The following is a 50,233-nucleotide window of genomic DNA, read 5'->3' as shown; positions in this document are numbered from 1 at the left end:
CTGTGGCGTTTTGCAAACGCCTACTATAAAATAAAACTAGGAGGTATGTAGTTATGGTTGATTTATCAAAAATGGATAAAAAAGCCCTGGGAAAGTGTTTCGATCACTCGGTGTTGCCTAAAAACACCACTGAAGCTGATATCCGGTCCGGTTGTCGTGAGGCAGTAGCCTATAATTGTGCCGCATTTTATTCTGCGACACCTTATTGGACGCCTGTGGTGGTGGATGAATTAAAAGAAACAGACATTCATATCGGGACCGGTCTTGATTTTCCCTTTGGTGCATCGGCATCGATTGTTAAAGCCTTTGAAACCGAACAGGCAGTAAAAGCTGGTTGCACCGTTTTAGATCTGGTCATGAACGTTGGGGCGTTAAAAGACAAACGATACGATGTGATAAAAGGCGAATTGATGGATTTCAAAACCGCAGCGCAGGGTCATATCACCAAATGCATTATTGAAACCTGTTTTTTAAGTGACGAGGAAATAGCAGCAGCCTGCAAACTGATTGCAGAAGTTGGCATTGATTATGCCAAAACCTCAACCGGTCAATTTGAAGGACCCAGTATGGAACAGTTTCTGATTATGAAAAAGACGTTGGCGGAAACGGATGTTAAACTCAAGGTTGCCGGGGTTAAATTCCCACGGCCTCAAAATGCCTATGTATTTATCTTGGCAGGAGCTGATCTGATCGGTACACGAGCTGCGGTTGCGATAATCGACGCCTTTGATCAAATGCGTGAGATTGGACTAGTACCCCAGTATAATGGCTAAGCCAAAGCGATCATTTTCATCACATTGCTGAGCAAAATTCCCTTTTACTAAGCATAATATTAAATTAATTCATGGTTTAGAAGTTAATTTTTATTATTAAAGGAGAATTTGAATATGGGTAAGTATTTAATCGGTATTGATGTGGGAACAACTGGTACAAAGGCGATGATTCTTGACAAAAAAGGCCAAATCTATGGCAAAGGATATGGTGAGTATCCCTGCAACTATCCAAGTCCCAACTGGGTTGAACAGGATGTGGATTTACTGGTGGAGGAAACCTTTAAAGCCTGTAAACAAGCAGTCACATCATCAGGCCTTGATCCAAAGGAAATTGAGGCAGTTGGATTTTCTTGCCAACGGGCAACGTTTACACTGGTCGATAATAATAATCAGGCCATCGATAACATTTTTTATGGCTGGCAGGATAATCGTGGTGCTGAGATTTTAGAAGAAGCCATGGCACTGGTGGATCCCGATACTTTTTTTAGAAGCACTGGTATGCCAATGGCACCTACCTTTACGTTTATCAAATTGTTATGGTTAATAAAGAAACGACCCGAATTATATGAAAAAGCCAAGTATGTGGCGATGATGCCGGAGTATATCCAATATTGTTTTGGAGCAGATGATTTTTATTGCGAAGTGACCAATGCCTGTACATCTGGCTATCTTAATCCGAATACAATGGATTGGGCGGACAACATTATTGATGCTTTTGGTTTTGATAAAACAAAATTCCCCAAACTAGTGAAACCCGGTGATATTGTCGGAAAAGTGACACCTACCACGGCGGAAAAAACGGGTCTGGCAGTCGGTACACTACTTGTTGCCGGAAGTGGAGATCAACAATGCGCAGCAATCGGCGCAGGCGTAATTGAGGATGGCTATGCATCGTTAACACTGGGTACCGCCGGACTTTTGGTGGTTGGGACAAAAAATCTGGTCTTGGAAGATGTTCCGGGGGTCATGGCAACTTCATCGGCATCATTGGGATTATACAATCTTGAGGGAATCCAACTGGGTGCTGCCAGCAGTTATCGATGGGCAAGGGATGAGTTGGCTGAAATTGAAGTTGCATTCGGCAAAAAAACGGGGCTTGATCCATATGAAGTAATGGATTATCATATTCAAAAAAGTCCAGTCGGATCAAAGGGAATTGTCTTCATGCCATTCCTGACCGGATCGGGTTATCCGTATTGGAATCCTGAAGCGAAAGGGATTTTTGCGGGACTGACGTTCGCACATTCTAAGAGTGATATGATTCGTTCGGTTATGGAAGGGATTACCTTGGAAAGTAAGGACATGTATGAAACCATGAAGAAATCCGGATTGCTTTTAAAACAACTTGCGATCACGGGCGGGGCGACAAAATCTGCAGCATGGCGCCAGATTATTGCAGATATGTTTGGAGTTCCAATTCGTAAGCTGGAGATACCCGATGCCACCATTGTAGGAGCGGCAGTGATAGCAGGGGTTGGTGCCGGGTGGTTTAACGATGTTACCGAAGGTGTCAATTCAATGGTTCGTTATCTGGAGACCATTGAGCCCGTACCTGAAAATGTCAAGAAGTATAACGACATTTATGACATTTACAAAAATTTGTATAGCGCATTAAATGATAATTGCATCTATTCACAGTTTGCAAAATTAAAATAAACAGAAAAAAAACGATTTTAGTGGATCACTCTTTCAATTCGATTGCGTCTATGATAAAATGAAAGATATTTTGCTAAATAAGCTGTACAAAGGAGTTTTATGGAAGGAAGTATTGATATGTACAAAATAAAGCGAGAAAACCCAAAACCACTGTACATACAATTGGAAGAGTTAATCCGCAATAACATCGAAGAAGGCATTTGGAAGCCAAACACAGCGATACCATCGGAGAGTGAGATGAACCGTATTTACGGTGTCAGTCGAATGACAATACGTTCAGCATGCTCACAGTTGGTACAGGATGGTGTTCTCTATCGAGTCCCTGGTAAAGGTACCTTTGTTGCAGAACCCAAGATCATGACAGAGTCGCTGGCTTATATGGGATTTAGAGAACAATTGGAACGAATGGGGTACGAAATCACCACCGAGTTGTTAAATGTTACCGAAAAGGAAGCTTCTTTTTCGGTTGCAAAGCGTTTGCAATGTCCTCAAGGCGCACCAATACTCGAAATTGAGCGGTTGCGTTTTCTAAAAGGCGAGCCGATCAGCCTTCATTATTCCCGGATTCCTTTTGATTTGGGTAAGAATCTCAGTGATCAGGCGCTTGAAGAAGAACAACTTTGTATTCTTCTGGAAAAAGAATATAATTTAAAACCCAGCCGTGTCATCGAAACGTTCGAATCGGTGACGGCATCTGAAAAAGAAAGCAAACTGCTAAAAGTGCCGCAAGGCTATCCTTTGCTTGTTTTGGAAGATATTCTTTTTGATAAGGAAGATAAACCTTTTGAATATTCAAAAGTGGTCTTTCGAGGTGACAAAATCAAATTAAAATATGAATACCGCAACTAACGTTAAAAGGGTTTCCGCCAGACTGGTGGGAACCCTTTTAACGTTAGTCATCATTCAGTACCGGTTCCAAGGTGGTGTCCCGGAAAAAAGTGTTGGCATTAAAGAGGTATAGAATATCGGTAATCTGAGCGTCAGCAATCAACGCTTCGATGCTATCATAGTAATAACGGGGATCAATAACGGTGATCTCGCTATAAAATGGTGTTAGGAAGGGGATAAAGGCATTGGCATAAGAATCCTTGATGATCAACAGATTTTTGCCGTTGGCTACCGGATTTTTGATTTTTATCAGGGGATGGTTACCGGATAGAAAAACGGCATATTTGTCTTTTCCTTTGAGTTGTTCACTGTCAAAAAGAGATGCCGATTTTTTTTGTTCTTCGATAAAATTCACGACTGAATAATCATCTTCATTTTTGGGGATGTAGACATCAATGGTATCCGTAACAAAGGTCAAGTAGCCGCTTTTGGATGCAAGCGCTCCAGAAAATGAATGGCTGACTGGATAGATGGTGTATGCATCGGTGTCCGGTTTTATTCCCAATGCGTTGGCAACACCTTGAAACGACAGCCAGGCCCCCAGAGTAGTCCAATGATGATCCGTCTTATAATATAACGCTTGATCCTTATTCTGCTTAAGAATTGGTCGGGGATCAAGGATGGTTAGCTGGTCACTTAAACTGGCAGTAAAGCTGTCTATATAGGTGTTTTGGTTCAAAACCGGAGCGTAAGCCGGTAATTTTTCATCAGTGACACTAATCGCATTGGGAACCAGCATGAAAAAGTGATTCAGATCGGAATGTTTTTCGACGAAGGTGTTAAGTGCAGTTTTTGTTTCTTCCGTTTGATCAGCCGGTAAGGGATCGAAGTTTTCAATCAGCGTAGAATTTTTGCCATAAAATACCCCATTCGAGCTATTCTTTCCAATGATGCGGTCGGTGCTGGTTTTGGTGTAAATCCAAAAATTCCGGCCGATTAGCTGATCAGCCGTATATTTCTGCATTTTTTTCATATAGCGTCCATCGACTACGCTATCTGCCGAAAAACGGGGAAATTGGGTTAATATCCGGTTTTCATTTGCAGATAGTTTAGTATCCGGTAAAATCAGCGAAGCCAGGGGAAAAAAGACAAGACTGCCGATAAAAAGCAGACCCAACAAGTTGATGTATTTTTTATAGTAGAGTGAATGGGAGTATTGATCGTGCTCCCGGTGGTTATCTTGTTTTCGCATAAGGCCTCACCTAAAATCTGAAATACAAAAAGGGATTGTATGTTTCGGTAACTAAATAAGCAATGGATAAAAACATGATCAGGCTGTTCAGTCCCAGACCAAATGGTATGACCCAGTTTTTCTCACTACGAATCAGTTTAGTATAACGCCGATGGACGATGGGGGTTGAACAGATCCCGCAAATTAAAAATAGAATAAGACTGGTATACAGGTAATAAAGGCCGGTTGTATCAATTGGGGATGCACCAGCGGTAAAAAACATCACCTGGAGATAAGACAGGGCAAATCCCATATCCGGACTGGCAAATAAGACCCAGCCAATCACGACCAATAGGAGGGTGTAAGTGTGTTGGATGAATGTGGGCAGTTTTTCGAGTAAACGGTTTAAAAATACTTTTTCAGTAAAAAGAATCAGCCCGTAATAGCCGCCCCAGATAACAAAATTCCAGCTGGCACCATGCCAGAGCCCAGTTAATAACCAGACAATACAAAGGTTTAAAAATAACCGGGGGATGGCAACACGATTTCCACCGAGTGGAATATAAAGGTATTCGCGAAACCAGGTGCCCAGTGAAATATGCCAACGTCGCCAGAATTCAGACACGTTTCTGGAAATATAGGGGTAATTGAAATTTTCCAGAAATTCAAAACCGAACATTTTCCCCAGACCAATGGCCATATCCGAATAGCCGCTGAAGTCGAAATAGATTTGAAAGGTAAATGCAATAATTCCAATCCAGGCCGTGAGTACCGACATTTCCCCCACATCCATGGCCGAAATAAGTGTCCAGACATAACCAATGTTATTGGCCAACAGGACTTTTTTTCCAAGTCCCTGGATAAAACGTTCTACCCCAATTCCAAATTTTTCCTGATTCATCACCCGATCGGAGAGCTGGTCATCAATGTCCTTATAGCGGACGATGGGTCCGGCGATCAGCTGGGGAAACATGGTGACATATAAACCAAAGGAAACAATGTTTTTTTGAACCGGAACCTTACCCAGATAAATATCGACCACATAAGATAGTATCTGAAAGGTATAAAATGAAATTCCAATCGGCAAGGGCAACGGTGTATAGGGGATACTCAAACTAAAGAGTTGGTTAATGGTATCAAGTAGAAAACCCCAGTATTTAAAAAAGAACAGAAAACTCAGATTTACAATGACGGTAAAAATAAAAATTCGCTTGCGAACGAGATGGGGCTTTTTTTCCATGAAGATCCCCATCCCAAAGTCGAAGACGATGGTGAATAGCATTAAGAATACATAAACCGGTTCGCCCCAGGCGTAAAAAAACAAACTGACCAGAAGCAAGATCAGGTTTTTTCCCTGTTTGGGGACAAGGGTATAGAGACCCAAGGCAATGGGTAAAAAGGCAAATATAAATAAGATACTGCTAAAAACCATGGTTGCTCCTTACTGACTATTCTTTATGCTTTTGACAAAGGTGTCTTTTAGTGCGGCTGCATCCGGTGACACGCAATAAAAAAGTGTGTTTCCAACAATTTTAAGCTCATAATTATCAAGCAGAGCAACCTGATCAGGTCCGTAGCCGCCAAAGCTTTCCTGTTGGATGGCATTTCGGGTATCCACAGCAGTCTCAACCAGATCCAACTGGGCCGAGTCCGCAACTTTTACCACCAAAATTTCGGAAACGTCCATATAATTTGCCGGAACGTAAATCAACACTTCTTGAAAGTCGTTGATATTGAGACCATAATACCGTTTTAAGGCTTTTCCATCGCCTTTTGTCATTCCGTTGAGGTTTTGGGATGTAGCCAGCAGATCAGCTTCAACTTGCGATAAGGCCGCCTGGTCAGCAGTCTGACAGCCAAAACAGGGAAGAATCAGTATTAAAATAACAAGCAGTACAGCAAATTTTTTCATAAGCTTCCAATTCTACAGCAAATTTTTCAGATCACTGTTATTGACCAGGGTATCCATCCAGATGGGATAAAATTCCCGAATGACATGGATGCCATCCTGCTCGTGATATTGCGGATTATTTTTTAAAAAGGTGTAGGTATCAATATAATGGATGTTTTTGCGTTTGGCCATTTCCGCTAGGGCAGTATTGTAGGTCTCGATTTGACTGAATTCCGGCTTCTCTTTCAGGGTTTCATCGGTAACCGGAAAGATGCTGCAAAGATAGATTTGGGTGTTGGGTAATTGCAGGCGCACTGCGTCGATGATTTTTTCATAATGACTGAGATAGGAATCAAGCGTACTGTCGGGATGGCTGATATCATTAAGCCCCAACTCAAAAAAAACACTACGGGGAGCCAGATTAACCAGACTTGGTACATCTTCAAGACTGTTTTCGGTGGATTTTCCCATCACCGCCACCAGCGAGGTTGGGCTTAAAAATCCGTATAAACCAAGACCTTCAGCAATCGAATCACCAAAAACAACCGCATTACCAAACAAAGCGGAATAATCTCCGGAATCGATGGCTTTGCGCTTCATATAATCAATTTTTTCTTCCATGGTATAAAGATCACGGGTTTCTAAGGTGGTTAGGGCCTGAATTCCTTCAGTAACCTTAGCGTTTTCTCGGGCGACGCTTTGATAATGAATAAGCAGGACGATGATAATAATGATACAGGGAATGAGAATGAAAACTGCCAGGCTTTTATTAAAAGGGGGGGTGTTTTTTTTGTACATGTAAGGGCACCTTTGATAAGAGAATTTGTATAGTTAAACTTATCATAAAAGATGGTTGTAATTCAATGTCTGTTTTGTAACAAATTAATATTTTGTTGTTACGAATATGAAGAGTGAAAAATATGAGTAAAAAATAAAAAAGAGCTGAAAATAATGGGTGAGATTATCTTCAGACTCTTTTTTAACTGTCTAGATCAATGGGACTAACATTTGTCCATGGTTCTGGTGGCGACCACATCAATGCCAAGACCTAAAAGATCCTTGATGACAACATCGCCGGTTTTAACAGGTGCTTCGACAACCACCTGGTTAATTGCAGCCATGGCATCAAAAATCTGGCCTTTAGGGATTGGTTCTGCCGTCTTAACTGGCAGACGGGGCAGCATGGCGTTTTTGATGACCACGGTGGTCGGAATTACCCGGGTGGGGTTGGTCATTTCATTAATGGCATATTTAGGGCCACGTTTACAGGTGTTACCGGTGACCTCGTAGGTACCATCAGCTTTTTCTTCAATCGTCATTTGGCACCCGATGGGGCAAACAATACAGGTCATTTCTTTTTTCATTATTTGGCCTCCTCTACGACAAATCGGATTTCTCCGGCAGGATATTGAGCTAAAACATCTTTGGCAATTTTAAAGTTTACCATTTCAGCGGGTAGTAATTTCTTTTCTTTTTTTGTGGCGATTAACTGATCACCGATATAGGCGTTAACGACCTTATCTTTAAAGACCTGACGAACCCGCATATAGAAGGTAACCTTGTCTTCAACATTTTTCATGGCAACTTGTTGGGGAACAACATAGCCGATGCCGTCGCCGTTGGTGGTGGTGAAGGTAATTTCATTATCAAGCTCGCCTTTGATGAATTTTGCGGCACCCTTACCGGCAAGAACCGCTTCTTCGCTGACAAAATCCACCAGGTCATGAACATGAACAACATTGCCGCAGGCAAACACACCCGGCATAGAGGTTTGACGCAGTTCGCCAACAATGGCACCATTCGTGCGATTATCCATGACAACCCCGGCATTACGGGTAATTTCATTCTCGGGGATTAATCCAACAGAAAGCAACAGGGTATCACAGGGAATATACTCTTCGGTGCCGGGAATGACTTTGAGCTTTTCATCAACCTTGGCAACGGTAACCCCTTCTAAGCGATCTTTACCGTGGATAAAGGTAATGGTATGGCTTAATTTTAATGGAATATCATAGTCATCCAGACACTGAACAATATTACGAACCAAACCATTGGAGTAGGGCATCAGCTCACAGACTGCCTGAACATGGGCACCTTCCAGGGTCATTCGGCGGGCCATAATCAGTCCGATATCACCAGATCCGAGGATAACCACTTCTTTACCGGGCATAAAGCCTTCCATGTTTATAAACCGCTGGGCCGTACCGGCAGTGAAGACGCCAGAAGGACGGTATCCAGGAATTCCAATGGCTCCAGATGTTCGTTCCCGACAGCCCATGGTTAAGATGACAGCCTTGGCTTCAATAATCATGTACCCGTTTTCTTCATTGATGACGTGGATGGACTTAAGATCACCATTGTCGTGCATATCAAGTACCATGGTATCCAGCATATAGGGGATATTCAGATCTTTGACTTTCTGAATATAACGTTCAGCGTATTCTGGCCCTGTTAATTCTTCATTAAAGGTATGTAAACCGAAACCGTTATGGATACATTGGTTAAGGATACCGCCCAGTTCCCGGTCTCTCTCGAGGATCAGAACATTTTCTGCTCCACCATTTTTAGCTTCAACAGCTGCGGCTAGCCCAGCAGGGCCGCCACCTAAAATTACAACATCATAAATCATGATTATGCTTCCTCCTTAACAGATTTTGTGTGACCGGAAAGGATATAGGCAGAATCCTGTTGATCATACATTACATCATCCAATGGAACATTAAGCTCTCTGGCCAGAATTTCAACAACCCGGGGTGAACAGAAACCGCCCTGACAGCGGCCCATTCCGGCGCGGGTCCGTTTTTTTACCGCTTTAACACTTCTAGCACCAGCGCTACGGTGAATAACATCAATGATTTCACCTTCGGTAATGGTTTCGCAGCGACAGATGACCTTACCATATTTCGGATCTTCTTTGATAATTTCGACTTTTTCATCTTCGGTCATTTCATCAAAACGCAGATGTTTGCGGACTTTAGGGTTATAGTCAGGATTCTCTTCAAGATGGGGAATCATTGGTTTGACAATATTTTCAACAACATGGTGAGCTACAGCCGGAATGGAAGTGAGCCCTGGTGATTCATAGCCAGCCACATTGATAAAGCCACGTACTGGTGATTCTTCAATGATGAAGTCACCATCTGTTGTGGTATAGGTGTCTCTTACCGGGGTGTTTCGCAGACCGGCATAGGAGCGGATAATCTTATTAAAAGGCAGATCTGGACAATTTTTCAGAGCATTTTCTTTGATATAATCAAGGCGTTCACCGGTGGTGGCAATGTCACCCTTATAAGAAACTGGTTCGGCATCCGGGCCAATCAAAAGATTTCCATGAACAGTTGGAGCAACCAGAATCCCTTTGCCTTTTTTAGATGGACATGGGAAGATCACACTGTTAACCAGAGAACCGGCTTCTTTATCAAAAATAAAGTAATGTCCTTTTCGGGCCAGCAGTTTAAAATAGGGTTCACCAACCATTGCGTAAATATTGTCAGCAAATAATCCGGCTGCATTGATGACGTATTTAGCTTCCACATTACCGGCATTGGTAATGATTTCGAAATAGCCGTGGTGGTTTTTAATATCACTGACCATATGGTTCATTTTCAGGGTCACACCATTGTCGACAGCGTTTTCAGCAGCGTGAATACACAGTTCAAACGGTGAGACAATGCCTGCGGTGGGTGCATATAAGGCACCGCAAATATCTTCATTCAGATTGGGTTCCATGGCATGGACTTCATCTTTGAATAAAATCTGGAGTCCGGGAACACCATTCTTCAGACCATTCTGATACAGTTCCTGAATGGTTGCCATCTCATATTCATTGTGGGCAACAACCAGGGAGCCGCAACGTTTAAAGGGAACATCCAGATCTTCGCAGACTTTTTCATACATGATGTTTCCGGGAGCATTGAATTTTCCCTTTAATTTTGAAGCAGGTGCATCAAAGCCTGCATGGACAATGGCAGAATTGGCCATGGTAATCTGATTTCCAACATCATTTTCTCCGTCCAGTAAAACGATGTCCAGTTTGTATCGGGTTAATTCCCGAGCAATGTAGGAACCGGCAATACCAGCTCCAATAATGGCGATATCATACATAATATATTCCTCCTAAGAACTATAAAAAATTAAAAGCCATACAATTTTCTTAAATAAGGATTCATTTAAGAAAACAGTATGGCTCTCCGTTGCCTTGTATTTTATTTTTACTTATTCCTTGTGTAGCAATCGTTGCTCTTCCCGAATAAGCTCTATTTTATCCCACAATGGCTTGTGAGATGTGCTGGCAGATAATGCACCAGCAGCTAGACAAGAACGAACTTCTTCCTCTGTCTCGATGAATCCCCCGGTAACTATTGGAATATCGACCTCTTTCTTAACGGCTGTGATCAGCTTTGGAACCAGGCCAGGCAGAATTTCGATGGCATCGGGCTTAATTTTCTTGGCCGAATTGATTGAAATATCCATGGCTGAAGAATCCAATAGAAATAGACGCTGAACCGTCATCAGACCTTCCTGTTTGGCCCGAGTGATAATATTGTTTTTAGTGGTAATAATCCCTGTTGGCTTGATCTCATCTTTTAGATATTTAATAAAATAATTATCCTGTGAATAACCTTTAATCAGATCCAGATGGGTAAACACATATTTATCGGCTTTGATACAAAGTTCAACCATCTTTTTCAAATTATATACGTTGCCAGTCAGCAGAAAGATGATTTGTGATTTTGAATGGATGGCATCGTAAATATCTTTAGGATTACGAACGGCGACAATGATGGGGTTGTTCTGAAACATGAGAAGACATTTTCTCGTCGACATAAAACTCCTCCCGGTCGGATTGTATTTGTAAATTCATTATAACACAATCACAAAAATAGGAAAGAGAAAAATCTGAATTGTTGGGGTGTCAAAAACACCCCAACAATTGATGTTACAAATGTTTCTTTAGGGACAACAGATTATTCTGCGTCTTCCCAGCCTTTAGAGCATTCTACAGCTTTTAACCAGCCAGCATATAATTTTGCACGAACATCGGCATCCATCGCAGGTTTGAATGAACGGTCAAGTTTCCAGGCGTTGGTTACATCAGCTTTACCATCCCAGAATTTAACAGCCAGACCAGCCAGGTAAGCAGCACCCATAGCGGTTGTTTCTACGATCGAAGGACGATCAACAGGAACGCCTAAGATATCAGCCTGGAATTGCATTAAGAAATCGTTAGCGCAAGCGCCGCCATCTACTTTTAATGCTGCCAATTTAATGTTAGAGTCTTTTTCCATTGCATCCAGAACATCTTTTGTCTGGTAAGCTAAAGATTCAACAGTTGCTCGGATTAAATGAGATTTGTTGGCACCACGGGTTAATCCTAAGATCGCGCCACGAGCATACATATCCCAATGTGGAGCGCCCAGACCAACAAAAGCTGGAACCATGTAAACGCCATTGGTATCAGCAACTTTATTACAATAGAATTCGCTGTCTGGAGAAGAGTCTACCAGTCGAACTTCATCTCTTAACCATTGGATTGCTGCACCGGCAACGAAGATTGAACCTTCTAAGGCGTAGTCAACTTCGCCATCCAGGCCCCAGGCAATGGTAGTAACCAAGCCGCTGTTAGATTTAACCGGTTTGTCACCAGTGTTCATCAGCATGAAGCAACCGGTTCCATATGTATTTTTAGCCATACCAGGTTCGAAGCAAGCTTGTCCGAAGAGAGCAGCCTGTTGGTCGCCAGCAGCTCCGGCGATTGGAATTTCTGTGCCATAAAGTGTAGTCGTGCCATAAACAGCTGAGGATGGACGAACTTCTGGTAACATAGAAGCAGGGATATCCAGTTCTTTTAACATTTTTTCATCCCATTTGAGGGTTTTAATATTAAATGCCATGGTACGGGAAGCATTTGAATAATCAGTTACATGTACCTTACCATCAGTTAATTTCCAGATTAACCAGGTATCAATAGTACCGAAAGCCAGTTCGCCTTTTTCTGCTCTTTCACGAGCACCAGGAACGTTATTTAAAATCCAGTTGATTTTTGTTCCGGAGAAGTATGCATCGATTACAAGACCGGTGTTTTCACGAACGTAGTCTTCCAGACCACGGGCTTTTAATTCATCACAGAAAGATGCAGTACGACGGCATTGCCAAACAATGGCATTATAAATAGGTTCGCCAGTTTTTCTGTCCCAAACGACAGTTGTTTCACGTTGGTTTGTGATACCGATAGCAGCAATCTCTTCAGCGGTTGCGCCAATTTTTGACATTGCTTCAGTAACAACACCACTTTGGGTAGCCCAAATTTCCATGGCGTCATGTTCAACCCAACCGGCTTTTGGATAGATTTGAGTAAATTCTTTTTGTGCAACACTAACGATTTCGCTGTCATGGTTAAATAAAATCGCTCTTGAACTCGTGGTTCCTGCATCCAGTGATAAGATATACTTTTTCATAAGTATAACCCCCTATTTATTTAATTATTTATTTAATTATGTTTGAGAAACATAATGAAACCATAAGGAAAGGAACAGAAGCAAACAAAAAAAGCACATACTAACAGATTTACATATTCTCTTAATGTAAAAACGAAAGTACGGCCCTCCATAACTCCTGCCAATATATGAAATTATTAAATCATTTCGCAAACAATCGTAAAATTATTTACGAACACATAATAACATAACTCAGAAATAATGTAAAGGATTACCGGTAAAAAAACAACGTTAAAAAAATAACAAATAAAACGATGATTAACGCTAATCATTTCAAATGAAATTTAATAATCACTTAAAAATAGTATATAATGTAGGAAAGATATAAGATAAAGCGAACCGGGATCAATATCATCCGACCGGGACAAAATGTCTATTCATTTTTAAGAATCTATGCTATAATAAAAATTAAAGAAATCGGAAATAGTTAAAAAATTATGAAACTAAATTTTAACAGTAGAGTGGAAAAAAAGATGGAAAAACAATTTACACATCTTCATGTACATAGTGAGTATAGTTTACTCGACGGCTTCGGCCGAATCGATGAGCTGGTTAAAGCGGTAGCACAAAGCGGGATGGACAGTATAGCACTAACCGATCACGGGGTGCTTTTTGGAGCCATTGATTTTTACAAAGCCTGCCTTGCTGAAAAAATCCACCCGGTAATCGGGTGTGAAGTATACGTAGCGCCCAGAGGTCTTGAAAAAAAAGATCCGGCCTATGACAAGGAACGAGCCCATCTTATCTTGTTAGCAGAGAACAATCTGGGGTATAAAAATCTCATGAAGATTGTCTCAAAAGGATTCATTGATGGGTTTTATTATAAGCCCCGAGTAGATCACGATTGTTTGCGGGATCACAGCGAGGGGATTATTTGCCTGTCAGCCTGTATTGCCGGTGAAATCCCTCAAATGATTTTAAACAATGATTTGGCCGGCGCTGAAGAGCGCTGTCTTGTATATCAGAATATTTTTGGTAAGGATCATTTCTTTCTGGAAGTTCAGGATCATCGGCTTCGAGAAGAAGCGTTGATTAATGAACGGTTGATCCAATTGTCGAAAAAGTTGAGCATTCCTCTGGTGGCAACCAATGATGTCCATTATGTTCGTAAAGAAGACAGTGAAAACCATGACATTCTTTTATGTATTCAAACTGCTGCGACCGTTTCCGAAGAAAAAAGAATGCGTTTTCCCAACAACGAGTTCTTTTTAAAGAGTCCGGAAGAAATGAGCAAACTCTTTTCGGACATACCAGAAGCCATCGAAAATTCCAATCGGATTGCCAGACGTTGTCAAGTCAGTTTTGATTTAGAAAAAACCCATCTACCCCAGTTTGAATTACCTCCCGGGAAAACTGCAGAGAACTATTTAAAAGAACTTTGCATGACAGGATTGTCAAAGAAATACGCAGAGCTGACTGACGAGTTACTGGATCGTCTGGATTTTGAATTGAAAACTATTCATAATATGGGCTTTGATGATTATTTTTTAATCGTTTGGGATTTTATCAAGTATGCTAAAGACAATCAGATCATGGTTGGACCGGGACGGGGAAGTGCCGCTGGCAGTCTGGTTGCCTACAGCTTGGGGATAACAACCATTGATCCGATTAAATACCAATTGCTGTTTGAACGTTTTTTAAACCCGGAGCGGGTAACGATGCCAGATATTGATGTGGATTTTTGTTATGAACGACGCCAGGAAGTCATTGATTATGTAGTCAACAAGTACGGTGAAGATCGGGTCGCTCAGATTATAACCTTTGGAACCATGGCGGCCCGGGGGGCCCTTCGGGATGTTGGTCGAGCATTGGATATGCCCTATAATCTGGTCGATCGGGTGGCTAAAGAAATACCCATTCATCCTGGGGTGAATATTACCATTGCAGAAGCGTTGATGGAAAATCCTGAACTTAAAAAGATGGAAGAGGGCGATGCGGATATTGCCAAACTGGTAAAAACGGCTCAATCCATAGAAGGCTTATCCCGACATGCCTCCACCCATGCAGCCGGAGTGGTCATCTCTGATTTGCCACTGGTGGAGTACATTCCGCTGTTTCGCAACAATGATGTGATCACAACCCAGTTTCCGATGGGTCTTTTAGAAGACCTGGGCCTGTTGAAAATGGATTTCCTGGGTTTGCGCACCTTGACGGTGATCAGGGATGCCCTTAAAAATATTGAACATAGCAGTGGCAAACGGTTGGATCTGGACAGTCTGGAAATGGATGATGCCAAGGTCTATGAAATGCTCTCAAAAGGGGATACCCTGGGTGTTTTTCAGCTGGAGAGCCGGGGCATGCAGCAGTTTATCAAGGATCTTCAGCCCGGTAGCTTTGAAGATATTATCGCCGGGATTTCACTGTATCGACCTGGCCCCATGGATCAGATTCCCCGCTACATTGAGAATAAAAAAAATCCATCGCAGATAACCTATGACCATCCCATCCTTGAAAAAATCTTAAACGTAACCTATGGGTGCATGGTTTATCAGGAACAGGTCATGCAGATTTTTCGGGACGTGGCTGGCTTTTCAATGGGACGAAGTGATCTGGTCAGGCGGGCCATGTCCAAGAAAAAGAGCAGTGTGATGGAGGCTGAGGGTCAGGTATTTATCCATGGTGAGGTGGATGAAACAGGAAAAGTTGTCATTGATGGTGCCATTCGACGTGGCGTTTCCGAAACGGCTGCTAAAAAAATATTTGAAGAGATGAAAGATTTTGCCAAATACGCCTTTAATAAATCCCATGCGGCGGCCTATGCAGTGATTGCCTACCAGACGGCCTGGCTGAAGTGTTATTATCCCACCGAGTTTATGGCGGCGTTAATGTCCAGCATTATGGATGATGAGAAAAAAGTGGCAAAATATATTGAAGATTGCCGAAAAATGGGTATTCATGTATTACCACCCAGTATTAATGCCAGCTATGAGAAATTCAGTGTTTCCAGCAATTCCATCTGTTTTGGATTGGGAGCGGTTAAAGGTCTGGGGAAAAACGCCATCGCCGCTATCATTGAAGCTCGAAAAGCGAAAGGGGATTTTCAGAATCTCCGGGATTTTTGTGAACGGGTGGATCTCAAATCCCTTAATAAGCGGAGCATCGAAAGCCTGATCAAAGGTGGCGCATTTGATGCGATCGGCAGTAGCCGGGCACAGATGCTGGCTACGGCTGAACTGATTGTTGATCAGGTACAGCGGGAAAAGAAAGACCGGATCTCCGGGCAGATGTCTCTGTTGGATTTGGCTGGACTGGGCGGTTCAAAAGAACTGACGAACTTGAAAGAAGACCACTTCCCGCAAAAACAGCCGTTTTCCAAAGAGGAACGGCTGGCAATGGAAAAGGAGGTTTTAGGTCTCTACGTTACCGGCCATCCACTGGAGAAATATGAGGATGTCCTCAAAAAAACAGTCAGCTTGTTTTCCAATCTGGTTGACAGTTATCAGGATTTAAAAGATGCTGGGATCAGGGATGGACAACAGGTCAGTATTGGCGGGTTAATTGTGGAATTAAAAACCATGATGACAAAAAAAGGTCAGATGATGGCGTTTATAACCCTGGAAGACTTGTATGGACGGATCGAGGTAGTGGTTTTTCCCAAAACCTATGATGAATATCGTCGCTATTTAAAACCTGATCAGCCGGTCGTGATCAAGGGCCGGATCAATTACAATGAGGAAGCTCGAACCTCGGTGATTGCGGCGCAAATCTATCCCATCGGCGAGCCTCCTAAAAACAGAGAGAACCTTGAAGTAAAAGAAAAAACCGCTACCTATACCACTAATGGCGGCGTGCAGAACCGACAAAAACTGATTTTGAGTTTAGGGGATTTAACAGAAAAGACCTTGATAAATTCAGTTAAATCGATTCTAATTAGGTATCCGGGGCCGGTGCCGGTGGTGTTATATCTGAAAAACGAAAATAAACATTTTGGAGCCAATAAAGATTTATGGGTTACTCCTGAAGAAAAACTGATCACAGAATTAGGCCAAATTTTAGGAATAAAAAATGTGGAGGTAAAGTAAAATGAGAATTGGAGTTTTAACCAGTGGAGGCGATGCACCCGGAATGAATGCCTGTATTCGAGCCATTGTGCGGACAGCAATTTATAATAAAATAGAAGTGTACGGAATTAATCGGGGCTATTCAGGATTACTCGAAGGGGACATTACACCCCTTAGTGTTTACTCGGTGGCTGATATTCTGCAGCGGGGTGGAACTGTATTACGAACATCCCGAAGTGAGTTTTTTGCAACGGATGCCGGGGTGCGGCAAAGCGCCAACGTGCTCGAGGAGTATGGGATTGAGCACCTGATTGTTATCGGTGGTGATGGCAGTATGAATGGTGCTTTGGCGCTTCAGAAACTGGGGGCGAGTGTGGTGGGAATTCCCGGTACCATTGATAATGATCTGGGCTTTACCGATTATACCATTGGTTTTGATACCGCTGTAACAACCGCTCTCGATGCCATCAGTAAGATTAGAGACACTACTTATTCTCACAATCGTATTAATGTGGTTCAGGTAATGGGGCGAAAATGTGGCGATATCGCCCTGTTTGCTGGATTATCAGGAGGGGCAGAAGCCTTGATCTTGCCGGAGGTTGAAACCGATCTGGATGCTATCTGCCTGCGTCTGCTCCAGGGTAAAGACCGGGGCAAACTTCATAGTATTGTGATGCTTGCAGAGGGGTGCGGTAATTACCGGGATTATTGCGTCAAGATCGAAGAGAAAACCCAGGTCACAACCAAGGGCACCAATTTGGGTTATATCCAGAGAGGTGGCTCACCCTCCAATATGGATCGGAATCTGGCCAGCTTTATGGGATATAATGCGGTGTTAAGTATTGTCAAAAAAGAAACTGGAACGGTGATGGCGCAGCGCTGTGGGTCGTATCTGGGCATTCCCATTGAGGAAGCACTGCAAATGCCAAAAATCTTCCGTCAGGATATTTACGATATGGCCTCGGTATTATCCATTTAAAATGAATCAGGAAAAATCGGCACCACTGTATATGGTGACCGGCTCATCTCCGTTGAAATTAGTTTAAAATAGGTAAATCAAAGATCGCAACAAAAACCAATAACGATGTTGGTAGAGACTTAACGGCCTCATCCGTTATTTTATAATACAGATTAAATATGAAAAGAGGTAGAAAATGAAAAAAACTAAGATTGTCTGCACGTTAGGACCAGCAGCAGATACAAAGGAAATACTACGAGCACTTATTCTCAATGGAATGAACGTGGCACGGTTGAATTTTTCTCATGGTAGCCATGAAGAACATGCTGCCAGAATTTCGCGGATTAAAGAAGTGCGAAAAGAGCTGGGAATCCCGGTGGCGATTATGTTGGATACCAAAGGCCCGGAAATCCGAACCGGAGAACTAAGTGCTGGAAAAGTGGAATTGGTGGCTGGAGAAAAGGTAACGTTAACGACTGAAATAATTTCGGGCGATGCAAAGCGATTCAGCATTTCCCATGAAAATCTTCCCAATGAAGTATCACCAGGATGTCGAATTCTGATTGACGATGGTTTAATTCAGCTGGAAGTCGACGATGTTTTTGACACGGAGATGGTTTGCAGCGTCTTAAACGGTGGAACCCTGGGCAGTAAAAAGAGTATTAACCTGCCAGGGATGAGCATTGAATTGCCGGCACTGACTGAAAAAGACCGCAGTGATATTATTTTTGGCATCCAGCAGAAGGTTGATTACGTGGCGGCATCCTTTGTCAGAAAGCCTCATGATGTACTGGAAATTAGAAAAGTTCTGGAACGTAATGGCGGCGACCGTATTGACATTATTTCTAAAATTGAAAATCAGGAAGGTGTTGAGAACATTGACCGGATACTAAATGTTTCAGATGGGATCATGGTCGCCAGAGGGGATTTAGGGGTAGAAATTCCTGCGGAAGATGTTCCTTTGGTTCAAAAAACGATTATCAGAAAATGTAATTTACTGGGCAAACCGGTTATTACGGCCACGCAGATGCTGGATTCAATGATGCGTAACCCCAGACCAACCCGGGCTGAAGTTGGCGACGTAGCCAATGCGGTATTTGATGGAACCGATGCTGTGATGTTATCTGGTGAAACCGCAGCTGGCTCCTATCCGGTTGAGTCTGTCAAGACGATGTATAATATTGTCGTAAAAAGCGAAGATTCAGAGGAGTATGCCCGTCGGAAAAAACCTGATCATGGCGAGCTGACCATTACCAATGCCGTTAGCGAAGGGGCCTGCCAGATTGCTGAACAGTTGGATGCTCAAACCATTATTGCGGCAACATCGTCAGGACACACCGCCCGGATGATTTCTAAATACCGCCCGGATTGCGGCATTCTGGCGGTAACCGATAAGGTAACAACCGTCCGTCGGTTAGCCCTGGTTTGGGGAGTCAATTGTATTTATACGCCAGAGTTTGGCGACACGGATACAATGATTATGGACGTGGTCAAAAAAGCTGTCGAACAGGGTTATGTCAAATTTGGTGATCTGGCAGTAGTCGCCGCCGGTGTCCCGCTGGGCGTTCAGGGAAATACCAATATGATCAAAGTTCATACCGTTGGAAATGCGATTATCAATGGGGTGGGTATTGGCAAAAAACCTGTGACTGGCCATGCCAAGCTTATTACTGCGGCTAACCTGGATGATTTCCGGGAAGGCGATATTTTAGTGGTAAAAACCCTGACACCGGAGGTCAGCCAGGTCTTGCCACTGGCTTCTGCAATAATTACGGAAGAAGGTGGACTCAGTTCGGAAGGTGCAATTGCTGGACTTCATTATGATATTCCGGTTATTGTAAATGTTGTTAAAGCGCTGGAGATTCTGGAACATGGTAAGCTGATCTCAGTTGACCCCAAACGTGGGGTTGTCTATCAGGGGCGGGTTCAAATGATGTAATTAGCCATAAATATTCAAAAAAGCGACCGTTGTTTTTCAATACGGTCGCTTTTTTGTGGAACAAATTCGCTTCAGTCAATTTTGTAAGTGAGCTGATAGGTTTGGGATAGGGTATGTTCATCAGCAGAACTGATACTGTCAGAGCTTTTTTCGACTGAGAAAAAAAGCACCGACTTGTATGGATGACAGATAATCTCAGAATTGATATTCAGTGGGGCTGTAAGTTGGAGCGGATTTTTGCCATTGGCATCCATAATCCAGATTGATTTTAGCTGAGAATCGGAATTTGGCGTTGTTTGGGTAAAGACAATCCGTTCCCCATTCGGTGTAAACCGGGCTGACTTGTAACTACCAGTAGCGAGGCTGTTTGTGGTACTGGCACTGGTGTTCCAGGTGCGAATACTTTGAGTATCGCCGCTGTTTTTAATAAAGACAACCTGATTGGTTAAATCGTTTATATCAAAACTGCTCACATTCTCGGCAATCATCGTTGAAGCCAGTTCGTTCGACCCATCTTTCATTTTGGCGTAATATAAATTGGTTCGCTCTTCGTTTTGAGGATCGGTGGCAATAAAGATAAAACCTTTCTCCTGACTGATGAAGTCAACAGCCAAAATAGTATAGTTATTAAGGACACTGTAAACCTGACGATTTCCCTCGCTATCGGCCAGGACAATTTGGTTGTTGTTGTTGGCATAGACTACCTGGCCGGAATCGCCAATGCCGAAGTGTTGAATGACGTTTTCTTCGGGAAGGGAAATAACCCGGGTAGTATTTTGATTGACATCTGACCAGATAATCTGGCTGCCAACATTGCCAGTAATCGGATCAATCAGCTTTTCGGCATAATAGATACCAGTATCAAAGGTATCATAAAGGGCACTCAAGGCTTTTTTATCAGAATTGACAAAAGCCGACAACTGCATGGTTTCGGTGTTATAGGTGTTGATGTTATAGGTCGTACCAAAGGTGAAAAGAACCAGATTGTTGCCACTATTGGTGATGTCCTGAACCACTCCGGGAGACGCCATCGTATAGGATTGAATGCTGATTTGCTGGGGGGATGGCTTACTGGAGACCGGATCATTGCGCAAAACAACCGGAACGTTAGTGGGAATAAAGAGGTTCTGGCAGCCGCTGCTGGTGATCAGAATTAAGAGGATGAGAGCAAAAAAGCATAGTTTATTTTGCGTTTTTTTCATCTTGATCACCTCCATAAATTAAAACCGATAGAATGGGAAGGGTGACAATAATATTGGTACCTTCGCCAACCTGACTGACGATGTCGATTTTCCCCTCGTGTTTTTCGACAATCTGCTTGACAATATAGAGGCCCAATCCGGAACCGCCTTCATCAGTACCTCGAGAGCGATCTTCTTCAACCCGATAAAAAGCATTAAAAATGCGCTTTTGTTCGATTTCTGAAATCCCCGGACCATAATCCCGGATGGACACCACGATGTGATTATCTTCGATGGCAGATACAACATCAATGATATCACCACGGTTTGAGTACTTGATGGCGTTATGAATAATATTGATAAAGACCTGCTGAAGCCGGTCATAATCTCCCAAAATTTCTGGAAGTTCGTCAGACACATAGTTAATTTCAACGTCGGACTGGCTGGCTTTAATCTGCATTTGTTCGACGACGTCGGAGAGCAGCAAAACGATGTTTAGATTCGTTTTCTTAAAATCAAACTCAGCCTTGTCAAACTTATTCACATTTAATAAATTATCAACCAAGCGCAACAATCGATGCCCTTCACGGTTGATGGTGTTTAGCGAGCGGTTGATAATCTCCGGATCTGCCACTTGTCGACGGGTAAGCATATCCGTATAGCCAATAATCGTCGTTAGTGGGGTGCGCAATTCATGGGAAACACTGCTGATGAACTTTCGCTGTTCTTCCTGGATGTGCCGGGCAGCGGTCATGTTACGGATAATAATCATATAGTTTTCTTCAAAACCTTTTTCCCGGATGGGGCTGCCAATCAGCAAAAGATTCCGGTTGTTGCAGTCAATTTCTTCAGAAATATGATCCTTGCCGTTTTTAAGACTGTCAAAAATATCCCGCAAAAATGATTGATATTGGAAGTCATAAATTGTTTTGGGATTGCTGACATTAAAATAAGTCTTAATATAGCTGTTTGAGGTGATAATGTTGCCATTCTTATCGATGGCCAAGAGCCCGTCATCAATCGATGCCAGAACTCCGGCAAGCCGTTTTCGCTCCGATTCCAGCTGCAGGATGACATTGTTGATATTGGTAACCATGTCATTAAAGGCCTGGGTCAGATCGCCGATTTCATCGGTGTGCTTATAATAAATCGTCAAATTATAATTGCCATGATTGATCTCTTTGGAGATTTTCGTCAGATCTTTGATTGGCTGAAAAAAGTGTTTAGAGAATGACATGGTGACAAAAATTAGAACCATCAGACCAATCAATCCGCCGATCACAAAAAGGATTCCGGCAACATGCAGAAAAGCGTCCATTTCATGCATCGAATAAACAAAACCAATGTATCCAATAACGGTATTGTCAATGGTAATTGGGGCAGTGAAATAAGCCATACTGGCATCATTAATCGATTTGAGGGTAAATACCGGGGCATTCTCAGCCAACGACAGCTCAAGTTCGGTGTTAAGGATATTATTGATGGTCGTCTCATCGACGGAGTCCGCAATGCGATTGCCCTCTGTGTCAAACAGCAGAACCCGATGGTTTTCTTTTTCAGAAATGCTTTTAGAGAGATACAGACTATTGCCGATAAACCGGTTTTTTAGAGGGTCGGAGCTTTGGATGTTTTTTAATTCCTGGCTGATAAACAAGGTGGAGTCCTGGGCTGTTTTTTGTAAGTCATCTTTCGTTTGATTGATATAGTAATAGGAGGTTCCCTGAAAAACGCAAAATACAACAATTAAAAATGCAAAAGCAAAAAGCAGAATGTTGTATAAGATCATTCGAACCCGATAGCTTAGTTGCATTAAAGTTTCCTCATTTTATATCCAATTCCAAAAACAGTTTGGATGTATTTATTGCCCTGGGTGTCAATTTTACGGCGGATGCGCTGAACGTGCATATCAACAGTTCGGGTATCGCCATAATAATCATATCCCCATATTTTTTCCAGTAGGGTATCCCGGGGGAAAACCTGTTCCAGATTGGAGGCCAGCAAAAAAAGTAACTCAAACTCTTTGGGTGTGAGATGAATTTCTTTGCCGTCCAGCATGACCATCCGCTCATCGGCATAAATGCTCAAATCACCATTTTTTAGAAGCGATTCCTGTTTCTGGGGCTCAATTGTAATGTTTGAACGACGTAAATGGGCTTTGATCCGGGCTAACAGCTCCCGGTTGTCAAAAGGTTTGGTCAGATAATCATCTGCGCCCAGTTCCAGTCCCAAAACCTTATCAATTATATCGGTTTTTGCGGTTAAAAGGATAATCGGAACACCGAGCTGGGGGGAGAGTTCCCGACAGACATCATAACCGTTTTTCTTGGGCAGCATGATATCCAGTACAATCAGATCCGGGTGAATCGCCAGTGCTTTTTCGACAGCTTCCACACCGTCGCTGGCAGTTTCCACCTGATAACCTTCAAATTCCAGTTCCAATTTTATTAAATCAACAATCGATGCTTCATCATCGACAACGAGAATTTTTTCATTCATTTTTATACCTACTTTCTTCTGTTACTATAATAAAATATTATTAATTAGAGTTTAAAACCACAAGTTCAACTGTTCCTTATTTTGGATGGCGCCTAACACCCGGTCATCCAGATCCGGAATGGTTTTGCGGAGATTTTTAATCATCAACTTGATATCTTCCCGTTTCGTATGGCCGTCGGCAGGACAGGTGCTTGGGATGACCGGTAGGGTTTTGATTTCCGGATCGCCGATAATATCCCGTTCCTTAACAAAAATTAAGGGTCGGATCAGGGTGATGTCTTTTCGATCCAGATAGGTTACTGGCGAGAAGGTGTTAATTCGTCCTTCATAAAACAGACTGAGAAAAAAAGTCTCAATTGCGTCGTCGGCATGGTGACCAAGGGCAATGGTACGACAGCCCCGCTCAATCGCCAGATCGTGGAGGGCACCCCGCTTCATCCGGGCACAGAGTGAGCAGGGATTTTTTTCCTGTCGTTCTTCAAAAACGATCGGGCCAATGGCAGTTTTTTTGATGGTATAGGGAATATCAAGTCTGGCGCACAAATCGACTAAGGGGCTCAGATCCATGCCGCCAAAGCCCATATCCAGGGTAATGCTCTCCAGTTCAAATGGAACTGGGGAAAAGTACTGGAAGCGTTTCAGGGCAACCAGCAGGGCCGTACTGTCTTTACCACCGGACAGACCGACGGCAATACGGTCTCCGGGTTTAATCATTTCATATTTTTCAACCCCCCGGCGAAGCGGGCCAAGTATTCTTTTCATCAGGTTCTCCTGTTTGCGTCTAATACCAAATTTAAATTGGCCGAGAAACGGAGCTTGTCAAAAGACTCCATAAACGGTACAATAAAAACTTAATGGTATCTATGTCATTTTATCATTTAATCGATGAGAATAAAAGGAGATTTCTTTGATGTCGCAGTCTATCATTGATTTTTGTCGATCTATGAAAATATTAAACGCTTTCCAAGTCGACCATAGCTTGTCAGAATACTCAATTGCAGAAAATGTGGTAGGGTTGTTTATTTAAAGACCGTTTTTTCTGGGGATCATCGAGTTTCTGAAAAGTTCGAAATAAATTATCTTTTACAAGGAGAAATAATGATTAAAGAGAGAACAGAGAGTTTTTTATCACGCTTTTTTAAAGGTGTGATTATTGCCTTAGGGTTTATTCTTCCTGGAGTATCGGGAGGTGTTCTGGCAGCGATTTTAGGTATTTATGAACGGATACTTAGTTTTATGGCCCATCTAACCCATGATTTCAAACGAAATTTTTTATTTTTTCTACCCGTCGGAATTGGCGGGATTATGGGAATCGTATTGTTATCAAAACCACTGGAGTGGTTACTGGATCATTATCAGGTCATGGTGCTATGGGGATTTGCTGGGGCGATCATTGGGACCTTGCCAGCCTTATTAAAAGAATCAACCAAACAGAAAAAACGTGATTCCATCGATTTGATCTGGATGTTTGGTACTTTAATTGTTGGTTTTTTGATTTTGTATTTCATGGACAATCTACTGGGCACTGTTCCCGCTAATTTTTTCGGTTTCACTCTGGCTGGGGCTCTGATAGCCCTGGGGATACTGGTTCCCGGACTCAGTCCATCAAATTTATTGCTGGTTTTGGGTTTGTATGATCCGATGTTGAATGGTTTCAAAAACTTTGATATGCTAGGAACATTTCTTCCAATTGCTATTGGAGGGGTGTTGGTGATTCTGCTATTGTCTAAATTCATTGAATGGCTGCTAAAACAATTTCATTCACGGATGTATCACTTTATCATCGGTATCGTTATAGCCTCCACCATTTTGATCATTATTCCACCGGTGGCAAACTATGCTAATTTTACGATGGTAACAGGTATCGTGAGTGTCATCTTGTTTATTCTTGGGATGATGCTCGGATTCTGGATGAGCAGGTTGGAAGAAAAATATAAATAATCCGGGTGGACCGGTTAAGAGCAGCTTTAATTAGAAAGCATAAACAAAGTTTAATGTTGCGTTGTTTTAATAATGGAGTATAAAAATGGCACTTTCTCAACAATTTTATCTTAATAATCGAAAAAAACTAGGCGATCAATTAGAAAATGAAAGCTTGGCCATCGTATTCTCCGGCCGGGAAATTCAAATGACGGAGGATGCAAACTATCCTTTTTTTGCCAATAACAATTTTTATTACCTAACTGGCATCCGGGAACCGGAACTTCTATTGTTGCTGGTCAAAAATGGTCAAGGAGAAGTTGATCAGTTTCTTTTTGTTGAAGAAGCAGATCCGCTGAAAGAAAAATGGGTTGGTAAAAAGATCAGTAAAGATCAGGCCGTGGTCACTTCCGGGATTGAGAAGGTTTATTATTTTAAAGATTTAACCAAAATGGTCGGTCGGTTGGCAATGGTGAAGACGCTTTATTTTGATTTTAAGACCCCGAAACATCAAAGTTTCAAAACAGAAGATGCTGATTTAAAAAGCATCATCAAACAAGCTGAATTAAAAGATCTCCATCCGATAATGGCAGGGTTGCGGGTGATTAAAACAACAGAAGAAATTATGGCCATTACGAAGGCTAATCAGGTAACAAAAGCAGGAATATCGGAAATAAAGAAACTGATGAAGCCTGGTGTCTTCGAATATGAACTGGCGGCTTTTTTTGAGTATTTTGTCAAAAAGCAGGGCTCCGAAGGCGTGGCCTTTGAAAGCATTGTCGCATCGGGAAAGAATGCCACCGTTTTGCATTATGTGTCCAATCGCTGTGCCTTAAAAGCTGGTGAGCTGGTGCTTTTGGATCTGGGGGCTCGGGTCGAGGGCTACTGTGGTGACATCAGCCGTACCTTTGCAGTGAATGGGGAAATGACAGCGGACCAGGAAAAACTCTATAAGATTGTCGATGCGGTTCAACAGGAAATGATCACAGCCTATCGACCGGGAGCTGTGCTAAAAGAACTGCAGAATCAGACCAAAGAGTTGTTCCAGGAAAAATGCTGCCGTGCCGGTTTTGTTCCCGAAAACAATGATATTACGGAGTTTTATTATCACGGAATCGGTCATTCACTGGGTTTGGACACCCACGATGTCCGACCAGACGGGGATCTGATCCTGGCACCAGGCATGGTCATGACGGTGGAACCGGGGCTTTATCTGGAAAAACTGGGTCTTGGGATTCGGATTGAGGATGATGTAGTGATTACTGATTGTGGCTGTGAAGTCTTGTAGCGGTAGTTTGAGTTACTCATCAAATTAAGCTGCGAACATGCTTGCCAAAAACTTTAGTCAACAATAAAATGCTTGACAAAGAAAATAATGATGTGTATGATTTAGAAAAAGTAATTGAATATTTACCTATCCAGAGAGGTGGAGGGACAGGCCCGATGAAACCCGGCAACCAGCATGTGCATGGTGCCAATACCTGCGATATTTTCGCAATGATGGGATTTAATGTGAACATTAGCCTCGTCATCAGACGAGGCTTTTTTTCGTGATTTAAGTATCAGGTAAATGGACATTACGAAATAAAAAGGAGAACAAAATGAAAAAATTATTTACCTCAGAGTCGGTAACAGAGGGCCATCCCGATAAGATTTGTGATCAGATTTCTGATGCTGTTCTGGATGCAATTTTTGAGCAGGATCCGATGGCTCGGGTGGCGTGTGAAACGTTGGTGACAACTGGCTTGGTTCTGGTTGCCGGTGAGATCACCACTTCTTGCTATGTGGATATTCCTAAACTGGTCAGAAATACCGTCCGGGAAATCGGCTACGACCGTGCAAAATATGGTTTTGACTGCGATACCTGTTCAGTTATCACAGCCATTGATGAACAATCTGCTGATATTGCCATGGGCGTTGACGAGGGATTGGAATCCCGAAAAGGTGAAGCCAGTGAGGTCGATCTGGCTACTGGCGCCGGAGATCAGGGGATGATGTTTGGTTTTGCCTGCAATGAAACTCCGGAACTGATGCCGTTGCCAATCTCTTTGGCGCATCAGCTGGCTAAACGACTCACCGATATCCGCAAAGAGAATCTTGTGGATTACCTTCGCCCAGATGGGAAAACTCAGGTAACGGTGGAATACAATGATGGTGTTCCGACCCGAATTGATACGGTGGTTATTTCGACCCAGCACAGTGCTGATGTTTCGTCTGAAACCATTGAAAAAGATATGATTGAAAAAGTTATCAAAGCAGTCATTGATCCTCAATTATTGGATGCCGAAACCAAATATTTCATTAATCCCACGGGCCGTTTTGTTATCGGCGGACCTCAGGGAGACTGTGGATTAACCGGTCGGAAGATCATTGTCGATACCTATGGTGGTTATGGTCGCCATGGTGGCGGGGCGTTTTCCGGGAAAGATCCCACAAAGGTGGATCGCTCTGGAGCCTATGCCGCCCGACACGTGGCTAAAAATATTGTCGCTGCTGGTCTGGCCGACAAATGTGAAGTGGAATTGGCTTATGCCATTGGGGTGGCAAAACCGGTGTCAATATATGTTGATACCTTTGGTACCGGAAAAATTGAAGACGACCGAATTATTGCCTTGATTCAAAAACATTTTGATTTAAGACCGGCAGCAATTATTAAAAACCTAGGTTTGCGAGCGCCAATCTATAAACAAACCGCCGCCTATGGTCATTTTGGTCGCCCAGATCTGGATCTGCCCTGGGAACGACTGGATATGGTGGAAAAACTGAAAAACGATCGATAATCAACCACCGATCAAAAACAGAATTTTATTGATTCGTGTGTTATGTCATTAATTCGGGGTATATCAAAAAGGTACATTAAGATTAGGATGTACCCCGAATCACCCAGAAAGCAAAAGCGGAGGAAAAAATGAAAAAATCGATTGAGAGTTATAATGCCTTTGGAAAAGACAAACCGGTTGCAGAACAATCCCAGTATCATATGAATTGTGCCGAGGTTTTGCTACGGGCGGCCAATGACACGTATGAGTTAAAAATTCCGGAAGAGAGTTTTCGGATGCTTCAGGGTTTTGGGGCCGGATTTTATTCTGAAAGAACCTGTGGCGCCTTTTCTGGTTCACTGGCAGCTCTGGGCGCTTTATATACTGAGGAAAGACCATCAGACCAGGCTAAAATGACGCGAGCAGCTAAGCTTTTAGTTGAAGAATTTGAGAAAGAATTTGGCAGTCTGGATTGTGATTATATCAAAAAACACCATCGTGATGAGGTGGAAGCCTGCAATCCGGTTAAACTCCGGGCGGGACAGGTTTTTGATCGGGTCGTTGCATCATTGGAAAAAGAATAAAGACAAAAAATAGCCGTAAAAGAGAAAGATGGAGGTTGTCAGATGAATCAAAGTGAAGCGAGATCCCTGGGGATTGATATGTTGGAACGGTCGTATGGCAGATGGTGGCTAATGCTGCTGGATGGGCTTTGTTTTATTGCATTGAGCATCTTTGCCATCTTTTTTAGCAATCAGGCCATTACCCTGTTGGTGTTTGTTTTTGGTGTCTATCGTGGGATTATGGGAATTATCTATATTGTCTCAGCCCTGGTGTTGCGTAGCAAATACGGCGCTGAGGTCGGCTTTAGCCTGGGCAGAGGTATTTTTAGTTTGATTATCTGCGCTATTTTTTTACTGGTACCCAATGTGATTGTCTCATTTTTTATTATCATAATCGGCATCTGGGCAATTATTACCGGGATTTTTCTATTGATTATTTCTGCAAATTCTGGGACTGCCGGCAGAATTGCAAAAATCGTGCTTGGGGTAGGATTTATTGGTTTTGGGATTTACGCCTTTATTAATCCGATGGGTCCGGCCAATCTGATTGTGATAATCGTTGGGATTGCGTTTGGTATCCTTGGTTTATTTTTAGTGATTCAGTCAATTGGCATGAAACGAACCTTTTCCCAAATAAAAAAGGTCAAAAGAGGGTTTGAGGATTATCATGTTGAATGAAATGGCGAAATAATAGCGAATTATTGAGCAGCTCGGGTGAACAACCGGAGCTGCTTTTTTTAGTTGTGGAGCAAATCAGAGTGGTTTTATCGATTCCTCTTTACGTTGCTTCGACAATGATTCTCAATAAATGCAAGGGCCGTTTCAGTTCCGTTTTCCTGATCTATGAGGGACTTCAGAGCCCGGGATTTTGATTGAACCGCCTCTTCTTCAAACGCAATGAAGCGTTGAATCAGCGATCGTGTCGTGATCTGGGTTTCCTTGAGCGGTTTGAGGGCATACCCCTGTTGATAGAGGCGGTTGGCCCAGAAGGGTTGATCCACCGAAAAGGGTATAATCAGCTGCGGTTTGCCGCTTTTGATGGCGGCAGCCATGGTTCCCACACCACCATGATGGACGATTCCTTTTCCATGGGGAAACAACAGCGAATGGGGAGCTGCATCGATGGTCAGCAGATCGGCGTCATCTTCAAAGCGAATGCCACTGTTGCCAGTTAATAGGATACCCCGCTGATGGGTGGCAAGAAGCGCTTCCTGAAGACAGTTTTTGAATTGTTCAGGCGCTTTAAGAGGCATACTGCTAAATGAGACGATAATAGGAGCTGATCTGGCACTTAAAAACGATGTGAGGCTGGAGTCAAGTTGCTCGGCTGCGGAATCAAGATAAAAAAACCCCGGCGTCAGAACCCGGCCCTCCCAGCTGGTTACTTCCGGAAATAAGGCCTTACTGATGGGATAAATGATCGGGATTGCTTGATCGTTTCGAGAAAAGGTATAGAGTCCGCTTTTGCGTTTGGGCAGATGCAGGTTTTTTTCTCTGAAATCATTGACTTCATTGATACTTGAGCGTTCGGCCTGAGCCATTACTGAATAAGTCCAGCGATTGAAATGTTTTCCCAGATTTTTGGTCGGAGAGATGGCCAGGTTGGGGAATTCATCAATTGGCAAGGTGATCGGTACCGGGGGAATGCTGATACAGGGAATGTCGAGCGCTTCAGCAATATCCGGAGCACCGAAGGCTTTGGGGTGATAGAGGATCACATCTGTCCCCTGGGCGGCTTCATAAAATTGATCCAAAGACTTTCGAAAATTCGGGTTGACCACTTCATCGAGATATTTTTTTGTTCGGAATGGATGGCGCAGGGCATGTTTAAAAACCATCTGTCCTTCAGTGGTCTCCAGCATCGCCATCAGATCACTAGCAGCTTCTTTAAATTCGATTCCGGCTGCTTCAATAAATGGCTTGAATGTTTTTCCGGTACAGATGACGGCCTGATGCCCTTTTTCCAGGGCTTTTTGTCCCAGGGCGACAAAAGGTTGGACATCACCGCGGGTTCTCAAGGTTAAGATCGCAATTTTCATGAATGGTTCCTTTCTCTGCTTTTCAGTTTGCAAATCAATTCACGTCTAAATCATACCAGAATACAACATTTTTCTTATCATACTTTTTTTACCCTGATTTATCAAGAAGATTAGTCTCTTTCCTGTAAATAATTAAAAGAATATCAAATCTTCTTTATTTTATCTCGATATGTTATAATAATCAATTGCATAGATGTTACGTGAAACAGCGATTAATAGGAACATGAGGTAAAAATGAATAAAAAACCAGAACTGCTGGCTCCGGCCGGAACCACGGCAGCTGTGATAGCGGCCATCAACGGTGGTGCAGATGCAGTCTATTTTGGTGGCAAATCCTTTAATGCCCGTCGTAATGCCGAAAACATGACGGACGATGAGATTAAGGAAGCGGTCACCCGATGTCATCAGCATGGGGTGAAAGTTTATGTCACCTTGAATATTTTGATCAAAAACAGTGAAATGGCAGAAGTGGTCAATACGCTTAATTTTTTAAAAACCCTTAACCTGGATGGCTTGATTGTTCAGGATATCGGGTTGATTTATCTGCTCCGACATTATTTTCCGGAATTCAAACTGCAAACCAGCACCCAGGCTTCCGTTTATGGGTTGGAAGGGGTGCTGTTTTTTCAGAAACTTGGTTTTTCCCGGGTGGTGTTGCCTCGGGAAATGTCACTAACCCAGGTGGCTGATATTAAAAAGAAAACCCGGATTGAATTAAAAATATTCGCCCATGGAGCCTTGTGCTACGCCTATTCCGGTCAGTGCCTGATGAGCAGTATGATTGGCGGCCGTAGTGGGAACCGGGGGCTCTGTGCCCAACCCTGCCGGAAGCATTACCAACTCTTCGATGAGAACGCTCGTCTGGTAAAGGAAGGCTATCTTATCAGTCCCAAGGACTTAAATATTTTGGATGCGCTTCCGGTCGTTAGCGCTTCTGGCGTGGATTCTTTAAAAATAGAAGGACGGATGAAAACACCGGAATATGTTTATGGAATCACCCGGGCTTATCGGGAAGGCATCGATGCTGCTGCCGGAGATGAGGTTGATCAAACCATCGATAATCGGGCCGTCATGCAGGTGTTTAACCGGGATTTCACCCGGGGCCATCTTTTTAATGAAGCAGATATTCTCAATGCTCAGGTGGGTAAGAACCGGGGTGTTTTAATTGGTCAGGTTGTCAGTCTTGCTAAAACTGCCAAAAATACAAATCATAAAAGCACCTATCAACCGCTGGGGATTCGTCTTTATGAGGATGTGCAACTCAATGTTGGGGATGGGTTATCCTTTGGCGAGGACGGCAAAACAGGAACCAGAGTCGATGCGATTTTCACTCCGTCGGGTCGCCGGTGTGAACAGGGTTCTGGTGGCGAAACCGTGGTCATTCCCTGTCGCTATGGGGTTTCGCCGGGAACACTGCTATACAAAAATTTCGATAAAAACTTGATGGACAGCCTTACAAAACGGGGCTCCCGTTCGCTTGATCAGCCAGCCTCGACAATCAATTTCAAACTGTTCCTGAAGCTCGATAAACCGGCAGAAATAGTCGCTTCTGCACAGGGGTGCGCAGTCACCTATCGTGCTGATTTTTATCCCGAAGCACCACTAAAAAATCCCATTGATGAGGCGATGGTGCGGGAGCAAATTTCCCGGATCGGTGGCACTGGCTTCGAACTGGGTATCATTTCCATGGAATTGGATGATCAGGTTTTTCTATCCCGTAGTCAGTTAAACACCTTGCGTAAAGAAGTGCTGATTAAACTGACACAGAAGCTGGCTGACACTGAAAAAAAAGAGGTCAGTCCCGATTTGTTACATTCAACCATTACAATTGTGCCGTTGGAAAAAGAACTTTTGGCCAAACCGGAGCGATTAAAAAAACGGCAATCAGATGGTGAAAAGAAACAGGTTTCACTATCATTTGAAAAAATGCCAATGATCGACTTTTTAATGCAATTGGATGGACTGGATCAGGTTGTGTTGCCTTTATTGGGGGAGGGCGTAGCAGAAAAGACCGCCCTCTTGAAGGATCGGGGAATCACAGTTTTATTGAAGACGCCTAAAATTATGGATGACCAGATGACTAAAAAAGTGCGGCAATTACTAAAAAAAGAGTTGAATCAGGATGGCTTTTTAATTGGTAATTATGAAGCGTTGCAACTGCTGAATAAAACATCATCTTATGTGGAGGCCGATTTGTCGTTTAACGTGTTTAATACCCTGGCAACTCGGGCATTAAAAGAGTGGGGTGTTGGTGGTGCCGTGTTATCGCCGGAACTTATTGAAACCGAGTTACAAGAAATTACCGAGCATTCTGAGATTGATATGGTGTTACCTGTTTATGGTGTTCAGGAGCTGATGGTCAGTAAAAAATGCCTGTTTGGCTGCAAAAATTGTCTGGAAAAGAAAAAAGGAACAACTGGTTTGTGTCATCGGGAGATGTCCGGTAAACTGCTCGATGAGCGGGGTTTCAGTTTCCCGGTGGAGCGGGATGATCAGGGCTTGATTCATATCTATAATGGCGACACGCTATTTTTGAGAGAAGAAATCCTTGAATTGAAGTCCGTTGACACCTGGCGAATCTACTACCATAACGAAAATATCGAAAAGTTAAGAACCATCATCAGTTATTACCGACAGGGAATTTATGACAAGCATTGGGGTCTTCCCGAAGGGTTGGGAACTGAAGGAACCACCCGGGGGAGTTTTAGACGAGGCGTAAAATAGAGGAGTGAAATAATACATGGATCAAAGAAGCTTAAAGGTCTTGGAATATCATAAAATATTAAAAAGCCTGGGTGAACATTGCGTCACTCAGGGTGGGAAGGATCAGGCAAAGAATCTGTTGCCGCAAGAAAGTCTGGCAGCAGTTAATCGAGCCCTTGATTTAACCAATGAAAGTCTGGGGATGATCCTTCGCAACGGTCGGCCACCGCTGGCAGATGTACCAAACACGAGTGATTATGTCAAGCGTGCAGCCATTGGTTCGATGCTGTCAATGAAAGAACTGTTGTCGATCGCCACGCTCCTGCGGATTGCCCGGGATATGGATAATTATTATCAGGGGGACACCCAGATGGATACCCTTGTTTTGCTCAAGGATCTGTTTACCTCACTGGAACCCTGTGAAGAGTTGGAAAAAGAAATCAGCCGCAAAATCCTGGGACCGGAAGAAATGGCCGACAACGCCTCACGGGAGCTGTCCCGGATTCGCCGGGAGATGCAGTTTAAATACAAGCGGATCACCGAAAAACTGAATCAAATGATTAGTTCTACTGCTTATGAAAAAATCCTTCAGGAAAAAATTGTGACGATCCGGAACAACCGCTATGTTATTCCGGTTAAACAGGAATACCGCAGCCAGGTGCCGGGGATTGTACTGGACAAATCGGCCAGTGGGGCAACCCTGTTTATTGAGCCGATGGCGGTGGTGGAACTGAACAATGATATTAAAATTCTGGTTACCGAAGAAGAACACGAAATCACCCGGATTCTCAAAGATCTGACCCAGAAGGTAGCTGATTTGCGGGATGAAATTATCTGCAATTATGAGGTGCTGGTGGATCTGGATTTTCAGTTTGGTAAGGGCAAGTATGGTCTAACCATCAATGGAGTTCGTACCAGTGTCTCAGAAACTGGTTCCATTGAGCTGATTAGGGCCAAGCATCCCTTGATTCCGGAAGACCAGGTTGTCGCCTCGGATATATATTTTTCCGCAGGCATTGATACCATGGTGATCACTGGGCCCAATACCGGGGGAAAAACGGTCTCTTTAAAAACCATCGGACTATTGAATTTGATGGTGCAGTCCGGATTGTTTATCCCGGTTCGGGAAGGCAGTAAAACCCGGATTTTTGGTGATATCTTTGCCGATATCGGGGATGAACAAAGCATTGAGCAAAGCCTGAGCACCTTTTCATCGCATATGACCAATATCGTGACAATTATGAATAAGGCTGATCATAACTCACTGGTACTATTTGATGAACTGGGGGCCGGTACCGATCCGACCGAAGGGGCCGCCCTGGCCATTTCGATTCTAAATGCACTTCATCTGCGTCGGGTTACCAGTGTCTCCACCACCCATTACAGCGAGCTGAAGGAATATGCCCTGGTCACTCCGGGGGTGGTTAATGCCAGCGTTGAATTTGATGTCAAAACCCTGCGGCCCACCTATCGCCTGTTAATTGGCGTGCCGGGAAAATCCAACGCTTTTGAAATCGCCATTCGCCTGGGGCTGGGTGAGGACATTATTGAAAATGCCCGCGACCTGATTAAGAATGAAGCCATCCGCTTTGAAGAAACCCTGATTAAAATTGATGAAAAGCGGCGTCGTACCGAAGCTGAGCATGACGCCATTATTCGCCTGAAGCAGGAAACCGAAGCGCTGAAACGCCAAATGGATCGGGAAAAGCAGAAATTTGAGAATGAACAAAAAGCGCTGCTGCAAAAAGCCCAGGAAGAAGCAATGGAAATTGTTAAGAAAACCCGGGCCGAAACTGAAGAGATTTACCGGGAAATCCGAACCATTCAGGAAACGACGACCACATCCATCAAGGACAATAAAGAATTGGAAGCGATTCGCAAACGGATCAAAGAAAAAGAGAAAAATCTCTATCAGTTTGGCAGCCGACCCAAAGATTATCAGGGGGCAGCTTTGGAAATGGATGACCTGAGTGTTGGGATGAAGGTTTATATCAACAGCCTGCGTCGGGAGGGAGAGGTGTTAAATCTGCTGCCCAACGAGAACAAAGCCATGGTTCAGTCAGAGATGATCAAGCTAAAGGTTGATGTAGGGGATTTGAGCATGTCAACGGCCCTGGCCAAGCCGGAAGAAAAAAAGGTGACCTTTAAAAAGGTCGAGCGTCATGTGATGGAGACCAAACTTGATCTCCGCGGCAAAAATGGTGAAGAATCTCTGTTTCTGGTGGATAAGATGATTGGGGATGCCATGCTTTCAGGAAACAAGCAGCTGGTAATTGTGCACGGCAAGGGTACCGGCAGGCTTCGGGAGATTATTCATGAATACCTGAAAACAAACCCGCTGATTGAAGATTTTCGCCTGGGGGCCATGAACGAAGGAGGCTCTGGGGTAACCATTGTCAATCTCTAGGCATGCGGCAAAATGGGATAGTCGGAGCGTTAATGGCCGAGACGCAGAGGACTCGTTATGCAAAAAATTGACAGAAACATCGATTAATAATACAATTAATGGGAAAATTTTGCAGACCTATTGAATTTTGGAGGAAATATGATTTTATCGGATAAAACCATTTATAAATATCTGGAAAGTGGGGAGCTGGTCATTGATCCATTGGAACAGGGGCAGGTACAGCCAGCCTCGGTGGACATTCGTTTGGGGACCAGTTTTTTAAAGCTGGATGAAAATAATTTTGAGGCCATGTCCTTGACGGATGAAATTAAGTATATTTCCATGGAAGCGGATGAAATCATTATCCCGTCCAATTCCTTTCTTTTGGCAACCACCATGGAATACATCAAGCTGCCCTGCAATCTGACTGCCTTTGTTGAAGGGCGTAGTTCGATCGGTCGAATGGGTTTATTTATTCAGAATGCAGGCTGGGTAGACCCGGGTTTTGAAGGCGAGATTACCCTGGAGCTTTATAACGCCAATCGCTTACCAATTAAACTGGAAAAAGGCCGACGGATTTGTCAGCTGGTTTTTGCTCAAATGGATGATATGGCATTGAATCCTTATCAGGGGAAATATCAGGGCCAGCGTTCAGCAGTGGGAAGCCGGATTTTTTTGGATGAGGAATGCTAATTCAAATCGTAAGAAATTGGGCCGTATGGGAAAAGGATCGAAACAATGAACGAAATATATTTAGATAATGCGGCAACCACCAGGGTTCATCCCCAGGTGGCGCAAAAGATGATGGATACCCTAGTTAACAATTACGGGAATCCCTCATCCCTCCATCGCCTGGGGATTCGCAGTGAACAGGCGATTAAGGAAGTCCGGGGATTAATCGCAAAAAACCTGAACTGTCAAACCCAGGAGATCTATTTTACATCCGGTGGGACAGAAGGCAATAATATGATTATCCAAGGGGTGGTGGAGAATAAAAAACGGGAGCGGATGCGGATTATCACCTCAGCCATCGAGCATCCCTCGGTACTGGATGTGTTTACCTTCTATCAGAATCATCAGATTGAGGTGGTGGTTCTGGGGGTTGACGCTCAAGGACATATTGATTTGACGGAGCTGCAAGCGGCTATGAACGAGGATACCATTCTGGTCAGTATTATGGGGGTAAACAATGAACTGGGAACCATTCAGGATCTCAAAGCGATTGGCAAAATCGTTAAGGCGGTTAATGCCAAGTGTGTTTTTCATGCTGACTTTGTTCAGGGCTTTATGAAAATTCCCATCGATGTGCAGGCCAGCATGCTCGATGCCCTGACCCTGTCCGGACACAAGATTTTCGGGCCGAAAGGCGTGGGCGCCGTTTATCTCAAAAAGGGTACCGACATTAAACCCCTGCTGCGGGGCGGTGGCCAGGAAAATAACCTTCGTTCAGGTACGGAAAATGTTCCGGGGATTGTTGGCTTTGGTGAAGCCGTTCGTTTACGAAGCGACTCATTTATGGATGAGTTTGAAGCGATCCGAAACTTGCGTACTGTCTTTATCAACGAATTAGAGACAAAAATTGAGGACATCAAAATCAACGGTGATCCTAACGGCAGTCCCTATGTACTTAATGTTTCATTTAACCGGGTTCGGGGCGAGGTGCTGCTGCACAGCCTTGAATCCAAGGGAATATTTGTTTCCACCGGCTCAGCCTGTTCGTCGCATAAAAAGGAGAAACAGTATGTCCTTAAAGCCATCGGGCTGGCCGAAGAATACAAAGAAGGAACCATTCGCATTAGCTTTTCAAAAGACATTACCAACGATGATGTTAAAACAGCAGTGGCTGCCATTGCCCAGGCAGTCAGTAGCTTGCGGCTGTTGATTAAGCCAAACAAAAATAGATGACAGGAGCAAAAAAATTAATGGAACATGTTATTCTGGTTCGCTATGGGGAGATTGCCCTGAAAGGGTTGAACCGAAATTATTTTATCGAATTATTGGCAAAAAATATTCGAAATACCCTGAGAAGTGTACCATCGGCGAAAGTTAAAAAAATTCAGGGACGTCTGATTGTCAATGTGAGTGATGAAGATCTGGATCGGGCGATGGAACAGGTGCAAAAAGTATTTGGGATTGTGTCCATCAGTCCGGCCATTGTTATTGACAGTGAAATTAAGACAATTGAAGAAAATGCCATTGAACAGGTGCGGTCCACCGAAGGAATAAAAACCTTTAAGATTACCGCTAAGCGGGGGGATAAAACCTTCCCGATTAAATCACCGGATCTGTGTTGCCGTCTGGGCGAAGTAGTTCTGGACAACATTGAAGGGATTACGGTGGATCTTCATAACCCAGACCTGAATCTGTGGGTGGAGGTTCGCGAACAAACCTATATGTATCACCAGTTTATCCCCTGTAACGGCGGCTTGCCAGTAGGCTGCAGCGGTAAAGCAGCACTGCTTTTGTCCGGCGGGATTGACAGTCCGGTGGCTGGCTATCTGATGGCCAAGCGGGGGGTGGAAGTCATCGGGGTCTATTTCCACAGCTTCCCTTTCACCAGTGATCGGACCAAGGAAAAGGTTATTGATCTGGCTAAAATCATGAGCCAGTATTGTGGCAAGATCAAACTTTTTGTAGTGCCTTTTACTGAGATCCAGACCAAAATAGTGGAGATGTGCCCGGAACGGCAAACCACCATCATCATGCGTCGTTACATGATGCGGATTGCTGAGATGATTGCTCACAACGAAGGTGCCAAGGCGCTGATTACCGGAGAAAGTCTGGGGCAGGTGGCCAGCCAGACAATGGAAGGACTGGGAGCTACCAATGCGGTAGCCGAGCTACCGGTTTTTCGACCACTGATTGGTTTTGATAAAACCGAAATTGTCAAAATTGCCGAAACCATCGGCACCTTTGAAACTTCGATTTTGCCCTACGAAGATTGTTGTACCATTTTTGTGCCCAAACATCCGGAAACCAAACCCAAGGTTTCGGAGATGCTCCGCTCCGAAGAAAAAATTGCGGAAATGATGGGTGCGATGATGGAAACCGCCGTGGCCGAATCCGAAGTGGTCAAACTCTAGTCTTTATAAACCTGACCAGGCAATCATTTTGCCTGGTTTTTGTGCTATAATAAGATACCCTAATAAATCAAAGGAAAAAAATAATGGCAGATAATAATAAAAGTGGCATTCGCCAAAGCTATATCAATGAACTGAATGACTTGATTGGTTATCAAATGGAAAATCAGGTCCTGCTGGATGAATACGTACTGGAAATTTTAAAACGACTGACCCTGATTACAAAACGGGAGGTGTTGATCTGCACCAATGACAAAAATCGGGTTCAATGGGTAAATATTGGTGATGCATCCACTGTCAATATCGGCAATGCGGAGATGCTCTACCATGTTAAGGCCCTCAATAAATACCGGGTCATTCACACCCATCCCGGTGGAAATCCGCGGCTGTCGGCTGAGGATTTTTCGGCGGCTAAAAAACAGAGCCTCCAGTGTATTATTGCCATCGGTGTCGACGAAAAAATACCGACCAGCTTTAGCATTGGAGTACCAGTGGTGGAAGCAGGAACCATGGAGTATGGTCAGGGCCTATTTAAAACCCTGAAAGAACTAAACAAGTTTCCGCTGGAACACTATATCCTGTTGGCTGACCGGTTTATTAAAGATGACCCCAATAATCGCTTCGATGCCGAGGATGAAGAGGAACGGGCATTGCTGATCGGATTGGATCTACCCGGAAATAAGGGCATTGAACTGGTGGACTCGATGGAAGAATTACGGCAACTGGTCAAGACGGCCGGTGGTATTGTGGAGGAAGAGGTTTGTCAGTCAAAAAGTCAGATCGATCCAACCTTTTATGTCGGTAAGGGGAAGCTCCAGGAACTGATCAAGGTGATTCAGAATCATGACATTAACCTGATTGTTGCCAATGATGAACTCAATTCCCGGCAAATAGCCAACATTGAAGCCGCCACCGGTACCAAAACGGTTGATCGTACCACTATTATTCTGGATATTTTTGCCCGCCACGCTAAAACCAAAGAAGGCAAGCTTCAGGTGGAACTGGCCCAGCAGAAATACCGGATGAGTCATCTAAAAGGTCTGGGGATTGTAATGTCCCGGACTGGAGGCGGCATTGGCACCCGAGGCCCTGGTGAAAAGAAACTGGAAACTGATCGCCGCCATATCCGCAAACAGTTAGAAGAGCTGGAAGCCCGGATTGAACGGATCAATAAGAGCAATCAGCTCAACGCCGTCCAGCGCAGTAAAAATAAAATCAAAACGGTCAGCTTAATTGGTTATACCAACTCTGGTAAGAGTACCCTCTTTAATCGGCTGACTCAAAGTGAAGTGGTGACCAAGGATGGCCTTTTCATTACCCTTGATTCGACCCTGCGAAAGGTCGATCCGGAACATGGTGAGTATCTGGTCTCAGACACCGTTGGTTTTATTGACAAACTACCCCATGATCTGATCAAAGCGTTTAAAACCACCTTGATGGAAGTCGAAACCGCTGATCTATTGCTGCATGTGGTGGATGTGTCCAATCATAACTATGAAGCCCAGATCGAGGTGGTCAATCAGGTGCTTTCGGATATTGGTTCCGGCAATAAAAAAGTCATCATGATTTATAATAAAATCGATAAGCTGACCCCGGAAGAACAGGATGCTTTGTTGCAAAAGAATCAGGTGGCGGTTGAGGAACTGGCTTTGTATATTTCCGCAAAAGAAGGGATGGCAATCGAGAGCCTCTTTGACATCATCAATCGGGTGCTGGTAGGAGAAAAACGGGAAATGCAGCTGCTGATTCCCTATGATGACAATAAATCACTGGCACTTCTGCATGAGATGAAAGTGGTTTTGGCGATCGACTATCAGGCTGACGGCAATCTGGTGACCATCGAAATGACAGATGACTTTCCAACTCATCTGTTTGAAAAGTATCAGGTGACAGAGGTATAATTGTGGAAGATTATAAAACGGTATTAATTCCTGATGAAACGGAGATTGAAATCAAGAAGTCCCGCTTTATCAATATGGTTTTTCATATTGAAACCGAAGCAGAAGCTGAAGCAATTCTCGCCGAAATCCGAAAAAAGCATTATAAAGCCACCCATGTCTGCTGGGCCTATGTGCTTAACACCAATCCCCGGCGCCAAAAAGCCAGTGATGATGGCGAACCTTCCGGTACCGCCGGTAAACCGATTCTGGAGGTCATTGATCATCGGGAGCTCAAAGATGTACTGGTGGTGGTCATTCGCTATTTTGGCGGCGTGAAGCTGGGTACCGGCGGTTTGATCCGGGCCTATGGCGGCGGCGCCAGTAATGTTTTGAATCATTGTACTGTGATCAAGAAGCAGTTTTCGGATCAATTGGAAGTGGTGGTCAGTTACGCAAGTTATGGGGGACTGAGCAACGGTCTAATGGAACGGGAGGTGATTCCGGTAAATGAAGATTTTGGCGAAAATGTCACCCTGTTTTTTCAGATCCCGGTGGCGGAAACAAACGGATTTTTAGCCTGGATCGAGGATAAAACCAATGGCACTGCCCAGATTATTCGCAGTGAACCAGCTTTTGTGGATGTTGTTTTTACTTTATAACAACAATGATTCTAAAACCGTTGTTGTTATAAAGTAAATGGTTTTGAAAAAGATGCATCGTTAGATAAATAACTAACGAGCGAAACCCTTTACAAATGCCAAAAAGTTGGATATAATTGCCATAGTATAAAATTAATGCTGAGTTTTGAATTAGCATGGATACAATAATGTATTTTAATTTAAAACAAAGAATAAAAATATCGAGGGGTTACTTTCGATATTTTTTCTTTTTTTGCAAAAATTTCCGGTCAGGAAAATTTCTGTGGCACTCTAAAGGTTTATTCGTTATAATAGCAAGGCTTACACGAGCAATCAACCAGGAAGGACCAGGATATGAGTAAAAACAACCGTGTCGCATTTCTCTTTAAGCTGCTGTTGCTGGCTTATTTGGGATTTCTAGTTATATTGACGCTATTACCCGATGCTTCTAATATTACCTATGAGACTACCGTAAACTTGATACCGCTGACTACGATTGATAACTTTTTTTATGACATTATGGTTAATGGCTTTATTGATTGGGAGTTTTTGGCAACCAAACCAACGAATCCAACAGAAATTCTTTTATACACCTTTACCGATTCGTTCAAAAACCTGGCCGGAAACATCATTTTGTTTTTACCGCTGGGGTTCCTATATCCGTTAGCACGAAAAAACAAGGTCGGCTTCTTCCATGTCTTTGTGGTGATACTGGGAACCACCTGTGCTATCGAGCTGATCCAATACTTGTTTTTAGCCAGTCGTCGGGCGGATGTCGATGATATTATTTTAAATCTGATTGGCGGTTTGATCGGTTATCTGGTTTATAAATGGATTGAGTAGTGAATAAGGGGAAAAGATGGCAAAGAAAAAAAGTATTTTTGTCTGTCAGAGCTGTGGTTATGAATCGCCCAAATGGATGGGTAAATGCCCGGAGTGTGGGCAGTGGAATAGCATGGTGGAAGAGTTGGATTTTTCTAAGCAGGGAAGTAAGGAAAGTATCCGGGAACGGGGCGTTTATTCTAAACCGAAGTCCCTAGCGGAGATTACCTATACTGGGGACACCCGCTACCCGACCTGCAATGAAGAGTTTGATCGGGTTCTGGGTGGCGGGATTGTCCCTGGGGGGATGATCTTGCTGGGCGGTGACCCGGGGATCGGGAAATCGACGTTGCTTCTGCAGACCACTGAAGCCCTGGGAAATCAGGGCTATAAGATTTTATATATTTCCGGCGAAGAGTCGGAACAGCAATTAAAAATGCGGGCAGAGCGAATGAAGGTAAAATCTGAAAAGATTTCTTTCTTATCGGAGATTAATATTCCCTATCTGCTGACGATTATTCTAGAAGAGCGGCCAGATATTGTCATTATCGATTCGATTCAGACCATGTACAGCCCGGACATCAGCTCAGCTCCAGGCAGTGTCAGCCAGATCCGTGAAAACACCGGCGCACTGATGCAATTGGCCAAAAAAGATAATATCGCAATGGTGTTGGTGGGGCATGTCACCAAAGATGGGGCCATTGCCGGTCCCCGGGTGCTGGAGCATATGGTTGATACGGTGCTTTATTTTGAGGGCGAAAAATATCACGCTTATCGGATTCTAAGGGGTGTCAAAAATCGTTTTGGCTCCACCAATGAAATCGGGATTTTTGAAATGACTGAAAATGGCTTGCAGTCGGTAGCCAATCCATCGGAGATGATGCTCGACAGCCGTCCCGAAAATACCTGTGGATCGGTGGTGGTGCCCTGTATTGAGGGGTCCCGGCCGTTGCTGATTGAGCTGCAGGGGCTGGTTTCGCCCACTGGCTTTGGAAATCCCCGACGAATGGCCACTGGCATGGATTATAACCGGATGGTATTATTGCTGGCAATTATGGAGAAGCGGCTGGGAATTCAGATGCAGTCGGTGGATGCGTACATCAATGTGGTGGGTGGCATCAAGGTGGATGAACCCGCACTCGATCTGGGAGTAATTGCTGTACTTTACTCCAGCCTCCGGGATTTTCAGATCCCCGGCGATTTGATGATTCTGGGCGAGGTGGGATTAACGGGTGAAGTCCGTAACATCCAGCACATCGAAAAACGCCTGATCGAAGGAAAAAAACTGGGCTTTAAGCGTTGCATTATCCCCAAAGGCAACCAGAAAGGCTTGAAAATTGCCGGAATGACGATTCTCCCGGTAGATAGTATTCGTTCGGCCCTGGACATTTTACTGTAGACCATCCGGTGGGTTGAAATAAGTGAATTTGACTGCTGGTTTGCGGCAAAAATTTATCCTTTGATTTCCGTAGAAAACCGTGTATAATTAAGTTATCCCAAAGTGTTCGTTTTTTACTTTATTTTTGAACCTACATCAATACTCAGGGAGTCTGATTGTTCGCTGGCAGATGTTAGGCCTCATTATATCAGTGGAAAACAGAAACTAGAGACAAGACACCCACCTAGCTTTCGCTAGGGCGTCAAAAATGGAGTACGACACGTTGGGATAGCACCTAAGGGTGCTTTTTTTGTGTTGTAATATTTTTTTGTTTTGGTACAATGGGTAAAGCATGTTTGAATTTTGAAGGAGGGCTTATGTACGAATATATGATCGGGAGCTTGGAAGAACAAGCCATGGATTATGTGGTCATTGATCAAAACCGCATGGGATATAAGGTAAAGGTGTCGACCAATACATTAAATGAGCTGCCGAGTCTGCATTCGGAGGTCAAGCTGCACCTTCATCAGGTGATCAAAGAAGACGAAGTTTCGCTGTATGGGTTTGCCACCACCGATGAACGGGAGATTTTTAGAACCATGATCGGGATTTCCGGGATCGGACCCAAAGCAGCTATGGGACTTTTGTCGCAGTTTAGCCGCAACGAGCTGATTGGCCATATTGTCAACGATGATCCTAAAAGCATTGCCAAGGCCCCGGGAATTGGCATAAAAACGGCCAGTCGGATTATCCTGGAGCTGAAGGATCGCTATAAGGATGTTTCAGTCGGAGATCTGAAGTCTGTTTCCTTACAGGCTAAAGATGATACGGTTACCCAGGCGATTAACGGACTGGTGGGATTGGGTTATAGTATTTCAGAAGCTTCCGAAATGGTAGCCCGGGCATTTACCCCCGAGAGTAGCATTGAAGCGCTGATCACCGGGGCGCTTCGCTCGGCTAATCCGTTGAAGGGACGATAACACATGAAAGAACGAATCATCACCTCTGATTTTACGGAATTGGATGTTGAAATAGAAAAAAATTTGCGACCCCAGGGTCTGGATGAGTATATCGGGCAGGAAAAAGTAAAAAAACAGATGGGTATTTTTATCAAAGCTGCTCAGAAGCGGAAAGAAAGCCTGGATCATGTGCTTCTTTATGGACCACCGGGGCTGGGAAAAACCACCCTGGCCAATATCATCGCCCGGGAAATGGGGGTCGGAATCAAAACCACCTCTGGCCCAGCCATTGAAAAGGCTGGCGATCTGGCAGCCATTCTGACCAGTTTAAAAGAGGGCGATATCCTCTTTATTGATGAAATCCACCGGCTGCAGCGCTCGGTCGAAGAGGTGCTTTATCCAGCCATGGAAGACTATGCTCTGGATATCATCATCGGCAAAGGCCCGGGTGCCCGTTCGATCCGGCTGGAGCTGCCACCCTTTACTCTGATTGGTGCCACCACCCGGGTAGGCCTGTTAACCTCACCATTACGGGATCGTTTTGGAGTGATTCAGCGACTGGAATTGTATAATCCGGAGGAACTGGCCACCATTATCCGCCGTTCTTCCGGCATTATCGGCATCGAAATGGATGACGAAGGGGCGATCGAACTGGCCATCCGCTCCCGGGGAACACCGCGTATTGCCAACCGCTTGTTAAAACGGGTTCGGGATTATTGTGAAATCGAAGGCCGGGGTATTATCGACCTCAAGACCACCCGGGAAGCCCTGGATCTTTTTGAAGTGGATGATGTCGGGCTGGATGAGATCGACCGGATTATGTTAAAAACCATCGTGGAAAAATTTGACGGTGGACCGGTCGGGATTGACACCCTTGCTGCTGCCATCGGTGAAGAAAAAAACACCATCGAAGAGGTGTATGAACCCTATCTGATTCAACTGGGTTTTCTTTCAAAAACACCTCGTGGTCGGATGATCACCAGCCGTGGTTATGCCCATTTGGGACTGGAGGACTATGTGAATGAGGCACAAAGTCCGCAGCAGCTAAAAATAAATTTCTATGACAATGAGGAAGGTATTGATGAATAAAACGGACTTTTATTATGATCTCCCGGATGAACTGATTGCCCAGTGTCCCCTGGAAAAAAGGGACAACTCCCGGCTGATGGTGATTAACCGGGAGAAGAATACCATTGAAGATCATAAATTTTTTGAGATTACTAATTATTTACGACCTGGAGATTTGCTGGTGATGAATAACACCAAGGTATTACCGGGACGGTTATTCGGGACCAGGGAAGATACCGGTGGAAAGGTGGAGATCCTGTTGCTGCGGCATCTGTCCCAGAAAGACTGGGAAATCATGGTCAAGCCAGGAAAACGGGCCCGGGTTGGGGCCCGGATTGTTTTTGGTCCCGAGCTAAAGGGTGAAATCACGGGAACCACCCAGGGGGGACTCCGAATAATCAGTTTTGAATATTCCGGTGTGTTTGAGGAAATCATTGACGAGATCGGCCTAATGCCGGTGCCGCCCTATATTCATGAAACCTTGACAGACAATAACCGCTATCAGACCGTTTATGCCAAGCGGGAAGGCTCGTCGGCAGCTCCTACCGCTGGGCTTCATTTCACCCCGGATCTGCTTTCGAAAATTGAAGCCATGGGGGTGGAAATTGCCGAGGTGACCCTCCATGTGGGCATTGGCACCTTTCGTCCAGTTAAATGTGATGTGATTGAAGAACATCATATGCATGAAGAATATTATGAGGTGCCGGAAGAAACAGCCAGGGCTGTTAAACGAACCAGAGAACGGGGTGGCCGGGTTATCGCTGTGGGGACCACCTCGGTGCGGACCCTGGAAAGTAATGCCAAGCTACATGATGGGGTGGTTACTCCTTACACCGGGGTAACGGATATTTTTATTTACCCGGGCTATGAATGGGAGGTGGTGGATGCTTTGATCACGAATTTTCATCTGCCAGAATCGACCCTGCTGATGCTGGTCTCAGCCTTTTATAACCGGGAAGCGATTATGAAAGCCTACCAAACGGCCATTGACTGGAAATATCGTTTTTTCAGTTTTGGGGACGCCTTGTTTATTGAGTAAAATAGGTAATTGCAAAACTGCCGTGAGCTTTGCGCCCAGTTTCGCACGAAACAATTTTTACACTGTACGGCGGACAGTTCGCTGAACTGTTCGCCTACACGTTACAAAATTGTTTTCGCGAAGGCAACGAGCCAATCACAAGCTTGCTTGTAGTTGGCGACTGCCCGCGAACAATAAGAAATTCGCATCGCAATTTCTTATTGTTGTGGAAACCGCACACAAAGCTATCATTGTTCGATGGTTTTTCATTTCGCAATTACCTATATTGAGTAAAAAATAGGAGAAAAGAATGAGCGAATTTCGTTATGAATTGATTAAGGAGTGTAAGGACACCGGAGCCAGACTGGGAAAGATCCATACCAAGCGGGGGGTTATCAATACCCCGATTTTTATGCCAGTGGGAACCCAGGCGACGGTGAAGTCCCTATCATCCGAAGATTTAGTGGAGATGGATGCCAATATAATTCTGGGCAATACCTACCATCTTTATTTGAGACCCGGCCAGGAGATTATGGATAAGGCTGGCGGGATCCATAAGTTTATGAACTGGAACCGGCCGGTGCTCACTGACAGCGGCGGCTTTCAGGTATTTTCTTTAAATGACTTAAGAAAGATCACCGAAGATGGCGTTGAATTTATTTCATACCTGGATGGCTCCCGACATTTTATGACCCCGGAAAAGGCCATTGATATGCAAAATTCCATCGGGGCCGATATCATCATGTGTTTTGACGAGTGTGCCCCGGCTGGTGCCGATTATGAGTATACCAAGAAATCCATGGAAATGACCACCCGCTGGGCGCGGCGCTGTAAAGAGGCCCACAAACGCCCCGAGGATCAGGCTTTGTTTGGGATTGTTCAGGGGGGGATGTTTGCTGATCTGCGGGCGCAAAGTGTAGAACAGCTCACTGACATCGGCTTTCCGGGTTATTCCATTGGCGGACTCAGTGTGGGGGAACCCAAAGATGTGATGTATAAGATGCTGGATGCCACCACCCCGCTTTTACCCAAAGATAAACCCCGCTATTTAATGGGGGTTGGTTCCCTGGATGCGCTGTTTGAAGGCACGATTCGGGGCATTGACATGTTTGATTGTGTGCTCCAGAGTCGGATTGCCAGAAACGGCACCGCTTTTACCAGTCATGGTAAGGTGGTGGTTCGGAATGCTACTTATAAGGAAGATTTTACACCGGTTGATCCTGAATGTGATTGTTTCGTTTGCCGAAACTACACCCGGGCCTACATCCGTCATCTCATTAAAACCAATGAAATTTTAGGGGCCAGGTTATTGACATATCATAATTTATACTTTACACTTGTAACGATGAAGAAAATTCGACAGGCCATAATGGATGACAATTTATTAGCCTATAAGGAAGCTTTCTTTGAGAAATTCGGTATAACTGAATAAAGATGAAGGAGAATGTGAATGTTTGGAATTGATTTTACATTAATTCTCCCGCTGATTTTAGTACTGGTGTTTTTTTATTTCTTTGTTTTACGACCACAGCAAAAACAGCAAAAAGAGATTAAAGAAATGCGATCCAGTATGAAACCAGGGGACGAGATTATTACAATTGGCGGATTTTATGGAATCGTCTATGCGATTGGTGAAGAAAATGTTACCATCGAGTTATTGCCAGATTATCATAAGGCGTTGATTACCAAATCGGCCATTGCCCGAATTGTCAATGTTGGGGACGCTGTTGTTGCAACAGAAGATGACAATTTTGAAGAGCTAGAAGATCTGGATAATGAAGAAATCGTTGTCGATGCTGAATTTGAAGAAATCGACGAAGACAAAAAATAAAGAGAACGGACCTGCACTCGGCGACCCGGATTTTAGCGGGTCTGTCGGTAATTGTCGGGAAAAATTATTTTTGAAGGGAGTGAACAATTTGAAGCACATTAAAATCATTAAAGAAGGTAAACTCACTGACGTGAAGAACAGAGGATGCGGGGAATGTCAAACTTCCTGTCAATCTGCCTGTAAAACATCCTGCACCGTAGGAAATCAAAAATGCAAACAAACGACTGAAAAATAATAAACAAGCCTGAAAGGGGCTGTCTCGTAAGAGATAGTCCCTTTTTTCATGATGGGAGAAAAAATGATACATAAATATAAAAAGAATGGTCTCAATATTGTTTTGGACGTGGATACCAGCACAGTACTGACGGTTGACGAACTGACCTTTGAAGTGCTGGATCACTATGAAGGTAAAACCAGAGCCGAAATCATTGCCAGCTTTCAAGAAAAATATTCAGTGACCGAACTCAATGAATGTCTGGATGAATTGGATGGTGTCAAAGCGGCCGGGCTATTGTTCCGGGAAATGAACTATCAACGGGAGAACTATGCCAATGAAGATTTGATCAAGGCGCTATGCCTGCATGTCGCCCATGACTGTAATCTGAAATGCGCTTATTGCTTTGCTGCGCAAGGTGACTTTGATGGTGAAAAACTGCTGATGCCGCTGGAAGTTGGCAAAAAAGCCATCGATTTTATCATCGCTCAGTCCAAAAACCGAAAAAACCTGGAAGTTGATTTCTTCGGTGGTGAACCGCTGATGAATCTGGATGTGGTTAAGCAATTAGTGGTATATGGCAAAGAGATGGCCGCTAAAAACGATAAGCAGTTCAAATTCACAATGACCACAAATGGGGTGCTGTTAAATGCCGAAACCCGGGAATATCTAAACGAAACGATGGATAATATCGTGCTTAGTCTGGATGGTCGTAAAGAAGTCAATGATCAGATGCGGCAAACGGTCAATGATCAGGGCTCTTTTGATGTGATTATCGACAACATCAAAGCGATGGCTAAAATGCGGGGTGATAAAGATCATTATGTCCGGGGCACCTATACACATCATAATCTTGATTTTGCCAAGGATGTTGAGTTTTTGGCGGCAAAGGGTTTTAAAAGCATTTCGGTGGAACCGGTGGTGGCCGAGGCAACTCACGATTACGCCCTGACCGAGTCCGATCTCCCCACTATCATGGCAGAATATGATGCGCTGGCCTTGTCTTACCTCACGCGTCATGAAGCAGGACTGCACTATAACTTTTTCCATTTTAATGTGGATCTCGATCATGGCCCCTGCGTTTACAAACGGCTGTCCGGATGTGGGGCCGGTAAGGATTATGTGGCCGTAACGCCGGAGGGGGACATTTATCCCTGTCATCAGTTTGTCGGCAATGAAGCATTTAAGATGGGGGATGTGAGTAATGGCATCACCAATGGCGAGATCAAAAAAATCTTCGATGCTGGCAACCTGCTAGAAAAAGAAGACTGTCAAAGCTGCTGGGCCAAATATTTTTGCGGTGGGGGCTGTCATGCCAATGCCTATAACTTTAACGGTACGATTATGAAACCTCATTTCGTCAGCTGCGAAATTGAGCGGCGGCGGGTGGAAAATGCCATTATGATTTCAATTATTGAAGGCGAACAGGAATAAGCGGTTAAGGTTTGCTTGGACTACCGTACCGATCAATGACCAAGGGGTCAGACCCTTGTTAATCTGTTGTTCGCTGCGGAATCGGACAGG

Annotated in this window: 41 protein-coding genes, 1 other RNA gene and 1 riboswitch; of the genes, 28 read left to right on the top strand and 14 right to left on the bottom strand. The window is 44.0% G+C overall.

Annotation, left to right across the window (positions count from 1 at the left end; genetic code table 11):
* Window positions 1-53: 53 nt before the first annotated feature.
* From deoC to B3F51_RS13230, 3 genes are all read left to right on the top strand, one after another.
* A complete protein-coding gene (gene deoC, locus B3F51_RS13240; protein ID WP_250933285.1) occupies window positions 54-773 on the top strand; it encodes a deoxyribose-phosphate aldolase in 720 nt (239 codons plus the stop codon).
* A gap of 114 nt (window positions 774-887) precedes the next feature.
* On the top strand, window positions 888-2,429 hold the full coding sequence (locus tag B3F51_RS13235) for an FGGY-family carbohydrate kinase (RefSeq protein WP_286947546.1): 1,542 nt from the start codon (window positions 888-890) through the stop codon (window positions 2,427-2,429).
* A 117-nt stretch (window positions 2,430-2,546) separates the two neighbouring features.
* Window positions 2,547-3,278: a GntR family transcriptional regulator gene (locus B3F51_RS13230; protein ID WP_242871571.1), complete on the top strand. Its 732-nt coding sequence runs from the start codon at window positions 2,547-2,549 to the stop codon at window positions 3,276-3,278.
* A 43-nt stretch (window positions 3,279-3,321) separates the two neighbouring features.
* Here B3F51_RS13230 and B3F51_RS13225 read toward each other — a convergent pair whose 3' ends face one another.
* The 9 genes from B3F51_RS13225 to glpK all read right to left on the bottom strand — a co-directional run bounded on the left by B3F51_RS13225 (window position 3,322) and on the right by glpK (window position 12,837).
* Window positions 3,322-4,509: a DHHW family protein gene (locus B3F51_RS13225; protein WP_148638763.1), complete on the bottom strand. Its 1,188-nt coding sequence runs from the start codon at window positions 4,507-4,509 to the stop codon at window positions 3,322-3,324.
* A 10-nt stretch (window positions 4,510-4,519) separates the two neighbouring features.
* Window positions 4,520-5,920 carry an MBOAT family O-acyltransferase gene (locus tag B3F51_RS13220; protein WP_286947543.1) on the bottom strand — a complete coding sequence of 467 codons (1,401 nt, stop codon included), beginning with the start codon at window positions 5,918-5,920 and terminating at the stop codon, window positions 4,520-4,522.
* Between the two features lie 9 nt (window positions 5,921-5,929).
* Window positions 5,930-6,400, bottom strand: a complete 471-nt coding sequence (locus B3F51_RS13215; protein ID WP_070370092.1) for a DUF4358 domain-containing protein — start codon at window positions 6,398-6,400, stop codon at window positions 5,930-5,932.
* A 12-nt stretch (window positions 6,401-6,412) separates the two neighbouring features.
* Window positions 6,413-7,177: a GDSL-type esterase/lipase family protein gene (locus tag B3F51_RS13210; protein ID WP_286947541.1), complete on the bottom strand. Its 765-nt coding sequence runs from the start codon at window positions 7,175-7,177 to the stop codon at window positions 6,413-6,415.
* A 203-nt stretch (window positions 7,178-7,380) separates the two neighbouring features.
* Window positions 7,381-7,743 carry a DUF1667 domain-containing protein gene (locus B3F51_RS13205; protein ID WP_070370090.1) on the bottom strand — a complete coding sequence of 121 codons (363 nt, stop codon included), beginning with the start codon at window positions 7,741-7,743 and terminating at the stop codon, window positions 7,381-7,383.
* Window positions 7,743-9,008 carry an NAD(P)/FAD-dependent oxidoreductase gene (locus B3F51_RS13200; RefSeq protein WP_207648642.1) on the bottom strand — a complete coding sequence of 422 codons (1,266 nt, stop codon included), beginning with the start codon at window positions 9,006-9,008 and terminating at the stop codon, window positions 7,743-7,745. The genes B3F51_RS13205 and B3F51_RS13200 overlap by 1 nt, the downstream gene beginning before the upstream one ends.
* A gap of 2 nt (window positions 9,009-9,010) precedes the next feature.
* The gene (locus tag B3F51_RS13195) at window positions 9,011-10,483 is read right to left on the bottom strand and encodes an NAD(P)/FAD-dependent oxidoreductase (RefSeq protein ID WP_070370088.1); all 1,473 of its coding nucleotides are present in this window, start codon (window positions 10,481-10,483) and stop codon (window positions 9,011-9,013) included.
* A 111-nt stretch (window positions 10,484-10,594) separates the two neighbouring features.
* Window positions 10,595-11,206, bottom strand: a complete 612-nt coding sequence (locus B3F51_RS13190; RefSeq protein ID WP_148638760.1) for a glycerol-3-phosphate responsive antiterminator — start codon at window positions 11,204-11,206, stop codon at window positions 10,595-10,597.
* A 140-nt stretch (window positions 11,207-11,346) separates the two neighbouring features.
* A complete protein-coding gene (glpK, locus tag B3F51_RS13185; RefSeq protein WP_286947537.1) occupies window positions 11,347-12,837 on the bottom strand; it encodes a glycerol kinase GlpK in 1,491 nt (496 codons plus the stop codon).
* Between the two features lie 512 nt (window positions 12,838-13,349).
* On the opposite strand from glpK, the gene B3F51_RS13180 reads away from it, so the two are divergent.
* The 3 genes from B3F51_RS13180 to pyk all read left to right on the top strand — a co-directional run bounded on the left by B3F51_RS13180 (window position 13,350) and on the right by pyk (window position 19,774).
* On the top strand, window positions 13,350-16,898 hold the full coding sequence (locus tag B3F51_RS13180) for a DNA polymerase III subunit alpha (protein WP_286947536.1): 3,549 nt from the start codon (window positions 13,350-13,352) through the stop codon (window positions 16,896-16,898).
* 1 nt (window position 16,899) lies between these two features.
* Window positions 16,900-17,856, top strand: a complete 957-nt coding sequence (locus tag B3F51_RS13175; RefSeq protein WP_070370084.1) for an ATP-dependent 6-phosphofructokinase — start codon at window positions 16,900-16,902, stop codon at window positions 17,854-17,856.
* A 175-nt stretch (window positions 17,857-18,031) separates the two neighbouring features.
* Window positions 18,032-19,774, top strand: coding sequence for a pyruvate kinase (pyk, locus tag B3F51_RS13170; protein ID WP_286947534.1), 1,743 nt, complete (start codon window positions 18,032-18,034; stop codon window positions 19,772-19,774).
* Window positions 19,775-19,845: 71 nt separating this feature from the next.
* Here pyk and B3F51_RS13165 read toward each other — a convergent pair whose 3' ends face one another.
* The 4 genes from B3F51_RS13165 to B3F51_RS13150 are packed head-to-tail and all read right to left on the bottom strand — an operon-like array spanning window position 19,846 to window position 24,213.
* A complete protein-coding gene (locus B3F51_RS13165) occupies window positions 19,846-20,976 on the bottom strand; it encodes a hypothetical protein (protein WP_286947532.1) in 1,131 nt (376 codons plus the stop codon).
* Window positions 20,957-22,765 carry a HAMP domain-containing sensor histidine kinase gene (locus B3F51_RS13160; protein WP_286947530.1) on the bottom strand — a complete coding sequence of 603 codons (1,809 nt, stop codon included), beginning with the start codon at window positions 22,763-22,765 and terminating at the stop codon, window positions 20,957-20,959. The genes B3F51_RS13165 and B3F51_RS13160 overlap by 20 nt, the downstream gene beginning before the upstream one ends.
* A complete protein-coding gene (locus B3F51_RS13155; protein WP_070370080.1) occupies window positions 22,765-23,451 on the bottom strand; it encodes a response regulator transcription factor in 687 nt (228 codons plus the stop codon). The genes B3F51_RS13160 and B3F51_RS13155 overlap by 1 nt, the downstream gene beginning before the upstream one ends.
* A 51-nt stretch (window positions 23,452-23,502) precedes the next feature.
* Window positions 23,503-24,213 carry a tRNA 2-thiocytidine biosynthesis TtcA family protein gene (locus B3F51_RS13150; RefSeq protein ID WP_286947529.1) on the bottom strand — a complete coding sequence of 237 codons (711 nt, stop codon included), beginning with the start codon at window positions 24,211-24,213 and terminating at the stop codon, window positions 23,503-23,505.
* A gap of 336 nt (window positions 24,214-24,549) precedes the next feature.
* On the opposite strand from B3F51_RS13150, the gene B3F51_RS13145 reads away from it, so the two are divergent.
* The 5 genes from B3F51_RS13145 to B3F51_RS13125 all read left to right on the top strand — a co-directional run bounded on the left by B3F51_RS13145 (window position 24,550) and on the right by B3F51_RS13125 (window position 29,371).
* Window positions 24,550-25,392 (top strand): DUF368 domain-containing protein, encoded by an 843-nt coding sequence (locus B3F51_RS13145; protein WP_286947528.1) that lies wholly within the window; start codon window positions 24,550-24,552, stop codon window positions 25,390-25,392.
* An 85-nt stretch (window positions 25,393-25,477) separates the two neighbouring features.
* Complete coding sequence (locus tag B3F51_RS13140; RefSeq protein ID WP_286947527.1) at window positions 25,478-26,659, top strand: aminopeptidase P N-terminal domain-containing protein; 1,182 nt, start codon at window positions 25,478-25,480, stop codon at window positions 26,657-26,659.
* Window positions 26,660-26,782: 123 nt separating this feature from the next.
* Window positions 26,783-26,878, top strand: a riboswitch (SAM riboswitch).
* A 94-nt stretch (window positions 26,879-26,972) separates the two neighbouring features.
* The gene (gene metK, locus B3F51_RS13135; protein WP_228882777.1) at window positions 26,973-28,151 is read left to right on the top strand and encodes a methionine adenosyltransferase; all 1,179 of its coding nucleotides are present in this window, start codon (window positions 26,973-26,975) and stop codon (window positions 28,149-28,151) included.
* A 128-nt stretch (window positions 28,152-28,279) separates the two neighbouring features.
* Entirely contained in the window at window positions 28,280-28,714 is a 435-nt protein-coding gene (locus B3F51_RS13130) for a C-GCAxxG-C-C family protein (RefSeq protein WP_286947525.1), read from the top strand.
* Between the two features lie 42 nt (window positions 28,715-28,756).
* The gene (locus B3F51_RS13125; protein WP_286947523.1) at window positions 28,757-29,371 is read left to right on the top strand and encodes a DUF308 domain-containing protein; all 615 of its coding nucleotides are present in this window, start codon (window positions 28,757-28,759) and stop codon (window positions 29,369-29,371) included.
* Between the two features lie 86 nt (window positions 29,372-29,457).
* On the opposite strand, the gene B3F51_RS13120 is transcribed toward B3F51_RS13125, so the two are convergent.
* Window positions 29,458-30,732, bottom strand: a complete 1,275-nt coding sequence (locus tag B3F51_RS13120) for a glycosyltransferase (protein WP_286947520.1) — start codon at window positions 30,730-30,732, stop codon at window positions 29,458-29,460.
* 234 nt (window positions 30,733-30,966) lie between these two features.
* Here B3F51_RS13120 and B3F51_RS13115 point away from each other — a divergent pair, with 234 nt between their 5' ends.
* From B3F51_RS13115 to scfB, 17 genes are all read left to right on the top strand, one after another.
* On the top strand, window positions 30,967-33,456 hold the full coding sequence (locus B3F51_RS13115; RefSeq protein ID WP_286947518.1) for a U32 family peptidase: 2,490 nt from the start codon (window positions 30,967-30,969) through the stop codon (window positions 33,454-33,456).
* A 16-nt stretch (window positions 33,457-33,472) separates the two neighbouring features.
* Window positions 33,473-35,842 carry an endonuclease MutS2 gene (locus tag B3F51_RS13110; RefSeq protein WP_286947517.1) on the top strand — a complete coding sequence of 790 codons (2,370 nt, stop codon included), beginning with the start codon at window positions 33,473-33,475 and terminating at the stop codon, window positions 35,840-35,842.
* Window positions 35,843-35,980: 138 nt separating this feature from the next.
* Complete coding sequence (gene dcd, locus B3F51_RS13105) at window positions 35,981-36,514, top strand: dCTP deaminase (RefSeq protein ID WP_070370070.1); 534 nt, start codon at window positions 35,981-35,983, stop codon at window positions 36,512-36,514.
* 45 nt (window positions 36,515-36,559) lie between these two features.
* The gene (locus tag B3F51_RS13100) at window positions 36,560-37,726 is read left to right on the top strand and encodes a cysteine desulfurase family protein (RefSeq protein ID WP_148638741.1); all 1,167 of its coding nucleotides are present in this window, start codon (window positions 36,560-36,562) and stop codon (window positions 37,724-37,726) included.
* 17 nt (window positions 37,727-37,743) lie between these two features.
* Window positions 37,744-38,904 (top strand): tRNA uracil 4-sulfurtransferase ThiI, encoded by a 1,161-nt coding sequence (gene thiI / locus B3F51_RS13095; protein ID WP_286947515.1) that lies wholly within the window; start codon window positions 37,744-37,746, stop codon window positions 38,902-38,904.
* An 83-nt stretch (window positions 38,905-38,987) separates the two neighbouring features.
* Window positions 38,988-40,802, top strand: a complete 1,815-nt coding sequence (gene hflX, locus B3F51_RS13090; RefSeq protein WP_148638739.1) for a GTPase HflX — start codon at window positions 38,988-38,990, stop codon at window positions 40,800-40,802.
* A gap of 2 nt (window positions 40,803-40,804) precedes the next feature.
* A complete protein-coding gene (locus B3F51_RS13085) occupies window positions 40,805-41,440 on the top strand; it encodes a YigZ family protein (RefSeq protein ID WP_286947512.1) in 636 nt (211 codons plus the stop codon).
* 333 nt (window positions 41,441-41,773) lie between these two features.
* Entirely contained in the window at window positions 41,774-42,262 is a 489-nt protein-coding gene (locus B3F51_RS13080; protein ID WP_070370496.1) for a VanZ family protein, read from the top strand.
* 16 nt (window positions 42,263-42,278) lie between these two features.
* On the top strand, window positions 42,279-43,640 hold the full coding sequence (gene radA / locus B3F51_RS13075; protein WP_286947510.1) for a DNA repair protein RadA: 1,362 nt from the start codon (window positions 42,279-42,281) through the stop codon (window positions 43,638-43,640).
* 91 nt (window positions 43,641-43,731) lie between these two features.
* Window positions 43,732-43,913: non-coding RNA, 6S RNA (ssrS, locus tag B3F51_RS13070), on the top strand.
* An 83-nt stretch (window positions 43,914-43,996) separates the two neighbouring features.
* Window positions 43,997-44,599, top strand: a complete 603-nt coding sequence (ruvA, locus tag B3F51_RS13065) for a Holliday junction branch migration protein RuvA (protein WP_070370498.1) — start codon at window positions 43,997-43,999, stop codon at window positions 44,597-44,599.
* A 3-nt stretch (window positions 44,600-44,602) separates the two neighbouring features.
* The gene (gene ruvB / locus B3F51_RS13060; protein ID WP_070370499.1) at window positions 44,603-45,667 is read left to right on the top strand and encodes a Holliday junction branch migration DNA helicase RuvB; all 1,065 of its coding nucleotides are present in this window, start codon (window positions 44,603-44,605) and stop codon (window positions 45,665-45,667) included.
* Window positions 45,660-46,685, top strand: a complete 1,026-nt coding sequence (gene queA, locus B3F51_RS13055) for a tRNA preQ1(34) S-adenosylmethionine ribosyltransferase-isomerase QueA (RefSeq protein ID WP_070370500.1) — start codon at window positions 45,660-45,662, stop codon at window positions 46,683-46,685. The genes ruvB and queA overlap by 8 nt, the downstream gene beginning before the upstream one ends.
* Window positions 46,686-46,974: 289 nt before the next feature.
* Window positions 46,975-48,096, top strand: coding sequence for a tRNA guanosine(34) transglycosylase Tgt (gene tgt / locus B3F51_RS13050; RefSeq protein ID WP_286947508.1), 1,122 nt, complete (start codon window positions 46,975-46,977; stop codon window positions 48,094-48,096).
* Between the two features lie 18 nt (window positions 48,097-48,114).
* Complete coding sequence (gene yajC, locus B3F51_RS13045) at window positions 48,115-48,495, top strand: preprotein translocase subunit YajC (protein ID WP_228882821.1); 381 nt, start codon at window positions 48,115-48,117, stop codon at window positions 48,493-48,495.
* Between the two features lie 88 nt (window positions 48,496-48,583).
* Window positions 48,584-48,730: a six-cysteine ranthipeptide SCIFF gene (gene scfA, locus B3F51_RS13040; RefSeq protein WP_083837856.1), complete on the top strand. Its 147-nt coding sequence runs from the start codon at window positions 48,584-48,586 to the stop codon at window positions 48,728-48,730.
* Window positions 48,731-48,793: 63 nt separating this feature from the next.
* Window positions 48,794-50,143 (top strand): thioether cross-link-forming SCIFF peptide maturase, encoded by a 1,350-nt coding sequence (scfB, locus tag B3F51_RS13035; RefSeq protein ID WP_070370595.1) that lies wholly within the window; start codon window positions 48,794-48,796, stop codon window positions 50,141-50,143.
* Window positions 50,144-50,233 lie beyond the last annotated feature (90 nt).

The organism is Acetobacterium sp. UBA5834 (assembly GCF_002435675.1).
Classification (GTDB): Bacteria; Bacillota; Clostridia; order Eubacteriales; family Eubacteriaceae; genus Acetobacterium; species Acetobacterium wieringae.
Note: the sequence above shows the minus strand (reverse complement) of the source record. Positions and strands in the feature narration are given on the sequence as shown.

Excerpts from the sequence above, each read along its gene's own strand:
- B3F51_RS13230 (WP_242871571.1), top strand. The coding sequence starts at position 2,547 with ATGTACAAAATAAAGCGAGAAAACCCAAAACCACTGTACATACAATTG.
- B3F51_RS13160 (WP_286947530.1), bottom strand. The coding sequence starts at position 22,765 with ATGCAACTAAGCTATCGGGTTCGAATGATCTTATACAACATTCTGCTT.
- deoC (WP_250933285.1), top strand. The coding sequence starts at position 54 with ATGGTTGATTTATCAAAAATGGATAAAAAAGCCCTGGGAAAGTGTTTC.
- yajC (WP_228882821.1), top strand. The coding sequence starts at position 48,115 with ATGTTTGGAATTGATTTTACATTAATTCTCCCGCTGATTTTAGTACTG.
- B3F51_RS13115 (WP_286947518.1), top strand. The coding sequence starts at position 30,967 with ATGAATAAAAAACCAGAACTGCTGGCTCCGGCCGGAACCACGGCAGCT.
- B3F51_RS13080 (WP_070370496.1), top strand. The coding sequence starts at position 41,774 with ATGAGTAAAAACAACCGTGTCGCATTTCTCTTTAAGCTGCTGTTGCTG.
- B3F51_RS13125 (WP_286947523.1), top strand. The coding sequence starts at position 28,757 with ATGAATCAAAGTGAAGCGAGATCCCTGGGGATTGATATGTTGGAACGG.
- B3F51_RS13155 (WP_070370080.1), bottom strand. The coding sequence starts at position 23,451 with ATGAATGAAAAAATTCTCGTTGTCGATGATGAAGCATCGATTGTTGAT.
- B3F51_RS13145 (WP_286947528.1), top strand. The coding sequence starts at position 24,550 with ATGATTAAAGAGAGAACAGAGAGTTTTTTATCACGCTTTTTTAAAGGT.
- B3F51_RS13195 (WP_070370088.1), bottom strand. The coding sequence starts at position 10,483 with ATGTATGATATCGCCATTATTGGAGCTGGTATTGCCGGTTCCTACATT.
- ruvA (WP_070370498.1), top strand. The coding sequence starts at position 43,997 with ATGTACGAATATATGATCGGGAGCTTGGAAGAACAAGCCATGGATTAT.
- dcd (WP_070370070.1), top strand. The coding sequence starts at position 35,981 with ATGATTTTATCGGATAAAACCATTTATAAATATCTGGAAAGTGGGGAG.
- B3F51_RS13175 (WP_070370084.1), top strand. The coding sequence starts at position 16,900 with ATGAGAATTGGAGTTTTAACCAGTGGAGGCGATGCACCCGGAATGAAT.
- B3F51_RS13200 (WP_207648642.1), bottom strand. The coding sequence starts at position 9,008 with ATGATTTATGATGTTGTAATTTTAGGTGGCGGCCCTGCTGGGCTAGCC.
- B3F51_RS13130 (WP_286947525.1), top strand. The coding sequence starts at position 28,280 with ATGAAAAAATCGATTGAGAGTTATAATGCCTTTGGAAAAGACAAACCG.
- scfB (WP_070370595.1), top strand. The coding sequence starts at position 48,794 with ATGATACATAAATATAAAAAGAATGGTCTCAATATTGTTTTGGACGTG.
- B3F51_RS13215 (WP_070370092.1), bottom strand. The coding sequence starts at position 6,400 with ATGAAAAAATTTGCTGTACTGCTTGTTATTTTAATACTGATTCTTCCC.
- ruvB (WP_070370499.1), top strand. The coding sequence starts at position 44,603 with ATGAAAGAACGAATCATCACCTCTGATTTTACGGAATTGGATGTTGAA.
- B3F51_RS13180 (WP_286947536.1), top strand. The coding sequence starts at position 13,350 with ATGGAAAAACAATTTACACATCTTCATGTACATAGTGAGTATAGTTTA.
- B3F51_RS13190 (WP_148638760.1), bottom strand. The coding sequence starts at position 11,206 with ATGTCGACGAGAAAATGTCTTCTCATGTTTCAGAACAACCCCATCATT.
- metK (WP_228882777.1), top strand. The coding sequence starts at position 26,973 with ATGAAAAAATTATTTACCTCAGAGTCGGTAACAGAGGGCCATCCCGAT.
- hflX (WP_148638739.1), top strand. The coding sequence starts at position 38,988 with ATGGCAGATAATAATAAAAGTGGCATTCGCCAAAGCTATATCAATGAA.
- B3F51_RS13100 (WP_148638741.1), top strand. The coding sequence starts at position 36,560 with ATGAACGAAATATATTTAGATAATGCGGCAACCACCAGGGTTCATCCC.
- thiI (WP_286947515.1), top strand. The coding sequence starts at position 37,744 with ATGGAACATGTTATTCTGGTTCGCTATGGGGAGATTGCCCTGAAAGGG.
- tgt (WP_286947508.1), top strand. The coding sequence starts at position 46,975 with ATGAGCGAATTTCGTTATGAATTGATTAAGGAGTGTAAGGACACCGGA.
- B3F51_RS13210 (WP_286947541.1), bottom strand. The coding sequence starts at position 7,177 with ATGTACAAAAAAAACACCCCCCCTTTTAATAAAAGCCTGGCAGTTTTC.
- pyk (WP_286947534.1), top strand. The coding sequence starts at position 18,032 with ATGAAAAAAACTAAGATTGTCTGCACGTTAGGACCAGCAGCAGATACA.
- B3F51_RS13140 (WP_286947527.1), top strand. The coding sequence starts at position 25,478 with ATGGCACTTTCTCAACAATTTTATCTTAATAATCGAAAAAAACTAGGC.
- B3F51_RS13110 (WP_286947517.1), top strand. The coding sequence starts at position 33,473 with ATGGATCAAAGAAGCTTAAAGGTCTTGGAATATCATAAAATATTAAAA.
- queA (WP_070370500.1), top strand. The coding sequence starts at position 45,660 with ATGAATAAAACGGACTTTTATTATGATCTCCCGGATGAACTGATTGCC.
- B3F51_RS13205 (WP_070370090.1), bottom strand. The coding sequence starts at position 7,743 with ATGAAAAAAGAAATGACCTGTATTGTTTGCCCCATCGGGTGCCAAATG.
- B3F51_RS13225 (WP_148638763.1), bottom strand. The coding sequence starts at position 4,509 with ATGCGAAAACAAGATAACCACCGGGAGCACGATCAATACTCCCATTCA.
- radA (WP_286947510.1), top strand. The coding sequence starts at position 42,279 with ATGGCAAAGAAAAAAAGTATTTTTGTCTGTCAGAGCTGTGGTTATGAA.
- B3F51_RS13150 (WP_286947529.1), bottom strand. The coding sequence starts at position 24,213 with ATGAAAAGAATACTTGGCCCGCTTCGCCGGGGGGTTGAAAAATATGAA.
- B3F51_RS13235 (WP_286947546.1), top strand. The coding sequence starts at position 888 with ATGGGTAAGTATTTAATCGGTATTGATGTGGGAACAACTGGTACAAAG.
- glpK (WP_286947537.1), bottom strand. The coding sequence starts at position 12,837 with ATGAAAAAGTATATCTTATCACTGGATGCAGGAACCACGAGTTCAAGA.
- B3F51_RS13165 (WP_286947532.1), bottom strand. The coding sequence starts at position 20,976 with ATGAAAAAAACGCAAAATAAACTATGCTTTTTTGCTCTCATCCTCTTA.
- B3F51_RS13120 (WP_286947520.1), bottom strand. The coding sequence starts at position 30,732 with ATGAAAATTGCGATCTTAACCTTGAGAACCCGCGGTGATGTCCAACCT.
- B3F51_RS13220 (WP_286947543.1), bottom strand. The coding sequence starts at position 5,920 with ATGGTTTTTAGCAGTATCTTATTTATATTTGCCTTTTTACCCATTGCC.